This is a genomic window from Enterobacter sp. RHBSTW-00994 (assembly GCF_013782625.1).
GTDB lineage: Bacteria > Pseudomonadota > Gammaproteobacteria > Enterobacterales > Enterobacteriaceae > Enterobacter.
Window position 1 is genome coordinate 1,782,040 of record NZ_CP056199.1, and the last position, 57,671, is coordinate 1,839,710.

Genomic DNA, 57,671 nt, shown 5'->3' on the forward strand with positions numbered 1-57,671 from the left:
ATCGATGGGCGAGAAAGTCAGCAAAGCCTATAGCACAGATATTGAAAATCTGTTCTGAAAGTTCTCAAGTCCCGATGGAGGCTGCCGATAACCTTCATCAGGACTCGTGTCTGAAAGTATAAAAGGAACCCCCATGTCCAGTTTGATTAACAGCGCCATGAGTGGCCTCAGTGCCGCACAGGCTGCACTGAATACCGTCAGTAATAATATTTCAAGCTATAACGTGGCAGGCTATACCCGCCAAAGTACAGTGCTGACCGCATCAAACAGCACATTGACCGGTGGTGGTTGGGTAGGCAACGGGGTGTATGTCTCCGGTGTGCAGCGTGAATATGATTCATTCATTACTAACCAACTGCGTGCAGCACAAACGCAGAGCAGTGGCCTGACGACACGCTATCAGCAGATGTCGAAAATTGACGACGTTCTTTCTGATACCACAAATTCGCTGTCGACCACTTTGCAGAGTTTCTTTACCAGCCTGCAAACGCTGGTGAGTAATGCCGAAGATCCTGCGGCGCGTCAGACTGTACTGGGCAAAGCGGATGGGCTGGTAAACCAGTTCAAGGTGAATGACCAGTACCTGCGTGACCAGGATAAACAGGTTAATACCGCGATTTCTACCAGTGTTGATCAGATCAACAACTACGCTAAGCAGATCGCAAACCTGAACGATCAGATTTCTCGTCTGACCGGCGTGGGTGCGGGCGCATCGCCGAACAATTTGCTCGATCAACGCGATCAACTAGTGAACGAGTTGAACCAGATTGTTGGTGTGGAAGTGTCTGTTCAGGATAGTGGCACAATGAACATTGCCCTGGCGAATGGCTATAGCCTCGTTCAGGGAAGCACCGCAGGTCAGCTTGCGGCTGTTCCATCCAGTGCAGACCCTTCACGCACAACTGTTGCTTTTGTTGACCAGGCATCGGGAAATGTTGAGATCCCTGAGAAACAGTTGACCACTGGCTCATTAGGCGGATTGTTAACGTTCCGTTCAGAAGATCTGGATAAAGCACGTAACAACCTCAACCAGATGGCTCTCGCTTTTGCTGACGCAATGAACACTCAGCATGAAGCTGGGTTCGATGCAAGCGGTGTGGCAGGCGGTAAATTATTTGATTTCGGTTCTCCAGCGGTGCTGAGCAACAGCAAGAATGGGGGAACTGCTGCGGTCACTGCCTCTGTTGCTACCAGTAGTAAAGTGCAGGCCACAGACTATAAGCTGGAATTTAACGGAACAAACTGGACCGTTACTCGTACTGCTGACAAAACAAGCTTTACGGCAACGCCCGATGGCAGCGGCAACATGACGTTTGATGGTCTTACTGTTAATGTCACCGGGACAGCAAACACGAAAGACAGCTTCACCGTAAAACCAGTTGTCGACGTTATCGTGAATATGGATTTGGCGATTAGCGATGAATCCAAACTGGCAATGGCATCGGTAAGCGGCGGCGGTGACAGTGACAACCGCAATGGCCAGAAGATGCTGGATTTACAGAACAGCAAGATTGTGGGCGGGAATAAAACCTTCAACGATGCCTATGCGTCGCTGGTCAGTACCGTGGGAAGTACAACGTCTTCACTGAAGACGAGTAGCGCAACTAAAGCAAACGTGGTGACGCAACTGAGCAACCAGCAGCAGTCCATCTCCGGGGTTAACCTTGATGAAGAGTACGGTAACCTGCAGCGCTATCAACAGTATTATCTGGCAAACGCTCAGGTGCTGCAGACAGCGAGTACGTTGTTTGACGCGATAATCAACATTCGCTAAGGCTGAGGTGAACAATGCGTATTAGCACCCAGATGATGTATGAGCAGAACATGCGGGGGATCACTGATTCCCAGAGCAAGTGGTTGGGTTATGGCGAGCAAATGTCGACGGGCAAGCGTGTTAACCGCCCTTCGGATGACCCCATTGCGGCCTCACAGGCTGTGGTTCTGTCTCAGGCACAAACTCAGAATAGCCAGTTTGCGCTTGCCCGTACTTTCGCCTCGCAGAAAGTCTCTCTGGAAGAGAGCGTGTTAACCCAGGTGACACAGGCCATCCAGAGCGCGCAGGAGAAAGTCGTTAACGGTTCCAATGGAACCTTAAGTGATAATGACCGTGCTTCTCTGGCGACCGACCTGAAAGGGTTGCGCGATCAATTGATGAACCTTGCAAACAGCACCGATGGAAATGGTCGTTATATCTTTGCGGGCTATAACACTGAAGCGGCTGCTTTTGACCAGGCAACCGGTGACTACAATGGCGGAAGCACGGCAATTAGCCAGCAGGTTGATGCGGCACGTACCATGCAGATTAGCCATACCGGAACTGAGGTTTTTGCCAGCTTTACCAGCAACGCAACCCCAGAACCTGGTGGTGCTACACCGGAAAAGAACCTCTTCAAGATCCTGGATAATGTGATCACCTCGTTGAACACTCCGGTTGAAGGCAATCAGGCTCAGGCTGAGATTGAAAGTGCCAATATGAGTGTGGCTAATCGCGGTTTGCATAATGCGCTGGAGAACGTTCTGACGGTTCGTGCAGACATTGGTACAAAGATGAATGAACTGAGTCAACTCGATACGCTGGGTGACGATCGGGCACTGGGACAGACTAAGCAGATGAGTGACCTGGTTGATGTTGACTGGAACTCGGCTATTTCGTCTTACACCATGCAGCAGGCTGCATTGCAGGCATCGTATAAAGCGTTCAGTGACATGCAGGGTATGTCTCTGTTCCAGCTTAATAAATAACATTCAGACCTCTTAGAACATGTCTTGAAACTGGACATGTTTTTGCTGCCCAATCCGGGTTTCTGGATTGGGCATTTTTTTTACAGTGACGGAGTCTGCACAGAGGCTGCTACTCGCGCATTTTCAATAAATCGAATAGCAAGGGCGATTGCGCCACAGACGGTAGCCAGTGCCACCACGCCTGACCAGCCAGCAACGCTGTAAATGTTGCTGCCTAAAGCGGAGCCCAGGGCCATTCCAATAAACACCACGGTAAACAGCAATGCGTTCAGGCGACCCCGAGCTTGTGGTTCGAGGCTGTAGACCAGGTTCTGATGTGCGACGAGGCTTGATTGCAGACCGAGGTCAAAGCCGACGGCGGAGAGGGAGATCAGAATCAGTTGCCCGTGAACACCCAGAGCTGGCATCAGGAACATTGCGGCAAAGGAGAGTGTTACCAACGCCGCACCGAGTTGCGTGACTTTTCCTGCGCCCAGTTTGTCTGCCAGACCACCTGCCAACGGAGCTGCTAACGCACCTGCTGCCCCCGCGATACCAAATCCGCCTGCTACAGCACTGCCCAACTGGTAACGCTCAAGCAGCATAACGGCGAGCGTCGACCAGAATGCGCTGAAGGCAATCGAGAGAAAACCCTGAGCCAGTGCCGCACGACGCAATGCCGGGTAGCGACGCCACAGATGTTCCATTGAGCGCATTAACGCCGGATAACTCAGCGTCGAGTGGATCGCAAAACGGGGAAGGACAGCCCACATCACGACGCCGATGAAGGTAATGCTCGCTGCAGCCAACTGATACATCACTCGCCAGTCGAAGGCTTCGCCTACCACACCGCTGACGGTTCTGGACAGTAAAATACCCAGTAGCAGGCCCGTCATAACAGTACCTACGGTTTTGCCTTGCTTTCCTTCTGGCGCAAGGATTGCAGCGGCTGGAACAATATCCTGGGCCATTGTTGCAGCCATCCCGATCAGCAGGCTTGTCAGTAATAACGTGTGCAATTGCCCGGCCAGGCTACAGCCCAACAGGAAGAGTGCCAGCGCGGCGCTCTTAAGCAGGATTAGCGTTCTGCGATCGTGGCGGTCACCCAGAGGCAGAAGAAAGAGTATGCCCAGTGCATAACCTGCTTGTGTCAGAGTGGGGACCATCCCCATGCCTTCAATGCTCAAATGAAGGCCGGAACCCATCAGGGGTAACAGCGGTTGCGCGTAATAAATCGACGCCACGCTAAAGCCAGCCCCAAGAGCCAGCATAAAAATAACCCAGCGACTCGCGGCATGGGTGGCAGTATTTGTTTTCATAAGACGTTCCTCAGTCATGGTGTGAGGCTATTTTTCAGTACTGCGCCTTGCGGTGGTAGAGTGCCCGGTGGTAAAACACTTATACGTTATACGTTATACGTATAACCATTAACAATATGAAACGATCTGAGCGTATAGATAGAGTGGAATTAATGCGAACATTCGTTCGCATTGTTGAAACGGGTTCACTCTCTGCGGCAGCAAGGCAGCTCGAGACAACACAGGCTACGGTGAGCCGACGTCTGCAGTCGCTGGAGACACTATTGGGTGTAAAATTGTTGCTTCGCACAACCCATGCCACAAAGCTCACCGATGACGGCGAGCGCTGTTATCAGCATGCCAGACGAGTGATTGATAGCTGGCTGGCGCTGGAAGATGAAGTTGGACAGACCGAAGATGAGCCTGTTGGGGTTTTACGGGTTCGTGTGCCACATGCATTCGGCCAGGAGCAGCTCCTTAACCCCTTAACACAGTTCTTGCAGCGGTATCCGCAGCTAATCGTTGAGTGGATGCTGAACGATAAGTCGGTAGACTTTCTGAGCGACAATCTTGATTGCGCGATCCGTGTTGGGGCTGACATTGACCCCGCTACCGTTTCCGTATTGCTGGCGGAAGTTCCCCGAAGTGTGGTGGCATCACCGGCGCTTTTAGCCCAGTTTCCAGCGGTACGGACGCCAGACGATCTCGCGCGTCTTCCCTGGATTGCCATCAATACTTTCTACCAGCAACACATCGAACTCTTTGACGGCATGTCGCCACAGCCTACCCGAATTGCCATTACGCCACGTCTGAGTACCGACAGCTTGTATGTTGCACGTAATACGGTGCTGACGGGGCTGGGTGTGGCGGTTGTCTCAAGCTGGATTGTTGACGACGATATTCGGGAAGGGCGGCTGGTTCATCTGTTGCCTGACTGGCAGCCGAAAGCATTGCCCGTTCATCTGGTTTATCCGTGGTCCCGGTACTACCCGGCAAGATTGCGGCGGTTTCTTGACATGATGAGGCTGGTGATGCCAGAAATTGCGGGAATGAGAACGCCTGTGAAGCCAGCGTAAATAAAAAAGCCGACCCGGAGGTCGGCTTTTTAGATCTTACCTCTGTTTATTCAACAGGCTGTGGGCGGGTTGCAGGAGCTGTGGCCTGGTGCGTAGCACTGTGACCACCAGCGGAACCTTTACCTTCGAAGTTAAACTCCGGGCGAACCCAGTCGCTTTGACGTGGCGCTTCCGGAACGTATTCCGGGGCAGGTGCGCGAGTCATTGGCGCAGAAGCAACGTGAGCTTGTTCGGTGACATGAACGACCGGCTCAGCATTTACTTCTGGAACACTAACTTCAGCCACTTCAATGGCTTTTACCGGCTCAAGGGCGGTTTCAACCGCTATTGGCGTTTCCTCAACCACAACGTCTTCGGTGACAACAGCTGCAGGTGCAGCAGGTTCAGCCTCTTCAGTAACCTGTTCGGCAACCACGGTTTCTGCTTCAGGAACGATCTGCGGTTCGGCATCAACCGGTGCAGTAATCACTTCAGGATGCGCAGTTTCCACTTCAGCAACTTGTGGCTCAGCCACAATAGTCTGCGACTCAATAACGGCAGCGGCTTCAGTCACCACCTCGTGTGCTGTTTCGACAGGAGCAAATGCCTCTTCGCTAGCGACGCGCTCTTCGGTCTGCTGGTCCTGTGGGCGTGTAACCGGATAGCGGATCCAGACTTTACCTGAAGCCATTTCCGGAGACATACAGGCTACGGTAAGTGGCATTGGGGACTGAGTCGGATAACGCTCATCACGGTAACGACGACGACGCTGGCCGCTTACGCGCAGATGGCGTGGGGAACGACGGGAGCGGCGAGGCATACCGGCGTTATCACGGCCCTCACTGTTTTCATCGTGTTCGGTGCTGTTGTCGACAACGGCTGGCAGATCAACTTTTGCCAGTTGCGTGTTCGGCACGATATCCGCTTTCGGCTCATCGGTGACCACAGAGGTATTTTCCGCTTGCTCACCACCGATGCGCACCTTCTGCGACAGTTGGCGCTGTTTACGGCGTGGCATAACAACCTGTGCTCGCTCTTCCTGTTCCGCTTCCGGTTGCTCAACAGGTTCTTCACGGTTAAGTGCTTTAACTTCCTGCTGCGCCTGACGCTTCTCATCGTTGCGACGACGGTTGCGCTCGCGGCGAGGTTGCTGCTGCTCGTCACGTTGTTTGGCTTTTTCCGGCTCATCACCCGCCTGCTGGCGAATTTCACGATCTTCCACATTTTGCTGTGGTTTCTCGCGGCGGTTACGACGGTTGTCTTCGCGCGGTTCGCGGCCTTCGTTGTTGTCAGAACGATTATCACGGCGCTCATTACGATCGTTGCGATCATTACGGTCGCGACGATTATTTTGTCGTTTACGACGATCCTGCGGACGTTCTTGTTTCTCTTCTTTTGGCTCGACTTTCGGCTGTTCCGGCTGAACTTCTTCGCCTGCAAACATTTTTTTCAGTGCGCCGAAGAAACGACCCAGCAGACCAGGTTCAGTTGACGATGCTTTCGCTGCCGCCGCAGGTTTCTGCGTGGCAGGTTGTGCCACGGTTTTTTCCTGCACAGGTTCTGGCGGTGCTTCAGGCATGATGAAAGTGGCTAACGCTGGCTGCTCAGGCAGTTTGCGCTCAGCGGGTTCTTCATCTGCAGGCAGAGCCATTGCTTCTTCATGAAGCTTAGGCAGCAGGTAGCTAAGTGTAGTGGTCTCTTCACCTTTGCGGACACGCAGCACGGAGTAGTGTGGCGTTTCCATCTGATCGTTTGGCACGATGATGCAACGAACACCACCCTGACGTGATTCTACAGCGCTAACTGCATCACGTTTTTCGTTGAGAAGGTAGGACGCGATAGGCACAGGCACAATCGCATGAACCTCTTTGGTGTTCTCTTTTAATGCTTCTTCTTCAATCAGACGCAGAATAGAGAGAGACAACGATTCGTTATCACGCACTGTACCCGTACCGCTACAGCGTGGGCACACATGGTGGCTTGACTCACCCAGTGACGGGCTGAGTCGCTGACGCGACATTTCCAGCAGGCCAAAACGAGAAATATGGCTAATCTGGATACGTGCACGGTCCTGGCGTACCGCTTCACGCAGACGGTTTTCTACCGCACGCTGGTGGCGTACCGGCGTCATATCGATGAAGTCGATAACGATCAGGCCACCGAGGTCACGCAGGCGTAACTGGCGGGCAATCTCATCGGCAGCTTCAAGGTTTGTATTGAAGGCCGTTTCTTCGATATCTCCGCCGCGAGTAGCACGTGCGGAGTTGATGTCGATAGCGGTCAGCGCCTCCGTGGAGTCGATAACGATGGAACCGCCTGACGGCAGACGCACTTCACGCTGGAAGGCAGACTCGATCTGAGATTCGATCTGATAGTGGCTGAACAGCGGAATCTCACCGGTGTAGAGCTTAATTTTGCTGGTGAAATCTGGGCGCCCCAATGCCGCAATGTGCTGGCGAGCCAGCTCAAGCACTTTCGGGTTATCAATTAAAATTTCACCAATGTCCTGACGCAGGTAGTCACGGAAAGCACGTACAATAACGTTGCTCTCCTGGTGAATCAGGAATGGTGCAGGGCGGCTATCAGCCGCTTTCTGGATAGCTTCCCAATGCTTCAGGCGGAAGCTTAGGTCCCACTGCAGCGCTTCTGCAGATTTACCCACGCCCGCAGTACGAACGATAAGACCCATACCATCTGGCAATTCGAGGCTTGCCAGCGCTTCTTTCAGTTCAGTGCGATCGTCGCCTTCGATGCGACGGGAGATACCACCCGCGCGCGGGTTGTTTGGCATCAGAACCAGGTAACTACCTGCCAGGCTGATAAAGGTGGTCAGCGCAGCGCCTTTGTTGCCGCGTTCTTCTTTATCGATCTGAACGATGACTTCCTGGCCTTCACGCAGAACGTCTTTAATGTTCGGGCGACCATGGGAGTTATAGTTGGCAGGGAAGTATTCGCGGGCAATTTCTTTAAGAGGAAGGAAACCGTGACGCTCAGCACCATAATCAACGAATGCGGCTTCAAGGCTGGGTTCAATGCGGGTGATTTTGCCTTTGTAAATGTTCGCTTTTTTCTGTTCGTGTCCAGGACTTTCAATATCCAGATCGTACAGACGCTGCCCATCCACAAGGGCGACACGCAACTCTTCTTGCTGAGTTGCGTTGATTAACATTCTTTTCATCGTAACTTACTCATTATTCTTACATTGACGACAAAGCTGCGGGCAAGGTGACGCTTTCCGGGGTATGAACCGATGGCCTCGTGACTGTTCACGTCGCCAACCTCACGGTTGTCGCTCGCTTAAGAGGCGCAGAGTGTCGGTTGCCTGTATTTCATAGGGAAATACAGCGCAATTATCAGGGGAACAGCCTGGGTAAAACTCTCCAGAGAATATTCCATTTACCGGGAAGTACTGCAACCCGCAGCCCGCTAACTGTCTGAAAGATCAATACGTCTTACGCCATTGCTGCGTGGATGATCGGTCAGACAAAATTGGTCATTCCGTCGACATCCTTACTTAACCAGGATTTAACACGGAAAACAGCCTCATTATTCCACTGCTCGCCGGGTTATAGCAAGATGACTTTTACCAATTATCACCCGGTTACTCACAGTTTCTCCACTTCAAAGCGGTGATTGGTTTAATAACCACCAAATCGATTGCGTGAAAGGGAAGCGGGCCGGATAAAAGTAAATATAAGCATAGAAAAATGAGTGGCGCTAATGGCTGACGATATTTAGAATCGCCAACCATGAAAACAGAGACTCCATCGGTAAAAATAATTGCCATCGCGGATGACTACGCAGGGCAACGAATCGACAATTTTTTGCGCACTCAATTAAAGGGTGTGCCGAAAAGCATGATTTATCGTATCTTGCGTAAAGGCGAAGTTCGGGTGAACAAAAAGCGCGTGAAGCCTGAGTACAAGCTAGAAGCCGGCGATGAAGTGCGTATCCCTCCTGTCCGCGTTGCGGAGCGTGAAGAGGAAGTGGTTTCACCTAAGTTGCAGAAAGTCGCGGCCCTGAGTGATGTGATCCTCTATGAGGACGATCATATTCTGGTGTTGAACAAACCTTCCGGTACAGCAGTACACGGCGGTAGCGGCCTAAGTTTCGGTGTCATTGAGGGACTGCGGGCATTACGACCAGAGGCGCGCTTCCTGGAGTTAGTGCATCGCCTGGATCGTGATACGTCTGGTGTTCTTCTGGTGGCGAAAAAGCGTTCTGCTTTGCGCTCGCTCCACGAGCAATTACGCGAGAAGGGGATGCAGAAAGATTATCTGGCACTGGTCCGTGGTCAGTGGCAATCCCATGTCAAAGTAGTTCAGGCTCCTTTGCTGAAAAATATTCTGCAAAGCGGCGAGCGCATTGTGCGTGTAAGCCAGGAAGGCAAACCCTCAGAAACGCGTTTCAAAGTAGAAGAGCGTTATGAATTTGCCACGCTGGTACGCTGTAGCCCGGTCACGGGTCGCACACACCAGATCCGTGTCCATACGCAACATGCCGGACATCCTATCGCATTCGACGATCGCTACGGCGACCGTGAGTTCGATAAGCAACTCGCCGGGACGGGGTTATCACGTCTGTTCCTGCATGCCGCAGCGCTGAAGTTTACCCATCCGGGAACGGGTGAGGTGATGCGTATTGAAGCGCCAATGGATGAACAACTGAAGCGTTGCCTTAAGGTTTTGAGAAACGCAATGTGATAAAGAAACCGGCTGTAGCCGGTTTTTTTATGCCGTCAGCGGATTGAAGTGCTCGCGGCGCAACATCTGGCACAGGGCAATTAGTGGAAGCCCGACAAGCGTGTTTGGGTCACGGCCGTCCAGTTTTTCAAAGAGCGCAATTCCCAGGCCTTCGCTTTTAAAGCTGCCAGCACAGTTCAGTGGACGTTCCCGACGCACATAGTCGATAATCTCTTGCTCGCTGAGATGGCGAAAGTGTACATCGAAAGGTTCGCACTCGGTCTGTAAATGCCCGGATGCAGAGTTATACAGTGCAAGCCCGGTATAAAAGGTAACAATATTGCCGCGTGCGCTCATGAGCTGCCGGCACGCGTTTTCTTCAGTATGAGGTTTTCCGGTGATTTCACCCTCCAGTACACAAACCTGATCTGAACCTATAATCAGATGTGCGGGATAACGAGCGGCCAGTGATTGTGCTTTTTCCTGAGCCAGACGAGTGACCAGATGACGTGGTGATTCTCCTGGTTGTGGCGTCTCATCTACAGTCGGCGCTGCGCATTCAAATGGGATCCCGAGCTTTTCCAGCAGCATTCGGCGGTAGGGTGATGTCGAGGCGAGAACGAGATTTGGCATATTTTTATCACCAGATATAGCGTATCGATGCCAGCCATTTTAAACTACTGGCCGCAATGTGTGCGAATAATTGGCAAAAGGCAGCCCAGGTTGCCTTTTTCTTTGACTATATGACGTTACAAAGTTAATATGCGCGCCCTATGCAAAAGGTAAAATTACCCCTGACTCTTGATCCGGTTCGTACGGCTCAAAAACGCCTTGATTACGAAGGTATCTATACTTCCGATCAGGCTGAACGTATTGCCGAATCTGTAGTCAGTGTGGACAGTGATGTAGAATGTAGCATGTCGTTTGCTATCGATAACCAGCGCCTTGCCGTTTTGACCGGCGATGCAAAGGTGACGGTAACGCTCGAGTGTCAGCGTTGCGGGAAACCGTTTGTACAACATGTTCACACAACATATTGTTTCAGTCCGGTTCGTTCTGATGAACAGGCTGAAGCACTCCCGGAAGCGTATGAGCCGATTGAGGTTAACGAATTCGGTGAAGTCGATCTGCTTGCTTTGGTCGAAGATGAAATCATCCTCACCTTGCCAGTAGTTCCGGTGCATGATTCTGAACACTGTGAAGTGTCCGAGGCGGACATGGTCTTTGGGGAATTGCCTGATGAAGCGCAAAAACCAAACCCATTTGCCGTATTAGCCAGCTTAAAGCGTAAGTAATTGAGGAGTAAGGTCCATGGCCGTACAACAGAATAAACCAACCCGTTCCAAACGTGGCATGCGTCGTTCCCATGACGCGCTGACTGCAGTTACCAGCCTGTCTGTAGACAAGACTTCTGGTGAGAAACACCTGCGTCACCACATCACTGCTGACGGTTTCTACCGCGGCCGCAAGGTTATCACTAAGTAATCACGCGCAAGCGTGATGAGGCTTAGTGAGGATTTCCCCGCGCAAGCGGGGAATCACCAAACCGGGCAGCGAAGATACCTTGACACGTCTAACCCTGGCGTTAGATGTCATGGGGGGAGATTTTGGCCCATCCGTGACAGTGCCTGCAGCATTGCAGGCACTGAATTCTAATTCGCAACTCACACTTCTTTTAGTCGGTAATCCCGACACCATCACGCCATTACTTGCAAAAGCTGACTTCGAACAACGTTCTCGTCTGCAGATAATTCCTGCGCAGTCAGTTATTGCCAGTGATGCACGACCATCACAGGCTATTCGCAATAGCCGTGGTAGTTCTATGCGAGTTGCGCTGGAGCTGGTGAAAGAAGGGCGAGCGCAGGCTTGCGTCAGCGCGGGAAATACCGGTGCGCTGATGGGACTTGCAAAATTACTGCTCAAACCCATCGAGGGGATTGAGCGTCCGGCGCTGGTGACGGTACTGCCGCACCAGCAAAAGGGCAAAACGGTGGTGCTTGATCTGGGTGCAAACGTCGATTGTGATAGTACAATGCTGGCGCAGTTTGCCGTAATGGGCTCAGTGCTGGCTGAAGATGTACTCGGAATCAATAATCCCCGTGTGGCGTTACTGAATATCGGTGAAGAAGAGACAAAAGGCCTGGACAGCATTCGCGATGCTGCTGAATTACTCAAACAGGTTCCTTCTATCAACTATATTGGTTATCTCGAAGCTAACGAGTTGCTGACGGGAAAAACTGATGTGCTGGTGTGTGATGGCTTTACCGGAAATGTAACCCTGAAAACCATGGAAGGGGTCGTAAGAATGTTCCTCTCGCTGCTTAAATCGCAGGGCGAAGGGAAAAAAAGGTCCTGGTGGCTGATTATTTTGAAGCGTTGGTTACAAAAAAGCCTGACGCGGCGATTCAGTCACCTCAACCCCGACCAGTATAATGGCGCCTGTCTGTTAGGATTGCGCGGCATTGTGATTAAAAGTCACGGTGCTGCCAATCAGCGAGCATTTTCTGTCGCGATTGAACAGGCAGTGCAGGCGGTGCAGCGACAAGTCCCACAGCGGATTGCCGCTCGCCTGGAATCTGTATTAGCAAAAAGTGACTGAGCGTACATGTATACGAAGATTATAGGTACCGGCAGTTATCTGCCAAAACAAGTGCGAACTAACGCCGACCTGGAAAAAATGGTAGATACGTCTGACGAGTGGATTGTCTCACGCACAGGTATCCGTGAACGCCGTATCGCCGCGCCAGATGAAACGGTTGCTACCATGGGCTATGAGGCCGCACAGCGCGCACTCGAAATGGCTGGCATCGATAAAGAACAGATCGGTTTGATTGTGGTAGCTACCACCTCCGCGACTCATGCGTTTCCAAGTGCGGCATGCCAGGTTCAAAATATGCTTGGCATTAAGGGCTGCCCGGCATTCGATGTTGCCGCTGCTTGTGCAGGGTTTACCTATGCACTAAGCATTGCCGATCAGTATGTGAAATCTGGCGCAGTGAAGTATGCGCTGGTTATCGGTGCTGATGTTCTGGCACGTACCTGCAATCCAGAAGATCGCGGGACAATTATTATTTTTGGTGATGGTGCTGGCGCTGTGCTGCTCGGGCAGTCAGAAGAGCCTGGTATCATCTCCACGCATTTACATGCTGACGGTAGCTACGGCGAGCTGTTGACGCTGCCTAACGCGGATCGCGTGAATCCGGACAACTCGATTTACCTGACAATGGCAGGTAATGAAGTGTTTAAAGTGGCAGTGACTGAATTGGCGCACATCGTTGACGAAACGCTGGAAGTAAACAATCTCGAACGCACTGCGCTCGACTGGCTTGTACCGCATCAGGCGAATCTGCGTATCATTAGCGCAACGGCCAAAAAACTGGGTATGTCGATGGACAACGTTGTTGTGACTTTAGATCGTCACGGTAATACTTCTGCGGCATCAGTACCTTGTGCGTTTGATGAGGCGGTACGTGATGGACGAATCAAACGCGGTCAACTTGTCTTGCTTGAGGCCTTTGGTGGCGGTTTCACCTGGGGTTCCGCGCTGGTTCGTTTCTAGTATAAGGATAAAAAGATGACGCAATTTGCTTTTGTGTTCCCAGGTCAGGGTTCTCAGGCTATGGGTATGCTGTCTGATATGGCGGCGACCTATCCGGTAATTGAAGAGACGTTCCGTGAAGCGTCCGATGCGCTGGGCTACGATCTTTGGGCACTGACGCAACAGGGCCCGGCTGAAGAACTGAACAAAACCTGGCAGACACAGCCTGCATTGCTGACCGCATCATTTGCACTGTGGCATGTGTGGCAACAGCAGGGTGGCAAAGCGCCTGCTCTGCTTGCTGGTCACAGCCTGGGTGAGTACTCTGCTCTGGTATGTGCTGGAGTGATTGCATTTGCGGATGCTGTTCGCCTGGTCGAAATGCGCGGTAAATTCATGCAGGAAGCTGTGCCGGAAGGTACGGGCGGAATGTCAGCGATTATTGGCCTGGATGATGCCGCTATTGCGAAAGCATGCGAAGAATCGGCGGAAGGTCAGGTGGTTTCACCGGTAAACTTCAACTCTCCTGGGCAGGTGGTTATCGCCGGTCATAAAGAAGCGGTTGAGCGTGCCGGTGCTGCCTGTAAAGCAGCTGGTGCAAAACGCGCGCTGCCGCTGCCGGTAAGTGTGCCATCTCACTGCGCATTGATGAAGCCTGCAGCAGATAAACTGGCGGTTGAACTGGAAAAAATTACGTTTAATGCCCCGGTAATCTCTGTTGTGAACAACGTTGATGTTAAATGCGAAACTGCACCGGAAGCTATCCGTAATGCACTGATTCGCCAGCTTTACAGCCCTGTACAGTGGACGAAAACCGTTGAGTTTATGGCTTCGCAAGGCGTTGAACATCTGTATGAAGTTGGTCCTGGTAAAGTCCTCACCGGTCTGACAAAACGTATTGTTGACACCCTGACTGCCTCGGCGATTAACGAGCCGGAAGCGATGTCAGCGGCACTCTCGCAATAAAAGAGGAATACCATGAGTTTTGAAGGAAAAATCGCACTGGTTACCGGCGCAAGCCGTGGTATCGGGCGTGCAATTGCTGAAACACTGGTTGCGCGTGGCGCGAAAGTGATTGGTACAGCAACCAGCGAGAATGGCGCTCAGGCCATCAGTGAGTATCTTGGTGCAAATGGTAAAGGTCTGGTACTGAATGTGACCGATCCTGCATCTATCGAATCTGTTCTGGGAAATATTCGTGCAGAGTTTGGCGAAGTCGATATTCTGGTAAATAATGCCGGTATCACTCGCGACAACCTGCTGATGCGAATGAAAGATGATGAGTGGAACGATATTATCGAAACCAACCTGTCATCTGTTTTCCGTCTGTCAAAAGCGGTAATGCGCGCTATGATGAAAAAGCGTCATGGCCGTATTATCACTGTTGGTTCCGTGGTTGGTACCATGGGAAATGCTGGTCAGGCTAACTACGCTGCGGCGAAAGCAGGTCTGATCGGTTTCAGTAAATCGTTGGCACGTGAAGTCGCGTCCCGCGGTATTACTGTAAACGTTGTTGCTCCGGGTTTTATTGAAACGGACATGACGCGTGCGCTGACTGATGAGCAGCGTGCGGGTACGCTGGCAGCAGTTCCTGCGGGTCGTTTAGGCGATCCAAAAGAAATTGCCAGCGCGGTTGCATTTTTAGCCTCTGACGAGGCGAGTTACATCACTGGTGAGACTCTCCACGTCAACGGCGGGATGTACATGGTTTAACCACGATGAAAAATATTTGCGTTATTAGGGCGAATGGCCTCAAAATAACGTAAAATCGTGGTAAGACCTGCCGGGATTTAGTTGCAAATTTTTCAACATTTTATACACTACGAAAACCATCGCGAAAGCGAGTTTTGATAGGAAATTTAAGAGTATGAGCACTATCGAAGAACGCGTTAAGAAAATTATCGGCGAACAGCTGGGCGTTAAGCAGGAAGAAGTTGTGAACTCCGCTTCCTTCGTTGAAGACCTGGGCGCAGATTCTCTTGACACCGTTGAGCTGGTAATGGCTCTGGAAGAAGAGTTTGATACTGAGATTCCGGACGAAGAAGCTGAGAAAATCACCACCGTTCAGGCTGCCATTGATTACATCAACGGTCACCAGGCGTAAGTGAACATCTCCAGGCGGTCATTCGACCGCCTGAGTTTTATCTTTTTTAGACCCACAAATCTCTTTTTTTATCCCTCCCTGGAGGACAAACGTGTCTAAGCGTCGTGTAGTTGTGACCGGACTTGGCATGTTGTCTCCTGTCGGCAATACCGTAGAGTCCACCTGGAAAGCTCTCCTTGCCGGTCAGAGCGGCATCAGCCTAATCGACCATTTCGATACTAGCGCCTATGCAACGAAATTTGCTGGCTTAGTAAAGGATTTTAACTGTGAAGAGATCATCTCGCGCAAAGAACAGCGCAAGATGGATGCCTTCATTCAATATGGAATTGTCGCTGGCGTTCAGGCCATGCAGGATTCTGGCCTTGAAATAACGGAAGAGAACGCAACCCGTATTGGTGCCGCAATTGGCTCCGGGATTGGCGGTCTTGGCTTAATCGAGGAAAACCATACATCACTGATGAATGGTGGCCCACGTAAGATCAGCCCATTTTTCGTTCCGTCAACGATTGTTAATATGGTGGCAGGTCATCTGACCATCATGTTTGGCCTGCGTGGCCCAAGCATTTCTATCGCGACTGCCTGTACATCCGGTGTGCATAATATTGGCCAGGCGGCGCGTATTATCGCTTATGGCGATGCTGATGCGATGGTTGCAGGTGGTGCTGAAAAAGCCAGTACCCCGTTGGGTGTTGGTGGCTTTGGTGCAGCACGTGCGTTGTCTACCCGTAACGATAACCCGCAGGCTGCAAGTCGTCCGTGGGATAAAGACCGTGATGGTTTCGTGCTGGGTGATGGTGCGGGTATGGTCGTACTGGAAGAGTACGAACATGCGAAAAAACGTGGCGCGAAAATTTATGCTGAAATCGTTGGCTTTGGCATGAGTAGTGATGCTTACCACATGACATCTCCACCGGAAAATGGTGCGGGTGCTGCGCTGGCAATGGTGAATGCGATCCGCGATGCGGGCATCACACCAGGCCAGATCGGCTATGTCAATGCTCATGGTACATCTACACCAGCAGGGGATAAAGCCGAAACTCAGGCCGTTAAGTCTGTGTTTGGTGATGCTGCACGCAGTGTTATGGTGAGTTCTACAAAATCCATGACCGGTCACCTGTTAGGTGCGGCGGGTGCAGTAGAATCTATCTACTCCATCCTTGCGCTGCGCGATCAGGCTGTTCCGCCGACCATCAACTTGGATAATCCAGATGAAGGTTGCGACCTGGACTTCGTTCCGCACGAAGCTCGTCAGGTGAGTGGCATGGAGTATACGCTGTGCAACTCCTTTGGCTTCGGTGGTACGAATGGTTCTCTGATCTTTAAAAAAGTCTGAGACTGATTGCCAGATGGAAAATAAAAAAGGTCCGCTTGTCGGACCTTTTTTATTCAGTTTTATCCCCTTGTCCGGTGTCATTCTGCCTGCCAGACTGAATCACCACGCATAAGGAGCCACCATGTTTTTAATTAATGGCCTTGAGCAAGATTACTTACCTGCAAGTGACAGGGCGACTCAGTTTGGTGATGGCTGTTTTACGACTGCAAGGATCCTTTCCGGAGAGGTTTGCCTTCTCGCCGAACATATCCGGCGGTTGAAGAGTGCCTGTGAGAGACTGCTGATCTCTTTTACGCAATGGGATGAGCTTCAGCGCGAAATGATCGGGCTGGCAGCAGGAAAAGAAACCGGTGTGCTCAAAGTGATTATCAGTCGGGGAAGCGGTGGCCGTGGTTACAGCGGTGCTAACTGCCAGTATCCCACCCGCATACTCTCCGTTTCGGATTATCCGGCCCATTACGACCGCTGGCGTCGTGACGGGATTAGGCTTGAATTAAGTCCGGTACGATTGGGGCGAAACCCCATGCTTGCAGGTATTAAACACCTCAATCGCCTTGAACAGGTCTTAATCCGCGCTCATCTTGAACAGTCAGATGCTGACGAAGCGCTGGTTCTTGACAGCGAAGGGGTCATTACGGAATGCTGTGCGGCTAATTTATTATGGCGGAAGGGCGCAGATGTGTTCACACCAGGGATGGAACAAGCGGGTGTGGATGGCATCATGCGCCAGTTTTGTTTACAACACCTGGCACGCTCTCGCTTCCGCGTTGTCGAAGTTAACGCAAGTCTGGATGCACTATCATCCGCAGATGAAGTTGTCATCTGTAACGCATTGATGCCTGTTGTCCCCGTGTGTACTTATGGGGAACAACGCTGGTCATCCCGTGAACTTTTTCAGTTTTTAGCCCCGTTATGTGAAAAAACCAGGTCGTCATGAAGAAAATGTTGCGCTTTGTCCTCCTCCTTGTTGTTGTGCTGGCTATCGCTGGTGGGGCTGGGGTGTGGAAAGTCCGCCAACTGGCGGACAGTAAAATTCTGATCAAAGAAGAGACCATTTTTACGCTGAAAGCGGGTACAGGGCGGCTGGCTCTGGGCGAGCAGCTTTATGGTGATAAGGTTATCAATCGGCCGCGAGTCTTTCAGTGGCTCCTCCGTCTTGAGCCTGAATTATCGCATTTCAAAGCCGGTACTTATCGCTTTATTCCAGGTATGACGGTAAGAGACATGCTGCAACTGCTGGAAAGTGGTAAAGAAGCGCAGTTCCCGCTGCGTTTTGTTGAAGGAATGCGTGTGAGTGATTATCTCAAACAACTGCGCGACGCACCCTACATCAAGCATACGTTGAAAGATGATAGCTATCAGACCGTTGCTGAAGTATTGAAATTTGAACACCCTGAGTGGGTTGAAGGCTGGTTCTGGCCTGATACGTGGATGTATACGGCTGGCACAACCGATGTCGCTATCCTGAAACGCGCACACAAAAAGATGGTCGCGGCAGTGGATGCAGCATGGGAAGGGCGTGTGGATGGGTTGCCTTACAAAGATCAAAACCAGTTCGTCACGATGGCTTCAATCATCGAAAAAGAGACGGCTGTAGCAGCAGAACGTGACCAGGTGGCCTCAGTATTCATCAACCGACTGCGTATCGGCATGCGCCTGCAAACCGATCCTACGGTGATCTATGGAATGGGTGAAAACTATACCGGGAAGATCGGCAGGAAAGATCTGGAGACGCCAACGGCGTATAATACCTACGTGATTAGTGGGTTACCGCCAGGCCCGATTGCCACCCCGAGTGAGGCATCATTACAGGCCGCCGCACATCCGGCAAAAACACCGTATCTCTATTTTGTGGCTGACGGAAAAGGTGGACATACCTTTAATACAAACCTTACCAGTCACAATCGCTCTGTTCAGGATTATCTGAAGGCACTTAAGGAAAAAAATGCGCAGTAAATACATTGTCATTGAGGGACTAGAGGGGGCAGGGAAAACCACCGCCCGCAATGTGGTCGTCGACACGCTCAAAGAGTTGGGCATCACGGAAATGGTGTTCACCCGCGAACCGGGTGGTACACAACTGGCTGAAAAACTGAGAAGCCTGGTGCTGGATATCAAATCCGTTGGCGACGAAGTTATCAATGACAAAGCCGAAGTGCTGATGTTCTACGCTGCGCGCGTGCAATTGGTTGAGACGGTCATCAAGCCCGCGCTGGCTAAAGGTCAGTGGGTGATTGGCGATCGTCACGATCTGTCTACTCAGGCGTATCAGGGCGGTGGACGTGGTATTGATCAGAACATGTTAGCGACGCTGCGAGATGCTGTGCTAGGGGATTTCCGTCCAGATCTTACACTTTATCTGGATGTGACTCCGGAAGTTGGCTTGAAACGCGCTCGCGCTCGCGGTGAGCTGGATCGCATTGAACAAGAGTCGCTGGACTTCTTCAACCGTACACGTGCTCGCTATCTGGAGTTGGCCGGGCAGGATCGTTCGATTCGAACTATTGATGCTACGCAATCACTGGAAGGCGTGACCCATTCAATTCGTGAAACGGTTACTCAGTGGCTACAGGAGCTGCAGGCATGAAATGGTATCCATGGTTGCGCCCGCACTTTGAACAGCTGATTAGCAGCTATCAGGCTGGTCGGGGGCATCATGCATTACTGATTCAGGCGTTACCTGGAATGGGCGATGATGCGTTGATTTACGCCATCACCCGGTTTTTGATGTGTCAGCAACCAGAAGGGCATAAGAGCTGCGGCAAATGCCGGGGCTGCCAGCTAATGCAGGCGGGTACGCATCCTGACTATTACACCCTTGAGCCGGAGAAAGGGAAGAATACGCTTGGCATTGATGCGGTGCGTGAAGTCAGTGAAAAGCTGTATGAGCATGCCCGACTGGGGGGCGCGAAGGTTGTCTGGTTGAAAGATGCTGCTCTTCTTACAGAGGCAGCGGCCAATGCATTATTAAAAACGCTTGAGGAGCCGCCAGAAAAGACCTGGTTCTTCATGACGTGCCGTGAACCTGGCCGATTACTGGCGACATTACGTAGCCGCTGTCGGCTTCATCACCTTTCAGTCCCCCAGGAAAACTGGGCTTTAGCGTGGCTGGAGCGCGAGGTGACAACGTCACAAGACGAGGCGCTCGCGGCATTACGACTTTGCAGCGGCGCGCCTGCTGCAGCACTGGCTATGTTGACTCCTGAAGTCTGGTCGCAACGTACCTTGTTGTGCCAGGGCGTTGAGTCTGCACTGGAAAGCCGTGACTGGTTGAGCTTGTTAGGTATTCTGAACCATGAACAGGGTGCTGAACGTTTGCACTGGCTGGCATCACTGCTTCTTGATGCGTTGAAAGTGCAACAAGGGGCAACGCTATTAACCAATCCAGACGTCTGGGTACTGGTTAATACGCTGGCAAACCGTCTTTCAGGTGCTTCACTACGAGCCATCCTTCACGATGTCTGCCAGAGTCGTGAACAACTTTTAACAGTGACCGGGCTGAATCGCGAGCTTTTACTTACAGACCAGTTACTGCGTATCGAACATTACCTGCAACCAGGCACATTGCTGCCTGTTTCCCATCTCTGAGAGAGACATCATGTTTTTAGTCGACTCACACTGCCATCTCGATGGCCTGGATTATCAATCCCTGCATAAAAATGTGGACGATGTGCTGGCAAAAGCCGCCGCCCGTGATGTGAAATTTTGTCTGGCCGTTGCAACGACTTTACCGGGATATCGCACTATGCGTGACCTGGTAGGCGTTCGCGATAACGTGGTCTTTTCCTGTGGCGTACATCCCTTGAATCAGGACGAAGAGTACGATGTAGAAGATCTGCGGCGTCTGGCGGCGGAAGAGGGCGTGGTAGCCATGGGGGAAACCGGGCTGGATTATTTTTACACGCCTGAAACAAAGCCACGTCAACAGGAGTCTTTCCGTCATCATATCCGCATTGGTCGTGAGCTGAATAAGCCGGTTATTGTACACACCCGCGATGCCCGGGCGGATACGCTTGCTATCCTCCAGGAAGAAAAGGTGACGGATTGCGGTGGCGTACTACACTGTTTCACAGAAGACAGAGAAACGGCGGGCAAGCTGCTTGATTTAGGTTTTTATATCTCGTTCTCGGGGATTGTGACCTTCCGTAACGCTGAGCAGCTTCGTGATGCGGCACGTTATGTGCCTCTTGATCGCATGCTTGTGGAAACTGACTCTCCTTACCTGGCCCCAGTACCGCATCGCGGTAAAGAAAATCAGCCAGCGATGACGAGAGATGTGGCGGAGTATATGGCCGTCCTGAAAGGTGTCAGTATTGAAGCGCTGGCACGTGTAACGACGGAAAACTTCTCTACGCTGTTCCATATCGACCCCGCCCGCCTGCAATCTGTTTGATACACCTGTTTTTTTTAGGCTCGTAATTAATAAATAAAGCGAGTAAAGTTCACCGCCTCATTTGGGGCGGTGACGGTGTATTTAGACACATCCAGAAATGCTTTTTGTAAATCTCTGAAAGTTTTTCGTCCGCCTTAAGCTGAAACGTGATAGCCGTCAAACAAAGTCAGAGGGATTTATTTTACTCTGTGTAATAAATAAAGGGCGCTTAGATGTCCTGTCCACGGCGCGGTCCTCCCCCCGAGCCCATGCGTGAAAGCGTAAAAAAAAGCACAAATACTCAGGAGCACTCTCAATTATGTTTAAGAATGCATTTGCTAACCTGCAAAAGGTCGGTAAATCGCTGATGCTGCCAGTATCCGTACTGCCTATCGCAGGTATCCTGCTGGGTGTCGGTTCTGCAAACTTCAGCTGGCTGCCAGCCGTAGTTTCCCACGTGATGGCCGAAGCAGGCGGGTCTGTTTTTGCTAACATGCCGCTGATCTTCGCTATCGGTGTTGCTCTGGGCTTCACCAATAACGACGGTGTATCCGCTCTGGCCGCAGTTGTCGCCTACGGCATCATGGTAAAAACCATGGCTGTAGTTGCGCCTCTGGTACTGCACTTACCTGCTGAAGAAATCGCAGCGAAACACCTGGCTGATACCGGTGTTCTCGGCGGTATCATCTCGGGTGCTATTGCAGCGTACATGTTTAACCGCTTCTATCGCATCAAGCTGCCTGAGTATCTGGGCTTCTTTGCGGGCAAGCGTTTTGTCCCGATCATCTCTGGTCTGGCAGCGATTTTCACTGGCGTGATCCTGTCCTTCATCTGGCCACCGATCGGCTCTGCTATCCAGACCTTTTCTCAGTGGGCGGCATACCAGAACCCAGTTGTGGCGTTTGGTATCTACGGTTTCATCGAGCGTTGCCTGGTGCCGTTTGGTCTGCATCACATCTGGAACGTTCCATTCCAGATGCAAATTGGTGAGTACACCAATGCTGCGGGTCAGGTCTTCCACGGTGATATTCCACGCTACATGGCAGGTGACCCGACTGCAGGCAAACTGTCTGGCGGCTTCCTGTTCAAAATGTACGGCCTGCCGGCTGCTGCAATTGCTATCTGGCACTCTGCTAAACCAGAGAACCGTGCAAAAGTGGGCGGTATCATGATCTCTGCAGCGTTGACCTCGTTCCTGACCGGTATCACCGAGCCGATCGAGTTCTCCTTCATGTTCGTTGCACCGATTCTGTACGTTATCCACGCGATTCTGGCGGGTCTGGCGTTCCCAATCTGTATCCTGCTGGGTATGCGTGACGGTACGTCCTTCTCTCACGGTCTGATCGACTTCATCGTTCTGTCTGGTAACAGCAGCAAGCTCTGGCTGTTCCCAATCGTGGGTGCGTGCTATGCCGTGCTGTACTACACCATCTTCCGCGTGCTGATTAAAGCACTGGACCTGAAAACACCAGGCCGTGAAGATGCTACCGATGACGTGAAATCGGGTGCAACCAGCGAGATGGCTCCGGCACTGATCGCAGCATTCGGCGGTAAAGAAAACATCACTAACCTGGACGCATGTATCACTCGTCTGCGTGTCAGCGTGGCTGACGTTGCTAAAGTTGATCAGGCTGGCCTGAAAAAACTGGGTGCAGCAGGCGTAGTTGTTGCAGGTTCTGGTGTTCAGGCAATTTTCGGTACTAAATCCGATAACCTGAAAACCGAAATGGATGAATACATCCGCAGCAACTAAGTTGTGATTCGGGGAGACTAAGGCAGCCAGAAGGCTGCCTTTTTTATTGCCGACTGAAAACCACGTCCTGTGGGCGTGGTCATCAACAGGCTTTGGCTCTGCCTTATTGTCTTTGGATTTAAATCTCACAGGACTGGCAGAGACTTCTTCCTTAGGTTTTTAGTACGCCCTTTCAGGGCGTAACCAATGCCGCCTTCTAAGAAGGCGGATTTTTACTGATGTCTCCCCCGCTGAGTGGACGGAAGATTTAGGACAAAAAAAGGGAACCCTCAGGTTCCCTTTGTTGGAAATGCATGCTTAGAAGTCGTAGCTTGCGCTAACAGAGAAGTTAAGCGGCGCACCATATACCAGGTACGAACCGGCGTAATCGTAATACTCTTTGTCGAAGAGGTTATTAACATTCCCCTGCACGGCAAAGTTTTTGGTAACCTGATAACGGCTAAACAGGTTAACCAGTGCATAGCTGCCCTGTTCTGCACGGGTTCTGTTTGCGGGAGCACCTGCTACATCTGTCCAGGTTTTGTTCTGCCAGTTCACACCTCCGCCCACGGTCAGTTCCGGCAACATAGGCAACTGATAACGGGTAAACAACTTCATGGTGGTGCGAGGCTGATCGGAACTTACTGCGTTTCCGCTCTTATCTTCGGCGATGTAACGGGTTGCACCATAGGTCAATTGCCAGTTGTCGGTTAACGCACCGTTCAGTTCAAACTCGATACCTTTGCTCACCACGCCATCCAGAGATTCGTAAATGGACTCACCGCTAGGCATATAGGTGTAAGTGTTATTGGCGACGTTATCTTGTTCAATTCGGAACACAGCAATCGACGTGGTCAGGCGCGTGTTGAACCAGTCGGCTTTCACGCCTGCTTCATAACTTTTCCCGGTGGTCGGATCGAGATAGCGGCCATTGGCATCACGCTTGTCCTGCGGCTGGAAGATAGAGGTGTAACTGACATAGGTCGACCAGTCTTCGTTGATGTCGTAAACCAGGCCTGCATATGGCGTCACTTCATCTTTAGTGCTCTCCAGTCTGGTGTCCGGGGAGCCGGCAGGGTTATAGCGAATGTTATAGTTGGTGTAACGTGCCCCCAGGATCAGGTGCAGTGGGTCGGCCAGAGAGAAGCGAGCTGAGCTATAGGCTGAGGTCTGGCGAATATCGTCCTGACTGTAGAGCTTCCACGGGGTCCATTGTGGGTCCGCGATGTTGCCGCTCCAGTTCTTGAAGTTACCGACATCAACCATACCGTACTGTGCATCTGGCATAGTGTTATCGTAGTGATTACGCTGACGGCTGAAACTGCCGCCAAACATCATTTCATGCTGGCGACCAAACAGATCAAAGCCGCCGCGCAGGAAGGCATCCACTGCATCTTGCTTGCGCTCGCCACGGTTCCAGCCACCATAACCCACCATGCCTGCACCAGTGTCTTTATCCGGATAACCCGACATGTACATCAGCTTGGAGTCGAAATTCGTTTCAGCATGCATCCCGTTGACATGGGCTTCCCAGCCATTGTCGAAACGTTGGGTCAGGTTGGCGAATATCCGGGTGTTGTCTTTGTCAGAGTAAGCCCAGTCAGGGGCAACTGTCTGACTCTTGTTGTAATGTGTTTTGCTACCGTCGCTGTACCAGGTCGGCAGGCCGCCCCAGGTCGGGTCTTCTGTTTTGCTTTCTTGGTATTCATAACCCAGTGAGAGGGTGGTGCTGTCAGTAACATCGGCATCAACCACGCCATACAGGAATTTTTTACGGTAGTGGTAGTTATCAACGAAACTGTCATTATCCTGATAACCGGTGATCAAGCGACCACGGACTTTACCGGACTCCACCAGTGGCGCTTGTAGATCCAGCACATAGCGCTGTTTATCCCAGCTGCCGTAGCTGGCAGAGACATTGCCTTTGAATTCATTGCTGTCTGCATGCTTACGTACCATGTTGACGTAGGCGGCGGGGTTACCCGTGCCCGACATCAGACCCGTCGCGCCGCGAACAACTTCGATGCGGTCGTAGATTGCCGTATCGGCAGCGGTATCACCAAAGTTCCATACTTCACTGATGGATGTTGGCAGATCGTCGTAAGCATAATTACTCACAAAGAAGCCGCGAGAGTAAAATACGCTACGGTCGCTATCCTGTACCTGAGCAGTTACCCCTGTGGTATTTGTTAGCACCTGACCAATAGATTGCAGGTTCTGATCGGCCATTCGTTGCTGACTAATCACGCTGACAGATTGCGGAATATCACGCGGGACGAGTAACAGCTTCGTGCCGGTAGTGGTGGTTTTTACACTGTAGTCCTGATCCTGGCCGGAGGATGAAGGCTGTGTATTATCAGATCCACCGTCGACAACAACGGTATCTTCAGTAGAAGAGGCGGCGAAACTTACGGCTGGCGTCAATGCCATAGCAATGCAGGCTGCCAGCAACGAAGGCGTTGCGACAGGCTGACGTTGCCCATCCCTGGTGTGATTAATGAAAGACATCATCAAACCCTTAATGAATGGTGAAGGTCGAGCGTCAGTCCCGGTGTGTTGAGCTGGCGTCGTTTTATATGTTGAAAATGCGCATGAAAATGCAAATGCGAAATATACGCATTGTGATTAGCTGTGTAAACAGATGTTTCGAATGGAACTGAAATAATGTTTCAGTGAATCAGAGAGTAAGAGTGGTGACTCTCCGGGCTGCCAGTAGGCAATAAGGAAAGAAATCGAGGGATAAGGTTGAAAGGACAGGAGAAACTCGCTCATACTCTTGTGTTGTGTCACACAGTAATACCGACAAGGTGTGTTACTGACGGACGCACCACGCCAGATTAAACAGAAAAGGAAAAGGTCATGGCTGAAGAAACGATTTTCAGTAAAATTATTCGCCGCGAGATCCCGTCGGATATCGTCTATCAGGATGAGCTGGTGACGGCTTTCCGGGACATTTCACCCCAGGCTCCGACGCACATCCTGATCATTCCTAATATTCTGATCCCGACCGTGAATGATGTGAAAGCTGAGCACGAAGTGGCATTAGGTCGTATGCTGACGGCGGCCGCGAAGATCGCGGAGCAGGAAGGGATTGCTGAAGACGGCTATCGTCTGATCATGAACTGTAACCGCCATGGTGGGCAGGAAGTTTATCATATCCACATGCACCTGTTGGGCGGACGCCCGTTAGGTCCGATGCTGACACATAAAGGTCTTTAACATGTTAAGAGGACGTATTGCAGCGCTGTTTATTACGCTGGCGATAGTCGGGTGCAGTGCGCGACCCGCCATTCCGGTTAGCGATGAACAGACGCTGGTTATGGAGTCCTCTGTGCTGGCTGCCGGTATTACGGCAGAGCAGCCTTCGTTGACCATTAGTGAAATCCAGCCTTCTGCATCCTCTACGCTTTATAACGAACGACACGAACCAGTAACGGTGCATTATCGCTTTTACTGGTATGACGTAAGAGGTCTTGAAATGCACCCACTTGAAGCGCCGCGTAGCGTTACGATACCGGCAAATTCGTCGGTCACGCTCTACGGTAGCGCAAATTATTTGGGTGCGCATAAGGTGAGACTTTATCTTTATTTGTAAGGGGTGAACCTTGATTAAGAATATGAGCCGTTTTGCGCTCGTTACGGCATTTGCACTCTTTTTGGCTGGGTGTATGACGCGACCAGGACAGGAGCCAGCCCCTGTGGAGCAGGCTAAACCGGGTACGGAACAACCCACACAGCCGACACAGCCCGAACCAACTGTGCCATCTGTTCCCACGATCCCGGCTCAACCGGGTCCCATCGAACATACGGATGAAAATGCACAACCCGCACCCCGGGTTCGTCATTACGACTGGAACGGCGCAATGCAGCCAATGGTGGGGAAAATGCTGCAAGCTCAGGGCGTGACGGCAGGCAGTGTTCTGCTGGTGGACAGCGTGAATAACCGCACTAATGGAACGCTTGATACGGGCGATGCCACGGAAACGCTGCGCAATGCGCTAGCGAACAACGGCAAATTTACGCTGGTGTCTGCACAACAACTGTCGATGGCAAAACAACAGCTAGGCCTGTCACCACAGGACAGTCTGGGTTCGCGCAGTAAAGCGATCGGCATTGCCCGTAACGTCGGTGCACAGTACGTGCTGTATTCCAATGCCACGGGCAACATCAATACGCCAGCGCTGCAGATGCAACTGATGCTGGTTCAGACAGGCGAGATTATCTGGTCAGGTAAAGGTGCGGTTACGCAGCAATAACATCACGCGTGATGAACTCCTGACGCGTTATTTCCCGCAATATCGTCTTGTCGCGCCGCAAGCCCAGTCCGGGCTTGGCGGCGCGAGTTGTCTTATTGAGTTGGGTGAGCATCGGCTGGTATTGCGTCAACACCACGATCGCTCAGCTCCTGCCTTCCATTTTCGCCGTCAATTCCATACGCTGATGCGCCTTCCGGCCACCCTTGTGCCCAGGCCTCGTTTCTTTATGCAAGGGTGGATGGCGGTCGAGTATCTTGTGGGTGAGATCAAAAGTGAACTGCCGGATGCTCCGACGCTGGTGAGCATGCTGTATGATTTGCACCGTCAACGGCGTCTGGGCTGGCGAATCGCGCTTACGCCACTGCTTGAGCAGTATTGGCTACAGGCCGCTCCCGCCCGGAGGACACCGTTCTGGCTGGCTCAGCTCAGGCAACTGCGTAAACATGGGGAACCGCGGCCACTGAGGATCGCCCCACTGCATATGGATGTCCATGCCGGAAATATTGTCCATACGCCTGCCGGGGCGCGGTTGATTGACTGGGAGTATGCAGGAGATGGCGATGTAGCCCTTGAGCTTGCCGCCGTCTGGACTCCCGATGAAGCCGCGCGTCAGTGTCTGCTACTGACGTATGCTGAGATTGCAAACATCGATATCAGGCAGTTACGTCAGCAGGTCGCAGCCTGGCGACCGTGGGTATTAATGCTGATGGCTGGGTGGTTTGAGCTGCGCTGGCAGCAGTCCGGTGACAAACAATTTATCGCGCTGGCAGATGACGTCTGGCGTCAGTTACACATTAAAGGATAAGAGAGGTTCGTGTGGGTCCAGTCATGTTGGATGTCGAAGGTTTTGAGCTGGATGCGGAGGAGCGCGAGATTCTGGCGCACCCTCTGGTTGGCGGCCTGATTCTGTTTACCCGCAACTATCACGACCCGGAGCAACTGCGTGAGTTGGTTCGGCAAATTCGTGCGACATCGCACCATCGTCTGGTGGTCGCCGTGGATCAGGAGGGTGGGCGCGTACAGCGTTTTCGCGAAGGATTCACCCGCTTGCCGGCAGCACAATCTTTTGCCGCGCTGCTGGGAACGGAGAAGGGAGGTCAACTGGCGCAGGATGCCGGCTGGTTAATGGCAAGTGAAATGATTGCTATGGATATCGACATCAGTTTTGCACCGGTGCTGGATGTCGGGCATATCAGTGCTGCGATTGGCGAGCGTTCATATCATGCCGATCCGCAAACGGCGCTGGCGATGGCCACGTGTTTTATTGATGGAATGCATGATGCAGGAATGAAAACCACCGGGAAACATTTTCCAGGACATGGTGCTGTGACGGCTGATTCTCATAAAGAGACGCCTCGCGATCCGCGTCCGGAAGCAGACATTCGCGCTAAAGATATGTCTGTTTTCCGCTCACTTATCACCGATAACAAACTGGATGCCATCATGCCCGCGCATGTTATCTACAGTGATGTTGACCCTCGGCCAGCGAGTGGTTCTGCGCACTGGCTAAAAACGGTGCTACGAAGTGAGCTTGGTTTTAACGGTGTGATTTTTTCTGATGATTTGTCCATGGAAGGCGCGGCTATCATGGGCAGTTATGCGGAGCGTGGACAGGCATCGCTGGACGCAGGTTGCGATATGATCCTGGTCTGCAATAATCGTAAAGGGGCGGTGAGCGTGCTGGATAACCTGTCGCCGATCAATGCTGAGCGTGTTACGCAATTGTATCATAAAGGTTCATTTAGCCGTGAGGAGCTGATGAGTTCCGCGCGCTGGAAGACGATCAATGAACAGCTTGAGGCGCTGAATGAGCGCTGGCTGGCACATAAAGCAGGCCTTTAATCCCTCCCGGAGGGTGTAGCGTGGTGAGAAGACGATGATCATCTATTTACACGGTTTTGACTCAAATAGCCCTGGTAATCATGAGAAGGTGCTGCAACTGCAATTTATCGATCCGGACGTACGGCTGATTAGTTACAGCACGCGTCATCCGAAGCATGATATGCAGCATTTACTTAAGGAAGTCGACAAAATGCTGCAGCTCAATGTTGACGAGCGCCCGCTGATTTGTGGCGTTGGGCTGGGCGGGTATTGGGCAGAACGTATCGGATTCTTGTGCGATATGCGTCAGGTGGTATTCAATCCTAATCTGTTCCCGTACGAGAACATGGAAGGAAAGATAGATCGACCTGAAGAATATGAGGACATCGCGACAAAATGCGTCAGCAACTTCCGTGAGAAGAATCGCGATCGTTGTCTGGTGATATTATCGCGCAATGATGAAGCGCTTAGCAGCACGCGTGCTGCGGAACTGTTACATCATTACTATGAAATCGTCTGGGACGAAGAACAGACGCATAAGTTCAAGAATATCTCCCCGCACCTGCAACGCATCAAAGCCTTTAAAACGCTAGGCTGAGCAATCCTTGCGACCTTATCAGGCCCGGTAAGTTTTACTTACCGGGCCTTCTTTTTTCTGAAACTGTATGATTTTCAGACATCAAAACTTGATGCATATCAATTTTGGTATGACCAATGCGCCTGACGTGTTATTCTCAATGCACCTGAATGGTTTCAGTGTTGTAACTTGTTGTTAATTAAGGGTTATGTTTATAACTTTTAATTAACAATTGGTTAATAATTTGAGGGGGTCACGTTGACTACGCCATTGAAAAAGATAGTGATTGTGGGTGGTGGTGCTGGCGGGCTGGAGCTGGCTACACAACTGGGTAAAAAGCTGGGTCGCGGCAAAAAAGCCAAAATTACGCTGGTGGATCGTAACCACAGTCACCTGTGGAAACCGCTGTTGCACGAAGTGGCTACAGGATCGCTGGATGAAGGCGTTGACGCGCTGAGCTATCTGGCGCATGCGCGTAATCATCATTTCCAGTTCCAGTTGGGTTCGGTTGTTGATATCAATCGCGAAAGCAAAACCATTACGCTTGCGGAACTGCGCGACGAAAAAGGTGATCTGCTCGTACCGGAACGCAAGCTGCCTTACGATACGCTGGTGATGGCATTGGGAAGTACGTCAAATGACTTCAACACCCCGGGCGTAAAAGATCATTGTATCTTCCTCGATAACCCACATCAGGCGCGTCGCTTCCATCAGGAGATGTTGAATCTGTTTCTGAAGTACACCAGTAATATGGGTGCGAATGGCAAGGTGAATATTGCCATTGTTGGTGGTGGCGCAACGGGCGTTGAACTCTCAGCAGAACTGCATAATGCGGTGAAGCAGTTGCATAGCTACGGATACAAAGGGCTGACTAACGAAGCGCTGAATGTGACGCTGGTTGAAGCCGGTGAGCGCATTTTGCCTGCGTTGCCTCCACGTATTTCTGGCGCAGCACATAACGAACTGACCAAGTTGGGTGTACGCGTGCTGACTCAAACTATGGTGACCAGTGCTGATGCCGGTGGTCTGCATACCAAAGATGGTGAGTACATTGAAGCGGACCTGATGGTCTGGGCTGCAGGCATTAAAGCGCCTGATTTTATGAAAGATATCGGCGGCCTGGAGACTAACCGTATCAACCAGTTGGTGACGGAACCGACACTGCAAACCACGCGTGATCCTGAGATCTACGCGATTGGTGACTGCGCGTCCTGTGCCCGCCCGGAAGGGGGATTTGTCCCTCCGCGCGCTCAGGCTGCACACCAGATGGCAAGCCTCGTGCTGCACAATATTCTGGCGCAAACCAAAGGCAAACCGATGAAATCCTACGTCTACAAAGACCACGGCTCTCTGGTTTCGCTTTCCAACTTCTCCACGGTTGGCAGCCTGATGGGTAACCTGATGCGTGGCTCCATGATGGTGGAAGGGCGTATCGCGCGCTTTGTGTACATCTCGTTGTATCGCATGCACCAGATCGCGCTACACGGTTACTTTAAAACCGGGCTGATGATGCTGGTGGGCAGAATTAACCGCGTGATCCGCCCGCGTCTGAAGCTGCACTAATCTCTTCGCCCCACCGGCTTCTGGTGGGGCTTTTAGCATATCATGCTGGTTTTCCCTGTTAGCGTGCTTAAGAGTTCTCTTAAATACGATATATTCCCGAAATCACCCGTATTTTGATCCTTATTCTGATTGGCGAAATCTGTCCTGACTTGCAGAATTGTTACCAATAGCAACAAAGGAGGAAGTCCCGTGAATAAATCAATGTTGGCGGGTATAGGGATTGGCGTAGCTGCCGCGTTAGGTGTGGCTGCGGTTGCCAGTCTCAACGTACTTGATCGTGGTCCGCAGTATGCGCAGGTTGTTTCGGCAACCCCCATTAAAGAAACCGTCAAAACGCCTCGTCAGGAATGTCGTAACGTCTCTGTTACACATCGCCGTCCTGTACAGGATGAAAACCGTATCGCCGGGTCTGTTCTCGGCGCAGTTGCGGGTGGTGTGATTGGTCACCAGTTTGGCGGTGGACGAGGCAAAGACGTCGCTACCGTTGTGGGGGCGTTGGGCGGCGGTTATGCTGGTAATCAGGTGCAGGGCGCGATGCAGGATAATGACACTTACACCACGACTCAGCAGCGTTGCAAAACGGTATACGACAAATCAGACAAAATGTTGGGTTACGACGTAACCTACAAAATTGGCGACCAGCAGGGCAAAATCCGCATGGACAAAGACCCTGGCACACAAATTCCGTTGGACGGGAATGGCCAGTTGATACTGAATAACAAAGTGTAAAAAAGCGGTTCTCTGAACTTAGCTCCTCAGGCGCTCAGGCTGAGGAGCTTTTTTTATGGATTCAGAAGGTCAGGGCGTAGTTCAGACCGAAGGTACGGCCTCGGCCCTTATACTCGTAAAGTGCTGCATTGCCATAGGTTGGGCTGTACAGCAGCGGAGCGCGTTGTCCCCAGACGGTGGTGTATTGTTTATCCAGCAGGTTTTCGATGCTGAAGGATAATTTACCCAGCGGTAATTGGTAGCTGCTGAGGAAATCGAGGGTGTTATAGCCGTCAATTTTATTCCCTGCGGCATCGCTCAGGTCGAACGTTTGTTGCGTCTGAAGACGCAACGTCCAGGGTTCAGGCGACCAGCCAACATACGCAGTGGCTTTAGACGGTGATGCCTGCGTGACATCCCATTTCTCCCATGCCCCCTTAGTTTTGATCTCGGATTTCAGGACGTTGAAATTCCCGCCAATGCTCCAGGTGCTATCCGGGATGAAGTAATCCACTGCACCTTCCACGCCATAGATACGCCGCTCCTGCGGATTAACATCGATAGTCATATCACTGCGGTTGATATCAATAGATTTGTCTGACAACGAGTAGTAAGCCGCAATTTGGGTTCGCAGGTTGTTTCCTGTGTAACGCCAACCCAGCTCATAGGAGTCAACCTTGATACCCTCAAGTTTTGCGTCATTCGGGTTTACACTTTTGCCGAGCGCCAGGTGGCCCTGCGCATCTGCGGCTTTATAGGCCCCATTGCCGTAATATTTTCCTGGGTCGGGAAGTTCAACCCCCTGAGAGAAGTTAAACCAGACTTGCTGACGTTCTGTCAGATGCGCAAGGATCCCGGCGTTAAACAGCAGATTGTCGTAATCCGTTTTACCACCAGGAATGGCATCAGCGGAGGATGCTTTACCATTGGCGATTGCCTGCTGCTGGGCATAGCCAATAAAGTCATCGACGCGGTTTTCTGTCCACTGGTAGCGAACACCGCCGCTCAGGGTGAAAATGTCATTGATGTCATAGCTGTTTTGCAGGAATGGCGCGATGTTAGTGATGCTATACCCCGGATAACGGCCGGTAGTGTAGACAGAGCGGTTCGTCATACCGCCAGAAGGGACGGAGTTGGCAAGGTCAAAGAACATCTGGTTTGAATCAAATGTCTCGTGATCGGCATCAAGACCCCAGGTAACCTGCCAGCCATTCAGCGGTGTACTGTTCAGTGTCAGCTTGGCTCCGTATTGATCGGTATTTTGTTCAGAGGCCGCGAAACTGGTGATGTTTTTATTTTTATCGACGGTCGGGAATGGATAGAAACGTAAGGATTCATCGCGGTAGTAAACTTGCCCAACCAGCTCCTGTCCCCAGAAATCGGCATCAGAATATTGCAGGCTGATCAGATGGCGCTCTGTCCCGGGAATACGGTCTGAACTGAAACCATTGCGAGTACGGGCTGTTCCAGTCCCTGTAACTGCACTCATATTTTTATCGAGATAAAGCCCGTAGTCATCATCGCCCTGGCTTTTATAATACTGGGTCACAACCTGCAACTGGCGAGTATCGTCGATTTCAATTGTACCTGTTCCCATCACATCAAGACGATCCGAATGCTGCAAACCCGTCTGGGTGTTATCAAAGGTTAAGGCATCACCGTTGCCATCGTACCAGCCCCCGAAGCGTTGATACACAACAGAAAGTCGGCCAGAAGCATGGTCGTTACCGCCGCTGACGGCTGTGGCAACGCGTTCATCGTGATCGTTGCTATTGTTGAACCCCGTTTTGCTTCCCAACTCAAGATCGACCTGAGTCTCAGGTTGACCCTTTTTCGTGACGATGTTGATCAATCCCCCTGTACTGCCTCCGCCATATAACGCGGTCGAGCCCGAAATGACTTCAATGTGATCGACGTTAAACGGATCAATAGAGTCAAGCTGACGGCTGTCAGTGCGAGAAGAGTTGAGGCGCACGCCATCAATCAATACCACGATAGAACGGCCACGCATGTTCATTCCATAGTTGGTACGTCCCTGGCTACTCACATCCATTCCGGGAATCAATTGTCCCAGAACATCCTTGAACTCTTTTCCGCCCTGAACCTGTTGTTCAATTTCCTGGCGTTCAATGATCCACGTTGTCTGTGCCATTTCGGCAACGGTACGGTGACTGCGGTTGGCACTGACGACCAGGTTATCTTCATTGGTCTGGTCGGCGTAAAGCGGCATGGCGATTGCCAGCAATACAGGATTGAGCACCCAGAGGATCTTCTTTTTCATCATCATTCCTTGTTGAGCATTCGCTCTTTTTTATGGGCAGGTCAAAACACCACGTGGTGCAGTGTGAAATAGATGTAAAAACGCAAATGCGAATACTGCCGATAAAGAATCTCATTATCAACCCAGAGAAATGAGGGGGTTAGAGAGGGAAGAGACTTAACAATGGCGAGGAAGAAAAGGGGGAAGGGCGGCGAACCGCCCTGATTATCATGCTTTAAGCAATTCTGGCCACAGTCGAAGTGTGGTATGCGTGATGTTTTGCAGTTTTTCCAGGCTAGCTCCTTCACGGGCACTGATTGACATGCCCTGTAAGATGCAGCTCAGGTACTGCGCCAGCTCCTGAGGATGACAGTGCGCAGGTATTTCACCGCGCTGTTGACGCTGGGTCAGAAACGAACTCAGCGTCTCTTCTTGCATGGCATGGCGCGATTTCACCGTATTGGCGATGTCTCTGGATGATGCCGCAAGGGTGGCCGACGTGTTGATCATAAAACATCCGGCCGGTGTCTCTTTGCTGGTAAAGCAGGTGGCGACGGCGGTGAAATAGTCACGCAGGGCCTGCTCAACGGTTTTCTCTTCACAGAAGAGCTGGGCTTCGTGTTTTGCGGCAAAGCGCGAGATATAGCGGTCCAGAACAGCCCTGAACAGCCCTTCTTTATTTGTGAACTCTGCGTACAACGTGGGAGCTTTCGCGCCAGTGGCTTCCACCAGATCGGAAAGTGATGTCGCTTCGTACCCATGTTGCCAGAAGAGTGTCATGGCCTTATCGAGCGCCGCTTCCCTGTCGAACACTTTTGGTCGGCCACGGCTTTTTTTTGCGCAACTCGTCATATCGGTTGTCATTTGCCGTTGGTCCTCTGTTGGTTTGTTGAACGACCATTATAAAAATATTCCTGAGCCACGACCAGCGCTGATTGCTTAAAAATAAATTAATCATATGGGTATGAAAATTAACGGAATTAAAATTAATTTAACGGTCGTTATAAAAAGATATTGACGCGTGACGTGGATCACACTTATTATTTATCTATCGATCGTTAAGTAAATAACTTACGACCTTCAAAATCATCTGCCTAAAGGTAAAAATCATGAAAAACGTAAAAACCCTGATCGCTGCTGCTGTGCTTAGCTCACTCTCTTTTGCAAGCTTTGCTGCTGTTGAAGTGCAATCCACTCCTGCAGACCAACACAAAGTAGGAACAATTTCTGCCAACGCAGGGACTAATCTCAGCTCGCTGGAAGATCAACTGGCACAAAAAGCAGAAGCTATGGGCGCAAAATCTTTCCGCATTACGTCTGTGACAGGTCCTAACACCCTGCACGGTACTGCTGTGATCTACAAATAAGCACGGCTAAACCCTCATTTATGCCACTGCAATAAAAAAGGCCCTGCTTGCGCGGGGCCTTTTTTTATCGTCGTGCCTTACAGGGATTGCTGAGCAATATCATGATGCCGGGTCACATCCACTGGCATACCAGAACGCGCTTCCATTGCTCGCTCCATCACGTCACCTTCTGTACCGGCGCTGTTTTTAAAGCGGTACATCGCGTCATTCAGGGTAATCGGCAGGGTTTGCGGATCGTCACCGATGTTTTTCGACAATGGTTGGTGGATCTCGACCAACCGCGTGCCATCAGGTTCTTCAGACACCTTGATCGGCGTATTCACAATATTCACTTTTGTCCCTGGTGTGATCACGCTGTAGAGCGTTTTGATATCGTCATCACGCAGGCGAATACAGCCAGAACTTACGCGCATACCGATACCAAAATCGGCATTCGTGCCGTGCAGCAGGTACACGCCTCCGAAGGCGGCGAGGCGAATAGCATGATGCCCCATTGGGTTATCCGGGCCTGCGGGAACAACCGCCGGTAGGTCAATACCCTGCGCTTTGTAACGGGCGCGGATGTTCGCTGTTGGTGTCCATGTTGGATTAGCCCGTTTATCCGAGACCGTTGTGATCATTGTTGGCGTCAGCGTATCGCCACCCAACTGGCCAATACCTATTGGGTAGACGGTGACTTCATTCTTGCCCGGCGGATAATAATAAAGGCGCAGTTCAGCAAGGTTGATCACAATGCCTTCGCGTGGCGCATCAGGAAGCAACGTTTGCAGCGGAATGGTCAGCACGCTTCCTGCGCGGGGAACATAGGGATCAACGCCCGGGTTTGCCTGCAGTAACGCCAGGAATCCGACGTTATATTTTTTTGCAATCGCTTCGAGTGAACCACCATTGTTTTCAACGACGTGAAAACGGTTTTCGCCCACCACCCGACTCCCCGACGGGGGAAGTGGCCAGGTGTTAGCGCGTGCAGGAAGCGCAATCGCCACCGTAGCGGCCAGCGCAAACAAGGTTATCCAGCGAGTAAAACGTGAAGGTGTCATCATCACCATAATCCATATAAATAATGAGGTTATTGTTATCTAAGGGGGTAATGATAATTATGGCGAATGGGAGTGTCGGGAAATCCAGGTGGATTGCAAAGAGTTTGTAAATTGTAACCCCCGGTATCACTGTGTTACCGGGGGCATAGGCTGAGCCGGTTAAGCGATGGCGTTCTCTTCCAGTTGACGCATAAAGTGGCGAACCCATTCCATGCGGGTTTTGCGCTCTGCCAGTTCCTGGGTGAACTTCAGACGGGTTGGTCCGTCCAGCCGGAAATGTTGAGGTTGTTTCTGGAGCAGGCCAATCAACCACATTGGATTGACGTGGTTTTTCTCGGCAAACTCAATCACACCGCCTTTTTCATTCCCTTCGAGTTTACGGATCCCCAGTTTTTGTGCCTGCTGGCGAAGACGGGCGATATCCAGCAGGTTTCGGGCGGCATCTGGCAGCAGACCAAAGCGGTCAATTAACTCCACTTTGATCTCCTCCAGCTCGCTTTCGTTTTTCGCGCTGGCGATCCGTTTGTAGAACGAAAGACGCGTGTTGACATCCGGAATGAAATCATCCGGAAGCAGGGAAGGCATCCGCAACTCGACTTCGGTCTGCTGGCTGGTCAGATCTTCCAGCGACGGTTCACGTCCGTCTTTAAGGGCATCAACGGCATTTTCCAGAAGCTCCATATAGAGCGAGAAGCCGATGGTTTCCATTGAGCCGCTTTGATCTTCGCCCAGCAATTCACCTGCACCGCGGATCTCAAGGTCGTGCGTAGCCAGCGCAAAGCCTGCGCCCAGATCCTCCAGCGAGGCGATGGCTTCCAGACGTTTTTGGGCGTCGGTGGTCATTGCTTTTGGATGTGGCGTCAGCAGCCAGGCGTAGGCCTGGTGGTGCGAACGCCCGACGCGGCCGCGCAGCTGGTGGAGCTGTGCCAGACCAAAGTGATCGGCCCGTTCAATAATGATGGTATTGGCCGTCGGAATATCGATACCGGTTTCAATAATGGTGGTACAGACCAGCACGTTAAACCGCTGGTGATGGAAATCGTTCATCACCCGCTCCAGTTCGCGCTCGCGCATTTGCCCGTGACCAATGGCGATGCGGGCCTCAGGAACCAGCTCTGCCAGCTTGTCGGCCGCTTTCTGGATGTTTTCTACGTCGTTGAACAGGTAATACACCTGTCCCCCACGCAGCACTTCACGCAGAATGGCTTCGCGTACGACCAGGCTGTCGTACTCGCGAACAAAGGTTTTAACGGCCAGACGACGTGCCGGAGGCGTGGCGATAATTGACAGATCGCGCATTCCGCTCATCGCCATATTCAGCGTACGTGGGATCGGTGTTGCGGTTAACGTCAGGATGTCGACGTCAGCGCGCATCGCTTTAATCCGCTCTTTATGACGCACCCCGAAACGGTGTTCTTCATCGACAATTAGCAGCCCCAGATCTTTCCACTTCACGTCGCTTTGCAGCAGCTTGTGTGTGCCGATCAGAATATCAATTTTCCCTTCGCTGGCCTGTTCCAGGATTTGCGTCTGCTCTTTGGCACTGCGAAAACGTGACAGCATTTCAATCCGTACGGGCCAGTTGGCAAAACGGTCGCGGAAGTTGTCGTAGTGCTGTTGGGCAAGCAGCGTCGTTGGCACAAGAACCGCAACCTGTTTGTTATTCTCAACGGCCAGGAAGGTAGCACGCATCGCCACTTCGGTTTTACCAAAGCCAACATCACCGCACACCAGCCTGTCCATAGCCAGGGGCTGGCACATATCACTCAATACGGCATTAATGGCCTGTGCCTGATCCGGTGTGGTCTCAAACGGGAAGCTGTCGCAGAACAACTGGTATTGCTCTTTATCATGCTTAAAGGCATATCCCTCTTTCGCGGCTCGCTGGGCATAAATATCCAGCAGTTCCGCTGCCACATCACGGACTTTTTCCGCCGCTTTTTGCCGCGCGCGCGCCCAGGCATCGCCGCCCAGTTTATGCAAGGGGGCGTTATCTTCTGCACCGCCTGCGTAGCGGCTAATCAGGTGTAGCGATGACACTGGAACATACAGTTTGGCGTCGTTGGCATAGGTGAGCATCAGGTATTCGCCTTTGATGCCTCCGGCTTCAAGGGTTGTCATGCCAGCGTAACGCCCTACGCCGTGTTCGAGGTGAACAATTGGCTGGCCCGGATGAAGCTCAGCGAGGTTACGGATCAGCGTGTCCGGGTTGATAGTGCGGCGACTGTCCTGGCGGCGGCGTGCTACCCGTTCGCCGAGCAGATCGCTTTCACAAATCAGCGCCCGGTTGTTCAGCGTATCGATAAAGCCATGTTCAGCCGAACCTATCATCAGGTAGCGACCATTATCGGTGGCTTCGCTCAGGCGTAAAATCCGCTTCGGCGCGAGCTTAATGCGACCAAGCAGTTCACCCAACGCTTCACGCCGGCCTTCGCTTTCAACAGAAAAAATCACCGGCCCGGTAAAGGCTTCAAGGAATTTTCTCAGGTTATCCAGCGGGGATTTCTGCTGTGCCTGAACCGCCAAATCGGGAAGCTTCTGGAACGCCAGATTGGTGTTGGCGGCTTTATCTGCAAGGGTTTCGGTTTTGAGCTGGATACGCGGCCAGCGTTTGAGTTCAGTATTAAGCTCATCACTACGCAACCACAGTTGTTCTGGTGGCAACAACGGGCGCATAGGATCCACGCCACGGTTCTCAAAACGTGCGCGGGTTTCGCTTTCAAAGCGGCTGGCGCTGTTGTCCACATCTCCGGTGTTTACAATCAGCGTATTGGCCGGGAAATAACTGAACAGGGCTGGCAGTGGCTCGTTAAAGAACAGCGGCTGCCAGTATTCAATACCGGCAGGCAGAGTGCCTTTGCTGACCTGCTGATAAATATGTTCTGCATCACGCTTCACATCGAATTTGTCGCGCCACTGGCTACGGAACAACTCGATGGCGGTTTTATCTGTCGGAAACTCATGAGCCGGCAGCAAGTTGATGGATCCTACTTCTTCGAGCGTGCGTTGCGTGTCGGCGTCAAATACACGCAGACTGTCGATTTCATCATCGAAGAAATCCAGACGGTAGGGCTGATCGCTCCCCATCGGATAAAGATCCAGCAATGCGCCGCGGGTGGCATATTCACCGTGCTCCATCACCTGGTCGACGTGACGATAACCGGCACTGTCGAGTTGCGCGCGCAGAGCGTCGCGGGACAGGCGTTGGCCTTTTTTCATCACCAGGGCGTGTCCATGCAGATAACTGTGCGGACAGACGCGCTGCATCAGAGTATTCACCGGAACAATCAATACACCACGCTGCATGGTCGGAAGCTGATACAGCGTGGAGAGGCGCGAGGAGATGATCTCCTGATGCGGGGAGAAGCTGTCGTATGGGAGTGTTTCCCAGTCGGCCAGGCTGAACACCAGATTATCGGTGAACTGGCGGATTTCATCGTGCAGGCGTAATGCATTTTGCATATCCGGGGTGACCAGCACCACGGGACCTGGATGCCGCTCCGCGATTTCGGCAACGAGCGTGGCACAGGCCGCACCGGTGAGTTCTCCCAACTGGCGTTGGTCACCCGCTTTGCCGGGCAAGGAATAACGATAGTGTTCAGGCATGGCTATGTCAGAATCTCTTATGGGTATACCACAGTATTGGGGCATATCACTGATACGCAATGTCTTTATTATCCTCGATCGTTTTACATTAGCAAACCACAACCGCACGAGAGGCAAACACGCCCTCGCTAGAGGGCGAAAGGCTGGATTATCAGGAAGCCTGTGCCGGGGAGAGGCGGGCGGGGGGTGAGAAGAAAACATCACCAAACAGGGTCGTGGAGAGCTTGCGCGCGCCGAGCCCGACAAGGGTGCAAATCAGAAGACTGGCAAAAGGATAGAGAACAATCAGCGTCAGCTCTGCCCAAATGGGCCAGGAGGCTGCATTCAATTCACCGATCAGGATGAGACTAAATGCCTCAATTAAAATTCGATGGGTGGTGTAAATGGCGATGGTGTTCGAGCCGATGACATTGAACAGAGTATTGGGCCGTACAGCATAATGCAGCTCAACGGTGTAGAAGAGTTTCATGATCAGTACGATTGACAGCAGAGAGAGCAGGATCGGGATGTTTGCAAACCAAAGCATTACCGATGCTGACGCGAAAAGGGTAATAGACAGCCTGCGTTGGCGCAGCGACATGTTCTTCATCCAGGTCATAAGCTGTGCGCCATACCACGCGCCAAGACTGTAATAGATCATGTTACGCACCACGCTGTTTATTCCCCACCAGGGAAGGGGCAGGATGTTAATCGCAATACTTGCCAGGGCCAGAATTCCCAGCAGCGGCAACTTCCAGCGGCTCAGCATTTTGCACAACAGGAAATAGACCACCAGGGCGTACAGATACCACAGGCTGGTACTGGCGGTGAGCATGCCCAAAAGAAAACCGCTCACTGAGTCGGCATAGGCCGCGTTGGATGAGGTGGCCAGTTGGCGGGCAGGGGCCAGCCAGTCATTCAGGTGACTCAGCGCCTGCCACTGCAAGACTCCCCACAGTGCCAGTACCCAGACAATGCTCCAGATCCGCTTATCCAGGCTGATTCGCCAGCCTACGTCATCAATATAGCGGCGTATCAGATATCCGGAGATAAAGAAAAACACGGGCATGCGGAATGGGGCGAGATAGAGGTTAAAGTAGATCCAGCATTTGGCGAGGAGGCCGGACATCGGGTGTTGTAACCCGCTAAGGTGAGGATAAAAGGTGATCACTGAGTGATAAACTACCACAAGGCAGATGCACAGCCCTTTTATCTGATTAATCCATAATGCTTTTTGTTTCATCGGGAACCGATACCTGTATTGCCATAAACGAACCGTTAATCCTGGGTGAAGGGGGAGGGGTTGTAATGGGTAACAGTCTGTATCAGCACGATTTTCAGAAAAGGTGGAGGTTATGTGTCGCGGAATCTGCAGATAGCACTATGATTTATCTGGTTTTTTCGACGAGATGATTACCAAAGCTTACGGTTTCAGTCATTTACGCTTCATAGATTCGCTTATATAATCGTGGGTCTGCTATCAGCAAACAGACGGATTTCATGTATCAACCTGTCGCACTCTTCATAGGCTTACGTTATATGCGTGGGCGCGCAGCGGACCGTTTCGGTCGCTTTGTCTCCTGGCTTTCGACCATCGGCATTACGCTTGGCGTGATGGCTCTGGTGACGGTTCTCTCCGTCATGAATGGCTTCGAGCGCGAGCTGCAAAACAATATCCTGGGGCTAATGCCGCAGGCCGTTCTCTCGTCTTCCTCTGGTTCCGTTAACCCGCAGCAACTGCCTGAAAGCGCAGTAAAATTGCAAGGGGTTACGCGTGTTGCGCCGTTAACAACAGGTGATGTGGTGCTGCAAAGCGCGCGCAGTGTTGCGGTGGGCGTAATGCTGGGTATCGATCCTGCTCAAAAGGACCCACTGACGCCGTATCTGGTTAACGTTAAACAAACGGACCTGGAAACGGGTAAGTACAACGTCATTCTGGGCGAGCAGCTTGCCGGGCAGCTGGGAGTTAATCGTGGCGATCAATTGCGTGTGATGGTTCCGTCGGCCAGCCAGTTTACCCCGATGGGACGGATCCCAAGCCAGCGTCTGTTTAACGTCATTGGCACGTTCGCGGCTAACAGTGAAGTCGATGGCTATCAGATGCTGGTCAACATTCAGGATGCGTCGCGCCTGATGCGCTATCCGGCTGGAAACATTACCGGCTGGCGGCTATGGCTCGATGCACCGCTCAAGGTGGATGTGCTTAGCCAGCAGACGCTGCCTGAAGGGACGAAATGGCAGGACTGGCGTGAGCGTAAAGGCGAGCTTTTCCAGGCCGTACGTATGGAAAAAAACATGATGGGGCTGCTGTTGAGCCTGATCGTCGCGGTGGCGGCCTTCAATATCATCACGTCGCTGGGGCTGATGGTGATGGAAAAACAGGGCGAAGTTGCGATTCTGCAAACCCAGGGGCTAACGCCTCGCCAGATCATGGCCGTGTTTATGGTGCAGGGGGCGAGCGCAGGTATCATTGGTGCACTGCTCGGTGCTGTTCTGGGGGCGCTGCTTGCCAGTCAGCTTAATAATTTAATGCCGATCATTGGCGCATTGCTTGATGGCGCGGCATTGCCGGTTGCTATCGAACCGTTGCAGGTGATCGGGATCGCACTGGCTGCGATGGCCATTGCGCTGCTTTCAACGCTTTATCCTTCCTGGCGCGCTGCCGCCACTCAACCCGCTGAGGCTTTACGTTATGAATAAGATCCTGTTGCAATGCGACAACCTGTCCAAACGCTATCAGGAAGGCAATGTGCAGACTGATGTTTTGCATAATGTCAGTTTCAGCGTGGGGGAAGGGGAGATGATGGCGATTGTCGGCAGCTCAGGGTCCGGCAAAAGTACTTTACTGCACCTGCTGGGCGGGCTGGATACGCCGACTTCCGGTGATGTTATTTTCTCTGGTCAGCCGATGAGCAAAATGTCCTCGACGGCGAAGGCCGAGTTACGTAACCGCGAGCTGGGTTTTATCTATCAGTTCCACCATTTATTACCCGATTTCACCGCGCTTGAAAACGTGGCAATGCCGTTGTTGATTGGCAAAAAGAAACCAGCAGAAATTAACGCCCGTGCCAGCGATATGCTGAAAGCTGTGGGGCTTGGGCATCGTGGAAATCACCGTCCATCCGAGCTGTCAGGGGGCGAACGCCAGCGTGTCGCCATTGCTCGTGCGCTGGTGAATACTCCGCGCCTGGTGCTGGCAGATGAACCTACGGGTAATCTGGATGCGCGCAATGCGGACAGTATTTTCCAGCTTCTGGGCGAGCTGAACGCTTCGCAAGGAACGGCATTCCTGGTGGTGACGCACGATCTGCAACTGGCAAAACGAATGGGACGTCAGCTTGAGATGCGTGATGGCCATCTGAATGCGGAACTGACGCTGATGGGAGCGGAGTAATGGCTTCACCGTTATCGTTACTCATCGGCCTGCGTTTTAGCCGTGGCCGTCGTCGTGGCGGCATGGTCTCGCTGATCTCCGTCATTTCAACCGTCGGGATCGCGCTAGGCGTGGCGGTGTTAATCATGGGACTGAGTGCCATGAACGGCTTCGAGCGTGAGCTCAATAACCGTATTCTCGCGGTTGTACCACACGGTGAAATCGAGCCGGTGAACCAGCCCTGGACAAACTGGAGTGAGGCTCTGGCGAAGGTGGAAAAAGTGCCCGGCATTGCTGCGGCCGCTCCTTATATCAATTTTACCGGGCTGGTGGAGAGCGGTGTAAACCTGCGTGCCATTCAGGTGAAAGGGGTTAATCCACAACAGGAAGAACGTTTAAGCGCATTACCAAAATATGTTCAGAATGACGCGTGGGCGAATTTTAAGCCTGGTGAGCAACAGATCATTATGGGCAAAGGCGTGGCAGATGCCCTGAAAGTGAAGCAGGGTGACTGGGTATCGATCATGATCCCTAACGCCAGTGCCGACCATAAATTACAGCAGCCTAAACGTGTCCGACTCCATGTGACCGGTATTTTGCAACTCAGCGGTCAGCTCGATCACAGTTTTGCCATGGTTCCGCTGGAGGACGCGCGCCAGTATCTGGACATGGGCGATAGCGTGACGGGGATTGCCATCAAGGTGAATGATGTCTTTAACGCCAATAAACTGGTGCGGGATGCGGGCGGCGTGACGAATAACTACGTCTACATCAAGAGCTGGATCGGGACATATGGTTATATGTACCGTGATATCCAGATGATCCGCGCCATCATGTATCTGGCGATGGTGCTGGTGATCGGCGTAGCATGCTTCAATATCGTGTCGACGCTGGTGATGGCGGTCAAAGACAAGAGTGGCGATATTGCCGTGTTGCGTACCTTAGGGGCGAAAGACGGTCTTATTCGCGCCATTTTCGTCTGGTATGGTTTGCTGGCGGGGCTGTTTGGCAGCCTTTGCGGCGTGGTGATTGGCGTGGTGGTATCGCTACAGCTTACCCCGATCATCAACGGTATTGAAAAGCTCATCGGCCATCAGTTCCTGTCGGGTGATATCTATTTTATTGACTTCCTGCCATCAGAATTACACTGGCTGGACGTTATTTATGTGCTGGTTACAGCACTTTTACTGAGTCTGCTGGCAAGCTGGTATCCAGCGCGTCGCGCAAGCCGGATTGATCCGGCGAGGGTGCTAAGTGGCCAGTAATTACGTCATGGTTTAGCGGTTTTCGGGCCGCTAAATCAGAAAGAGGAATGCGTTATGTATTATGGATTTGATATTGGCGGCACTAAAATTGCGTTGGGCGTATTTGATGACGACCTCAAATTACAGTGGGAAACCCGCGTTCCCACTCCGCGCGAAAGCTATGATGCGTTTTTGACAGCCATTGCGACGCTGGTGGCGCAAGCCGATTCGCGCTTTGGCGTGAAAGGCTCTGTCGGCATTGGCATTCCTGGGATGCCAGAAACAGACGACGGAACACTTTACGCCGCCAACGTTCCGGCGGCCAGCGGCAAACCCTTGCGTGCCGATCTCTCCGCCCTTCTTGAACGCGATGTCCGTTTAGATAACGATGCCAACTGTTTTGCCCTCTCTGAAGCCTGGGATGATGAGTTTCGCCAGTATCCTCTGGTGATGGGGCTGATCCTCGGTACGGGCGTTGGGGGAGGCATTGTTTTTAACGGCAAACCGATTACCGGGCGCAGTTACATTACCGGTGAATTTGGCCATATCCGCCTGCCAGTGGATGCGCTGGAGGTGGTCGGGCGTGATTTTCCGCTCACACGCTGTGGCTGTGGCCAGCATGGCTGTATTGAGAATTATCTCTCTGGTCGTGGGTTTGCATGGCTATACGAACACTTCTATCATCAGAAACTTGACGCGCCACAAATCATCACGTTGTGGGAGCAAGGCGATGAGCAGGCGCGCGAACATGTTGAGCGTTATCTCGATCTGCTGGCGGTCTGTCTGGGCAATATCCTGACCATCGTCGACCCTGATTTGCTGGTTATTGGGGGCGGGTTGTCAAACTTTACAGCGATCACGGAACAGTTGTCCGGGCGTCTGCCCCGACATTTATTGCCGGTCGCCCGCGTGCCGCGTATTGAACGAGCGCGACACGGGGATGCGGGAGGAATGCGTGGAGCCGCGTTCCTTCATCTCACCGATTAGTCTACGAGGTTACTATGCTGTCGCGTCGGTTAGGTCGACTCAGCCGTTTTCGTAAAAATAAACGCCGTTTGCGTGAGCGCTTGCGTCAGCGGATTTTTTTCAGAGACAGGACGATGCCAGAATCAATGGACAAACCAAGAGTCGTGGTGCTGACGGGGGCAGGGATCTCCGCAGAATCAGGTATTCGAACGTTTCGTGCGGCCGATGGCTTGTGGGAAGAACACCGCGTTGAAGATGTCGCGACGCCGGAAGGGTTTGCCCGCGATCCTGAACTGGTTCAGGCGTTTTATAATGCGCGACGTCGTCAGCTTCAACAGCCGGAAATCGCCCCTAATGCGGCTCATCTGGCACTCGCCAGGCTGGAAGAGGCGCTGGGTGATCGTTTTCTGCTGGTGACACAAAATATCGACAACCTGCATGAACGCGCCGGAAACCGCAACATCATCCATATGCACGGTGAACTGCTGAAGGTACGCTGTTCCTGGAGCGGCCAGGTTCTGGACTGGACTGATGACGTCCTGACCGATGATAAATGCCACTGCTGTCAGTTTCCCGCGCGACTGCGCCCGCATGTGGTGTGGTTCGGTGAAATGCCGCTGGGAATGGATGAAATTTACAGTGCACTGGCAATGGCGGATGTATTTATCGCCATTGGTACGTCAGGGCATGTCTATCCGGCGGCCGGTTTTGTTCATGAAGCGCGATTACAGGGCGCACATACCGTGGAGCTGAATCTGGAACCCAGCCAGGTTGGCAGTGAGTTTGAAGAGAAGCACTACGGTCTGGCAAGTGACGTCGTCCCGGCGTTTGTGGACAAACTTCTGAAAGGGCTGTGACGGTTTATTTGTCTGATGCCTGTTGAAAGCAAAAGCACCCAAAAGTCGGGTGCTTTTTTTTATCTCACTGCTTACGAATTAAAGAATGCCAGCGTTTTCTCCAGTGATTTTGCCTGTTCCTCCAGCGACATCGCGGCAGCCGAAATCTGCTGTACTAGCGAGGCATTCTGCTGTGTGGTGCTGTCCATCTGATTAACCGCAGTGCTGACCTGATTAATCCCTCGGGTCTGTTCATCCAGCGCCTGTACGATCTCATTGATCACCAGATGCACGTGCGACACCGCCTCGATGATCTGTTTCATCATCCCGCCAGTCTCATTGACCAGTTCAACGCCCTTACTGACACGACCCGATGACTCTGCGATGAGATGTGAGATCTCTTTTGCCGCATCGGCGCTACGCTGCGCAAGGTTGCGAACTTCACCAGCCACAACGGCAAAGCCCCGGCCTTGTTCTCCGGCTCTTGCGGCTTCAACGGCGGCATTGAGCGCCAGGATATTGGTCTGAAACGCAATCCCATCCACAATGCTGTTTATTTCACCAATTTTGCGCGCACTATCGTCAATTCGGGCAATGACATCCACCACTTCATTGACCAGTGTTTCACCATGACCGGCAATAGATGCGGCTTTATCCGTCAGGCGTGTCGCCTTGTGCGCGTTGTCGGCATTATTTTTCACCGTAACGGAAATCTCTTCCATGCTTGCGGCCGTTTGGACAATAGCAGCGGCTTGCTCTTCTGTACGGGAAGCGAGGTCGAGATTGCCCGCTGCAATTTCACTGGTTCCACCATGTACGGAATGGCTGGCGTCATTAATGCTATCGACAATACGTTTTAACTGGGCCTGCATGGTATGCAGAGCATAGAAAATACTGCTGTTATCGCCGCGTCGAACGGGGATCGTGTTATTGAGATCGCCTCTGGCCACTGCCAGAGCGATCTCTGAGGCCTCCGATGGTTCTCCGCCAACGGGACGGTCAACCTTACGGGTGAAGATCTGGGCCATCACCAGGCTTACCGCCAGGATGCTCAATATCATCAGGCCGATGGCCTTCATCAGGAATTGTCTGGCTTCAGCCATCACTTCACTGACTGGTGTGATAATTGCCAGTTTCCACGGAGTCTGGCTATTGCCAATGTTGATGGATTGCCAGGTAATAAACGCGTCTTCTTTTAGCAGTGGGTCGGTGTAACGTAAGACCTCGCTCCCTGAAACTGTGCCGCGATAAGGTTTGGCAATGTCGTTCTTCTCCGGGCTGAAGACAACGTTATGTCCGGCCGACAGGAGCAAGGCATAACCTGTTCCGTTCCAGGGTTTAATGGCGCTAATCATTTTTTGCAGCGTCGCCAGAGAGAAGTCTGATGTCACGGACCCGAGAAATTGTCCCTCACGCATGATGGGAGCTGCAATCGATGTGAGCATTACATCCACGCCATTGTAGGGATAAATATAAGGCTCGATGATGACATCTTTTTGTCGTTGTTTTGGCAGCAGATAGTAATCGCCACTACCGGGTGTTTCGTAGTCGGTTAGCAGGTGGAGTGCGGGTTTGCCTGCACCGTCCCGGTCAACGTATCGCGCATAGCGTCCCGCGGGATCTTCGCCACTCTGGCCGGCAAAAGAAGCGTCGTTATTATCAAAAGCGTTAGGTTCGAAGGCCATCGACATCGACAAAAAATGAGGGTGCGCCGCCAGATAATGGGTGAGCAGGTGATTTAGCCCCTGACGGTCAACTATTCCGGCATCATGCAGTGCAAGGGCGCTGTTCCCGATATCCTGAGCAGCCGCCAGAGCTGAATCCATCTGCTTGCTGACTTCTAAAGACTGGACCTGGGCAATCTGCTGGACATGTTTTTTTGCCAGCACCTCTTGCTGCGACATCCACTGCCACATCATAAAACCGATCGTCGCGGTGAACCCCAGCGTGACGGTGATAAAAATAGACAACAGCATCAATGTCTTAACTTTTATTTTCTTTTTGCGAACCATGACATCTTTCATACCCTTCTCCCATAATGTCGTCCATGCCTGGCATGTACAGATCATTTATCGGATAATGGGCCGAGTTTCTGTATAGCGTCGCGATTATTTAATCTAAATTTCTTAAATCCATTACCCGGTTAATAAGTGTGGTTGTTATTTTTTTTGTGCATCATATCAAAATAGCAGCCAAAGTTGCTCGTTATACTTTTGAAGAAAGAAGATGCTAATAATTAAAAATCAATAAGGGGGCCGGTATATGTATGCATTTATCGCGAGGCAACCCATTTTTGACAGGGATATGAATACGGTTGCGTATGAGTTACTTTTCAGGGATGGAATGAATAATCGTTTTCCGGATGTATCTGCGGAGTATGCAACATCCAGGATGATTTCTGATCAGTTCTTATGTGTTCCGGCGGCCCGGATCGCCGGAACACATACCTCATTTATCAATTTCCCTTTCCAGATGGTGATTAATCACTGCGCCGAAGCGTTAGACAAAGACAGTGTTGTTATTGAAATCCTTGAAGATGCTGAGCCGGGAGAGGCGCTTCTTCAGGCAGTTAAAGCGATGAGTGCTCGTGGATATCGCTTTGCACTGGATGATTTCACCCTGGCTCCAGAATGGGACATCTTTTTACCGTATATTTCCATTCTGAAATTTGACGTAAGGAATAATACGCTTGAACAAATTAAAGATTATCTAAGTCAACGTGAAAACATGATGGGGGATATTAAGTATCTCGCTGAAAAAGTTGAGACTAAAGAGGAATTTAATAAGTACCGTGATGCAGGGTTTTCTCTCTTTCAGGGATACTTCTTTTGCCGACCAGAGATAATAAAATACAGGCGATTATCACAAAATCAGCTGGCGATTTTTCGTTTGCAGATGGAAGTGGGACGCAATAAACCCGATTTTCGCATTATCGAGTCATTGATTAAAACCGATCTGACATTGTCCTACAAAATCATGCGTTATATGAAACATACCGCATTTAAACACGCTGGCATCTATAACTTCAGCAAGTTAACGTTGAGTGAAGTGCTCATGTATCTCGGAGAGAATCAGCTTCGGCGCTTTGTTGCGGTCGTGGTGCTGGCTTCGGCAGGTAATGACAAAGTGAGCGAGCTTTATCCGCTGAGTATGATGCGAGGGAAATTCTGCGAGCTGATTGCCGGGAAGATGAATGAGCCGTCTCTGGCTGAGAACGCGTTCCTGTGTGGGCTGTTCTCTCTGCTTGATACTATCCTTGAGCTACCCATTGAAGAGCTGATGAAGCAAATTGCGGTTCCACAGAGCGTGAGTGAAGCGCTGTGTCAGCAGAAAGGACGGTTGGCTGATATCGTGACGCTGTGTCGCGATTATGAACAGCAACACTGGGATAAAACCGCTCAAATGTGTGCCGTGCTGGGGCTGACGGATGATGATGTTGTTGAGGCTATGCGTACAGCAACGATCTGGGCCGGAGAGAATACCGTCAACTAACCTGGCCTCACCCCTGGGGGGGGGTGAGGCGCAAGGGAAGCGGATTAGCGGCCCGCTTTCAATTTCTGGTAATACTCTTCATAGATACGGCTTGCATCGCCAACATCATTTTGCCATTCACCGTTCTTGATGGTGTCGGCATCCGGATAGAGCGATTTGTCGTTTGCGACGTCCGGGCTTAGTAGCTTACGTGCGGCCAGATTCGGTGTTGGGTAGCCGATGGTTTCAGCCACCTGCTTAGCAATTTCCGGACGCAGCAGGAAGTTGATCAACTTCAGTGCACCCTCAACGTTTTTCGCATTTGCCGGAATAGAGAGGCTGTCCATCCAGAAAATCCCGCCTTCTTTCGGCCACACCACTTCCAGCGGTGTACCCGCCTGACGCGCGACGTATGCAGACCCGTTCCAGACCATACCCAGATTCACTTCGCCTTCCATGTAGGGGTTTGCCGGGTTATCGGAGTTAAAGGCTGCTACGTTTGGCATCAGTTTTTTCAGCTCGTTATACGCCGCTTCAATCTCTTTTGGGTCCGTTGTATTACCGGAATAACCGAGTTTGCGCAGCGCCATCTGGAACACTTCGCGGGCGTCATCGGTCAATAACAGGCTGCCTTTGTATTCTGGCTTCCACAGATCGGCCCACCGGGTGACGGTTTTCGGATCAATGACATCGCTGTTAATGCCAATGGCTGTCGCACCCCAGATGTAAGGAATGGAATAGTCGTTATTGGGATCAAACGGTTTGTTGAGCATCTCGGGATCGAGATTGTTGAAGTGGGTCAGCTTCGTTTTGTCGATCTTCTGAATCATGCCCTCTTTGCGCATCTTGTCGACGAAGTAGGTCGACGGGACGACCAGGTCGTAAGCGCCATCTTTGTAGGTTTTGAGCTTGGCGTACATGGTTTCATTCGACTCGTAAGTGGAATAGATAACCTTAATGCCCGTCTCTTTGGTGAACTGTTCCAGCAGACCTGGCGGCACATACTCGGTCCAGTTGTAGAAATAGAGTGTTTTACTGTCGTCCGCGTGTGCAGCACTCATACCCAGTGCGAGCGCGCCTGCCGCGAGCAGGTGGCGTGACCATTTTTTCATTTTAACGTCCCCTGAGAGTAGCCTGTTTTACCTGGCTTTTAGTTTTATCACGAGCAATAAGCTGGCTGGCGATGACCAGAACCAACGATAACACCAACAGAATTGTCGCCAGTGCGTTCACCTCGGGTGAGACACCGACTTTCACCATCGAATAGATTTTCAACGGTAGAATTTCATAACTCGGACCGGTGACGAAGGAAGAGACGACTACGTCATCCATTGACAGGGTAAAGCTCAGCAGCCACCCAGCGGCGACGGCAGGCATCGCCAGCGGCAGAATGATTTTTCGCAGGATCGTCATCTCGCTAGCACCGAGATCTTTTGCCGCTTCCAGCATGCGTACATCAAAACCTTTCAGACGTGAAAAGACGGTGACGACCACAAAAGGCAGGCAGAACGTGATATGGGAAAACAGCAGCGACCAGAACCCCAGTTGTACGCCCAGCAGCATAAACAGCACCAGAAGCGAAATCGCCATCACGATATCGGGCGACATCATCACCACAAATAACATCCCACTGACGAACGGTTTACCACGAAAACGGTAGCGATAGAGCGCCACAGCGGTTAACGAACCAATCAGAGTAGCAAAGGTTGCCGAGAAGATCGCCATCGTCAGCGAGTGTTGGGCTGCCTGTAACAGACTGTCATTGTTCATCAGCAGGCTGTACCAGCTCGTGGTAAAGCCTTGCCAGTTGATTCCGAACCGCGAGCTGTTGAACGAGTTCACAATCAGAATGATGATTGGAATATACAGGTAGGCGTAAATGGCGGTCATAAAACCGCCGCGAAGCAGTCGACCAATCATTCGAGTTCCACCTTCTTATTAAGCAGTCGCGAGGCGCGCCAGTACACCAGCAGCATCAGACCCATCACCAGGGTCAGCGTAATGCTGGTGGCGGAGCCGAATGGCCAGTCGCGAATATTCAGGAACTGACTCTTAATGACGTTGCCGATGAGCAAGTTTTTCGCCCCTCCCATCAGATCCGAGACGTAAAACAGCCCCATAGCGGGCAACATCACCAACAAGCAGCCTGCAATAATGCCTGGCATTGTCAGTGGAACGATGATGCGGATAAAGGTCTGTAGCTTGTTCGCGCCCAAATCTTTTGCGGCTTCCAGCAAGGGTTTATCGAGTTTTTCAATGCTGGAGTAGAGTGGCATCACCATAAACGGTAGCAGGATATAGACCAGACCAATAATCACTGCTCCCGGTGTGAACATGATGCGGATCGGCGTATCAATCACACCCAGCCACAGCAGAAACGCGTTCAGATAGCCTTTGGTGCTGAGGAATATTTTCAGACCATAAATGCGAATTAATGAGTTGGTCCAGAAGGGAACAATCAGTAAAAACAGCAACAGTGGGCGCACCTTTTGCGGCAGGCGCGCCAGGAACCACGCGAAAGGATAGCCCAGCACCAGACAGGCGACGGTCGCTATCAGCGCCATATTGAGTGAATGCAACAACACGTCAAAATAGAGCGGATCGAGCAGGCGTGAGTAGTTATCCAGCGTAAAGACCAGCTTAACGAAGTTCGTATCATCGCGGGTCAGGAAGCTGGTGGCGATGATCATCAGGTTGGGGAGAAAAACAAACAACACAAGCCAACCGACGATCGTGGCAATCACCACATTCTGGAATTTACTTGTGTTCTTCATCAGCCAGTACAACCTCCCAGCTTTCTACCCAGTTGATAACCATTTTCTGATTGAGTGAGTGGTCAAAGTCGGGGTCGTCCTCATTGAAGAACTCGCTGACCATCACCATTTTGCCATTTTTCAGCTCAACCACGGATTCCAGAGTCATCCCTTTGTAGTTGCGCTCACGGATATAACCGATGAGTCCTTCGGCTTCGGCATGTTCGTGGATCTCATCTACGCGCAGATCTTCAGGGCGCAGCAGGACGTTGAGTTTTTGTCCTGGTTCAACATCAAAGTTGACTGTGATATTACACTCGCGGCCTTCCACGTTCGCCCGCACCCGCTGATCGTCCAGACGTTCAATGACCGTGGCATCGAAGATGTTGATCTCGCCAATAAAGCTGGCGACAAACAGGTTTTTCGGCTCTTCGTAGATTTCACGTGGCGTACCATCCTGTTCGATTTTGCCATCGCGCATGACCACGATACGATCTGACATGGTGAGCGCCTCTTCCTGGTCGTGGGTCACGAAAACAAAGGTGATGCCAAGCTTGCGTTGCAGTGCCTTAAGCTCGTTTTGCATCTGCTTGCGCAGTTTGTAATCCAGGGCTGATAAAGATTCATCCAGCAGGAGCAGACGAGGTTTATTCACCACGGCGCGAGCGATGGCAACGCGCTGTTGTTGACCACCGGAAAGCTGATGAGGTTTACGCTGGGCAAACTCTTCGAGTTGTACCATCCGCAGGGCGTCGGTCACTCGCGGTGCGATATCACTGGCGGGCGTTTTTTGCATTCGCAGGCCAAATGCCACATTCTCGAAAACCGTCATATGCGGAAACAGGGCGTAACTCTGGAAGACGGTGTTAACGTGACGCTCTTCAGCGGGAACCTGAGTAATGTTATGATTTTCAAGATGGATTTGGCCATTGTCGACGCTTTCCAGCCCGGCGATAAGGCGCAGTACGGTCGTTTTGCCGCAGCCAGAAGGGCCGAGCAGCGTGAGAAACTCACCATCATTGATGGTCAAACTGAGATCCGAAATGACGGTTTTACCATCAAAACTTTTACGAATACGTTCCAGTTGCACCAGCGGTGACAAGGAACGGGATTGTGTATTCAATTTTGGCGCTGTCCCATATAGACGCTCCGGGTGGCATACCGAAGCGGGGTTTGTGTATAACCACCTTGGTGACTCGTAATGAGGGCGGACATTCTACGGCAAACCCCCTCAATCGCCAATCCTTGTGACTGATTCATAAGCTACATTTATTAACGCATGACGACATAAACGAAAATATTCTCGTTTACGGGATAAAAGTGACCTGACGCAATATTTGCGTTTTGATGCTTACTGATAATGTTGTCACGAAAAGTGAGGGTGACTGCATGGATAAATTACTTGAGCGTTTTTTACAGTACGTTTCGCTGGATACCCAATCTAAACCGGGTGTCAGACAGGTTCCGAGCACCGAAGGGCAGTGGAAGTTATTAAACCTGCTCAAAGATCAACTGGAAGAGCTCGGTCTGGTCAATGTCACGCTAAGCGATAAAGGCACTGTGATGGGAACGCTGCCTGCCAATGTGAGCGGTACTATCCCGGCGATTGGTTTTATCTCCCACGTCGATACCTCACCGGACTTTAGCGGTAAACATGTTAACCCGCAGATTGTTGAAAACTATCGTGGCGGTGATATCGCGCTGGGCATTGGTGATGAAGTGCTGTCGCCGGTGATGTTCCCGGTGTTGCATCAGTTGCTGGGGCAGACGCTGATTACCACTGATGGTAAAACCCTGCTGGGGGCGGATGACAAAGCGGGCGTGGCCGAAATTATGACGGCTCTTGCGGTATTAAAAGGCAAGGATATTCCGCATGGCGACATCCGCGTCGCCTTTACACCGGACGAAGAGGTCGGTAAAGGCGCGAAACATTTTGACGTTGAAGCCTTTAACGCGAAGTGGGCCTACACCGTGGACGGCGGCGGCGTCGGAGAACTGGAGTTTGAAAACTTCAATGCGGCATCGATCACCATTAAAATCGTCGGCAACAACGTTCACCCTGGTTCCGCCAAAGGCGTGATGGTGAATGCGCTGTCACTGGCATCCCGTATTCATGCGGAAGTGCCGGCTGAAGAGAGCCCGGAGATGACGGAAGGGTATGAAGGTTTCTATCATCTGACCAGCATCAAAGGGACGGTGGATAGCGCCCAGATGCACTACATCGTCCGAGATTTTGACCGTAAAGCCTTTGAAGCGCGTAAGCGTAAAATGATGGAGATCGCCAAGAAGGTGGGCAAAGGTCTACACCCGGATTGCTATATTGAGCTGATCATTGAAGACAGCTATTACAATATGCGCGAGAAGGTGATGGAACATCCGCATATCCTCGACATTGCCCAGCAAGCGATGCGCGATTGCGATATCGAACCGCTTCTGAAACCGATTCGTGGTGGTACAGACGGCTCACAACTGTCCTTTATGGGATTACCGTGTCCAAACCTGTTTACGGGTGGGTATAACTACCACGGCAAGCATGAGTTTGTGACGCTGGAAGGGATGGAAAAAGCGGTGAAGGTGATTGTGCGTATCGCAGAGTTGACAGCGAAACGATAATCAAGCGCCGCTGTTAGCGGTTGTAGGCCGGGTAAGGCGCTGCCTCTACCCGGCAAAATACACAACTTAGTCTTCGAAGAACCAGTATCCGCTGTTGACCAGTGCTGAAAGCATCGCGAGGAAGGAAGGATCCTCCAGCGCATCACCAAAGGTGTCAGCCGTTAACACCAAATGACTGGCGATAGCGTCCAGTGCCGGTCGGTGAGGAGAGTCGAGTTTTTCGCCATTGACGAACACCTCTTCCCCAATACGCAGTACGCGTAATCCACCCAGGCGCACCAGTTTATCACCCTGTTGCAGTGCATCGTAAATCTCGTCCGCCTGGTACGGCGGCTCTGGCGGAGCGACGTCCAGTTCGTGACGTGACTGGCTCACAAACTCGCCGAACCACTGTTTGAAATGTTCTGGCTCGTTAATCAAACCCAACATCATCTCGCGAAGCTTATCCAGTTCCTGCGGCAGAATATCGGCAGGGTGCTCACGCGCAGGCACATCCGGATCGCTATAGCGATAGCTGCCCAGTTCGCGTTGCAGAACGTAGTCTGCAAAACTGCTGATCATTTCACGGCCGCTTGGCGCGCGGAAGCCAACGGAATAGTTCAGCGAATTTTCCAGCGAGTAACCTTCGTGCGGGAAACCCGGTGGAATATAAAGAATATCGCCCGGCTCCAGTTCTTCATCGATGATCCCTTCAAAGGGATCGACCTGAAGCAGGTCCGGATGCGGACAATGTTGTTTCATCGGCACTTTTTCGCCCACGCGCCAGCGACGGCGTCCCGTACCCTGAATGATAAACACATCATATTGATCAAGATGCGGGCCGACACCACCGCCAGGCACGGAGAAGGAGATCATCAGATCGTCCATTCGCCAGTCGGGCAGGGCGCGGAAAGGGCGCATTAAGGCGGCAGTTGGCTCATGCCAGTGGTTGACGGCCTGAACCAGGAGAGACCAGTTGTTTTCACCCAGGTGATCATAGCTTTCGAATGGACCGTGGCTGACTTGCCACTTGCCGTCCTGGTGGCTGACGAGGCGACTGTCGACTTCGTTTTCCATTGCCAGTCCGGCCAGTTCATCGGGGGAGAGTGGGTCGACAAAATTGCTGATGCCACGTTTCAGAACGACCGGACGTTTCTGCCAGTAACGTTCAATAAATTCGGGCCAGTTAAGTGTTAATTGATAATCCATATTTTTTTATTCCGCAGGCTCTTACTGAAACGGATTATAACGGAAGCACAGAAGCCTGCGTGCGAGATTCTCGCATTTTTCACATCACGGGTTAACTATCGCTGGATGTTGGCTGTTGACGGCCAAAAATCGCTTCCATTCGCGCGCCACCCAGCAAGCTGTCGCTGGTTTCAATTCTTCCATCGTACTGATCAACAATTTCGAGCGCGACGGAGAGTCCAACGCCCTGGCCCGGCCTCAGCGTATCTGCACGTTGACCACGGTCAAACACCACATCACGTTTGTTTTGCGGAATGCCAGGACCATCATCCTCGACAATAATATGCAGCTCATTTTCTGTCAGACGCGCGGAGACTTCGACAAATTCCAGGCAGTATTTGCAGGCGTTATCGAGCAGGTTTCCCATTACCTCCATGAAGTCGTTCTTCTCGCCAACAAAGCTGATTTCCGGCGAGATATCGAGGCTGATGTTTACCCCTTTGCGTTGATAGACTTTATTGAGTGCGGAGGTGAGGTTATCCAGTAATGGTGCAACCGGATGTAATTCACGGCTTAATAACGCGCTCCCGGAACGCATACTGGCACGGTGCAGGTAATAGCCAATTTGTTGCGAAATGCGGCTGATTTGCTCCAGCATCACGGGTTCAGCATCGTCGACGCTCAGTGTTGAACTGCGCATTGAACGTAACGTACTTTGCATCACGGCAAGTGGTGTTTTAAGACTGTGAGTGAGGTCAGTGAGCGTTGTTCGGTATTTATCATAGCGTTCACGTTCACTTTTCAGCAGGCGATTGAGGTTACGTACCAGGCTGGTCAGTTCGCGCGTGGTCTCCGGATTGAGCTTCTCACGATGATGCTCTTCCAGCTCGCGAACCTCTTTGGCCAGCGATTCAATCGGCCGCAGGCTCCACCATGCCGCAACCCAGAGCAACGGAATTACGAGAAGCAGGTTGGCTGCCAGAACGTAAACGAACCAACTCCAGACCATATAAGAACGTTTAAGCTCAACCGGGATTGTGTCGATCACCACAATGGTCAATTGCGGCATTCCCAGTGTGGCGGGATAGAGGTTAATGGCAACGGAGTGCGTCATCTCCGTTTCGTTGTCATCTGCCCGTATTTCATCAAGTTTCTGCTGCAGAGAGAGATCGTTACGGAGCAGCATGCTGGTCGCGTCCAGGTCGGCTTCTATTTCATGAAAACCGTTCGTTTTGA

General features: G+C 51.8%; 51 protein-coding genes (2 of these 51 only partly in view). 35 read left to right on the top strand and 16 right to left on the bottom strand.

Translation table 11 applies throughout. The annotated features are described in order from the left end of the window. The 3 genes from flgJ to flgL all read left to right on the top strand — a co-directional run. A protein-coding gene (gene flgJ / locus HV346_RS08410) for a flagellar assembly peptidoglycan hydrolase FlgJ (protein ID WP_181623058.1) crosses the window boundary here: on the top strand, window positions 1-58 show its 3' end. The gene continues 896 nt to the left of window position 1, outside the view; 58 of the gene's 954 nt are visible here — the last part of the coding sequence; its start codon lies off the left edge, out of view; its stop codon occupies window positions 56-58. Window positions 59-133: 75 nt separating this feature from the next. After that, window positions 134-1,774, top strand: a complete 1,641-nt coding sequence (gene flgK / locus HV346_RS08415) for a flagellar hook-associated protein FlgK (protein WP_181623059.1) — start codon at window positions 134-136, stop codon at window positions 1,772-1,774. A 14-nt stretch (window positions 1,775-1,788) separates the two neighbouring features. Beyond that, window positions 1,789-2,742: a flagellar hook-associated protein FlgL gene (gene flgL, locus HV346_RS08420; RefSeq protein ID WP_181623060.1), complete on the top strand. Its 954-nt coding sequence runs from the start codon at window positions 1,789-1,791 to the stop codon at window positions 2,740-2,742. Window positions 2,743-2,822: 80 nt separating this feature from the next. Here the strand turns inward: flgL and HV346_RS08425 are convergent, their stop codons facing one another. Further along, window positions 2,823-4,040: an MFS transporter gene (locus HV346_RS08425; protein ID WP_181623061.1), complete on the bottom strand. Its 1,218-nt coding sequence runs from the start codon at window positions 4,038-4,040 to the stop codon at window positions 2,823-2,825. A 116-nt stretch (window positions 4,041-4,156) separates the two neighbouring features. Here HV346_RS08425 and HV346_RS08430 point away from each other — a divergent pair, with 116 nt between their 5' ends. Beyond that, a complete protein-coding gene (locus tag HV346_RS08430) occupies window positions 4,157-5,095 on the top strand; it encodes a LysR family transcriptional regulator (RefSeq protein WP_181623062.1) in 939 nt (312 codons plus the stop codon). Window positions 5,096-5,141: 46 nt separating this feature from the next. Here HV346_RS08430 and rne read toward each other — a convergent pair whose 3' ends face one another. Continuing rightward, window positions 5,142-8,252 carry a ribonuclease E gene (rne, locus tag HV346_RS08435; protein WP_181623063.1) on the bottom strand — a complete coding sequence of 1,037 codons (3,111 nt, stop codon included), beginning with the start codon at window positions 8,250-8,252 and terminating at the stop codon, window positions 5,142-5,144. Window positions 8,253-8,823: 571 nt separating this feature from the next. Between rne and rluC the strand changes: the two genes are divergently transcribed. Further along, on the top strand, window positions 8,824-9,777 hold the full coding sequence (gene rluC, locus HV346_RS08440; RefSeq protein WP_181623064.1) for a 23S rRNA pseudouridine(955/2504/2580) synthase RluC: 954 nt from the start codon (window positions 8,824-8,826) through the stop codon (window positions 9,775-9,777). Between the two features lie 27 nt (window positions 9,778-9,804). On the opposite strand, the gene HV346_RS08445 is transcribed toward rluC, so the two are convergent. Further along, the gene (locus HV346_RS08445) at window positions 9,805-10,389 is read right to left on the bottom strand and encodes a nucleoside triphosphate pyrophosphatase (protein ID WP_181623065.1); all 585 of its coding nucleotides are present in this window, start codon (window positions 10,387-10,389) and stop codon (window positions 9,805-9,807) included. Window positions 10,390-10,529: 140 nt separating this feature from the next. On the opposite strand from HV346_RS08445, the gene yceD reads away from it, so the two are divergent. From yceD to ptsG, 14 genes are all read left to right on the top strand, one after another. After that, window positions 10,530-11,051, top strand: coding sequence for a 23S rRNA accumulation protein YceD (gene yceD / locus HV346_RS08450; RefSeq protein ID WP_181623066.1), 522 nt, complete (start codon window positions 10,530-10,532; stop codon window positions 11,049-11,051). Window positions 11,052-11,067: 16 nt separating this feature from the next. Continuing rightward, window positions 11,068-11,241, top strand: coding sequence for a 50S ribosomal protein L32 (gene rpmF, locus HV346_RS08455; protein WP_003857964.1), 174 nt, complete (start codon window positions 11,068-11,070; stop codon window positions 11,239-11,241). 79 nt (window positions 11,242-11,320) lie between these two features. Next, entirely contained in the window at window positions 11,321-12,355 is a 1,035-nt protein-coding gene (gene plsX / locus HV346_RS08460; RefSeq protein ID WP_181623067.1) for a phosphate acyltransferase PlsX, read from the top strand. Window positions 12,356-12,361: 6 nt separating this feature from the next. Further along, window positions 12,362-13,315, top strand: a complete 954-nt coding sequence (locus tag HV346_RS08465) for a beta-ketoacyl-ACP synthase III (protein ID WP_181623068.1) — start codon at window positions 12,362-12,364, stop codon at window positions 13,313-13,315. 15 nt (window positions 13,316-13,330) lie between these two features. Next, on the top strand, window positions 13,331-14,260 hold the full coding sequence (gene fabD, locus HV346_RS08470; protein WP_181623069.1) for an ACP S-malonyltransferase: 930 nt from the start codon (window positions 13,331-13,333) through the stop codon (window positions 14,258-14,260). 12 nt (window positions 14,261-14,272) lie between these two features. Beyond that, entirely contained in the window at window positions 14,273-15,007 is a 735-nt protein-coding gene (fabG, locus tag HV346_RS08475; protein ID WP_181623070.1) for a 3-oxoacyl-ACP reductase FabG, read from the top strand. 154 nt (window positions 15,008-15,161) lie between these two features. Further along, complete coding sequence (gene acpP / locus HV346_RS08480) at window positions 15,162-15,398, top strand: acyl carrier protein (RefSeq protein ID WP_003857954.1); 237 nt, start codon at window positions 15,162-15,164, stop codon at window positions 15,396-15,398. Between the two features lie 91 nt (window positions 15,399-15,489). Continuing rightward, window positions 15,490-16,731 carry a beta-ketoacyl-ACP synthase II gene (gene fabF / locus HV346_RS08485; protein ID WP_181623071.1) on the top strand — a complete coding sequence of 414 codons (1,242 nt, stop codon included), beginning with the start codon at window positions 15,490-15,492 and terminating at the stop codon, window positions 16,729-16,731. Between the two features lie 121 nt (window positions 16,732-16,852). Continuing rightward, the gene (gene pabC / locus HV346_RS08490) at window positions 16,853-17,668 is read left to right on the top strand and encodes an aminodeoxychorismate lyase (RefSeq protein ID WP_181623072.1); all 816 of its coding nucleotides are present in this window, start codon (window positions 16,853-16,855) and stop codon (window positions 17,666-17,668) included. Continuing rightward, entirely contained in the window at window positions 17,665-18,687 is a 1,023-nt protein-coding gene (gene yceG / locus HV346_RS08495) for a cell division protein YceG (RefSeq protein ID WP_181623073.1), read from the top strand. The genes pabC and yceG overlap by 4 nt, the downstream gene beginning before the upstream one ends. Then, a complete protein-coding gene (gene tmk / locus HV346_RS08500; RefSeq protein ID WP_181623074.1) occupies window positions 18,677-19,318 on the top strand; it encodes a dTMP kinase in 642 nt (213 codons plus the stop codon). The genes yceG and tmk overlap by 11 nt, the downstream gene beginning before the upstream one ends. After that, window positions 19,315-20,319: a DNA polymerase III subunit delta' gene (gene holB / locus HV346_RS08505; RefSeq protein ID WP_181623075.1), complete on the top strand. Its 1,005-nt coding sequence runs from the start codon at window positions 19,315-19,317 to the stop codon at window positions 20,317-20,319. Before tmk ends, holB begins: the two co-directional genes overlap by 4 nt. 10 nt (window positions 20,320-20,329) lie before the next feature. After that, entirely contained in the window at window positions 20,330-21,124 is a 795-nt protein-coding gene (locus HV346_RS08510) for a metal-dependent hydrolase (RefSeq protein WP_181623076.1), read from the top strand. 298 nt (window positions 21,125-21,422) lie between these two features. Continuing rightward, the gene (gene ptsG / locus HV346_RS08515; RefSeq protein ID WP_181623077.1) at window positions 21,423-22,856 is read left to right on the top strand and encodes a PTS glucose transporter subunit IIBC; all 1,434 of its coding nucleotides are present in this window, start codon (window positions 21,423-21,425) and stop codon (window positions 22,854-22,856) included. A gap of 297 nt (window positions 22,857-23,153) precedes the next feature. Here the strand turns inward: ptsG and fhuE are convergent, their stop codons facing one another. Next, window positions 23,154-25,343, bottom strand: a complete 2,190-nt coding sequence (gene fhuE / locus HV346_RS08520) for a ferric-rhodotorulic acid/ferric-coprogen receptor FhuE (protein WP_181623078.1) — start codon at window positions 25,341-25,343, stop codon at window positions 23,154-23,156. Between the two features lie 351 nt (window positions 25,344-25,694). On the opposite strand from fhuE, the gene hinT reads away from it, so the two are divergent. The 8 genes from hinT to HV346_RS08560 all read left to right on the top strand — a co-directional run bounded on the left by hinT (window position 25,695) and on the right by HV346_RS08560 (window position 31,781). Next, complete coding sequence (gene hinT, locus HV346_RS08525) at window positions 25,695-26,054, top strand: purine nucleoside phosphoramidase (protein ID WP_181623079.1); 360 nt, start codon at window positions 25,695-25,697, stop codon at window positions 26,052-26,054. 1 nt (window position 26,055) lies between these two features. Further along, window positions 26,056-26,430, top strand: a complete 375-nt coding sequence (locus HV346_RS08530) for a YcfL family protein (RefSeq protein WP_181623080.1) — start codon at window positions 26,056-26,058, stop codon at window positions 26,428-26,430. A gap of 13 nt (window positions 26,431-26,443) precedes the next feature. Beyond that, the gene (gene lpoB / locus HV346_RS08535; protein ID WP_181623726.1) at window positions 26,444-27,091 is read left to right on the top strand and encodes a penicillin-binding protein activator LpoB; all 648 of its coding nucleotides are present in this window, start codon (window positions 26,444-26,446) and stop codon (window positions 27,089-27,091) included. Further along, window positions 27,072-27,896 (top strand): thiamine kinase, encoded by an 825-nt coding sequence (gene thiK, locus HV346_RS08540; protein ID WP_181623081.1) that lies wholly within the window; start codon window positions 27,072-27,074, stop codon window positions 27,894-27,896. The genes lpoB and thiK overlap by 20 nt, the downstream gene beginning before the upstream one ends. An 11-nt stretch (window positions 27,897-27,907) precedes the next feature. Then, window positions 27,908-28,933: a beta-N-acetylhexosaminidase gene (gene nagZ, locus HV346_RS08545; RefSeq protein WP_181623082.1), complete on the top strand. Its 1,026-nt coding sequence runs from the start codon at window positions 27,908-27,910 to the stop codon at window positions 28,931-28,933. 34 nt (window positions 28,934-28,967) lie between these two features. Further along, window positions 28,968-29,510 carry an alpha/beta hydrolase YcfP gene (ycfP, locus tag HV346_RS08550; protein WP_181623083.1) on the top strand — a complete coding sequence of 181 codons (543 nt, stop codon included), beginning with the start codon at window positions 28,968-28,970 and terminating at the stop codon, window positions 29,508-29,510. A gap of 237 nt (window positions 29,511-29,747) precedes the next feature. Further along, window positions 29,748-31,052, top strand: coding sequence for an NAD(P)/FAD-dependent oxidoreductase (locus HV346_RS08555; RefSeq protein WP_181623084.1), 1,305 nt, complete (start codon window positions 29,748-29,750; stop codon window positions 31,050-31,052). A gap of 189 nt (window positions 31,053-31,241) precedes the next feature. After that, the gene (locus HV346_RS08560; protein WP_181623085.1) at window positions 31,242-31,781 is read left to right on the top strand and encodes a glycine zipper 2TM domain-containing protein; all 540 of its coding nucleotides are present in this window, start codon (window positions 31,242-31,244) and stop codon (window positions 31,779-31,781) included. Between the two features lie 61 nt (window positions 31,782-31,842). On the opposite strand, the gene HV346_RS08565 is transcribed toward HV346_RS08560, so the two are convergent. Together HV346_RS08565 and comR are read right to left on the bottom strand one after the other, a co-directional pair. After that, complete coding sequence (locus HV346_RS08565; protein WP_181623727.1) at window positions 31,843-34,044, bottom strand: TonB-dependent receptor; 2,202 nt, start codon at window positions 34,042-34,044, stop codon at window positions 31,843-31,845. A gap of 204 nt (window positions 34,045-34,248) precedes the next feature. Then, entirely contained in the window at window positions 34,249-34,884 is a 636-nt protein-coding gene (gene comR, locus HV346_RS08570) for a TetR family copper-responsive transcriptional repressor ComR (protein ID WP_181623086.1), read from the bottom strand. 245 nt (window positions 34,885-35,129) lie between these two features. Here comR and bhsA point away from each other — a divergent pair, with 245 nt between their 5' ends. Beyond that, a complete protein-coding gene (gene bhsA / locus HV346_RS08575) occupies window positions 35,130-35,387 on the top strand; it encodes a multiple stress resistance protein BhsA (protein ID WP_181623087.1) in 258 nt (85 codons plus the stop codon). Between the two features lie 77 nt (window positions 35,388-35,464). On the opposite strand, the gene HV346_RS08580 is transcribed toward bhsA, so the two are convergent. From HV346_RS08580 to HV346_RS08590, 3 genes are all read right to left on the bottom strand, one after another. Continuing rightward, on the bottom strand, window positions 35,465-36,430 hold the full coding sequence (locus tag HV346_RS08580; RefSeq protein ID WP_181623088.1) for a L,D-transpeptidase family protein: 966 nt from the start codon (window positions 36,428-36,430) through the stop codon (window positions 35,465-35,467). Between the two features lie 156 nt (window positions 36,431-36,586). Further along, the gene (mfd, locus tag HV346_RS08585) at window positions 36,587-40,033 is read right to left on the bottom strand and encodes a transcription-repair coupling factor (protein ID WP_181623089.1); all 3,447 of its coding nucleotides are present in this window, start codon (window positions 40,031-40,033) and stop codon (window positions 36,587-36,589) included. Between the two features lie 151 nt (window positions 40,034-40,184). Further along, window positions 40,185-41,255 carry an acyltransferase family protein gene (locus HV346_RS08590; protein ID WP_181623090.1) on the bottom strand — a complete coding sequence of 357 codons (1,071 nt, stop codon included), beginning with the start codon at window positions 41,253-41,255 and terminating at the stop codon, window positions 40,185-40,187. A gap of 257 nt (window positions 41,256-41,512) precedes the next feature. Here HV346_RS08590 and lolC point away from each other — a divergent pair, with 257 nt between their 5' ends. From lolC to cobB, 5 genes are read left to right on the top strand one after another with little or no spacing between them, the layout of a single operon-like run. After that, window positions 41,513-42,712 (top strand): lipoprotein-releasing ABC transporter permease subunit LolC, encoded by a 1,200-nt coding sequence (gene lolC / locus HV346_RS08595; RefSeq protein ID WP_181623091.1) that lies wholly within the window; start codon window positions 41,513-41,515, stop codon window positions 42,710-42,712. Then, the gene (lolD, locus tag HV346_RS08600; RefSeq protein WP_181623092.1) at window positions 42,705-43,406 is read left to right on the top strand and encodes a lipoprotein-releasing ABC transporter ATP-binding protein LolD; all 702 of its coding nucleotides are present in this window, start codon (window positions 42,705-42,707) and stop codon (window positions 43,404-43,406) included. The genes lolC and lolD overlap by 8 nt, the downstream gene beginning before the upstream one ends. After that, window positions 43,406-44,650, top strand: a complete 1,245-nt coding sequence (gene lolE / locus HV346_RS08605; protein ID WP_181623093.1) for a lipoprotein-releasing ABC transporter permease subunit LolE — start codon at window positions 43,406-43,408, stop codon at window positions 44,648-44,650. The genes lolD and lolE overlap by 1 nt, the downstream gene beginning before the upstream one ends. Window positions 44,651-44,704: 54 nt before the next feature. Continuing rightward, a complete protein-coding gene (nagK, locus tag HV346_RS08610) occupies window positions 44,705-45,616 on the top strand; it encodes an N-acetylglucosamine kinase (RefSeq protein ID WP_181623094.1) in 912 nt (303 codons plus the stop codon). A 14-nt stretch (window positions 45,617-45,630) separates the two neighbouring features. Continuing rightward, window positions 45,631-46,452, top strand: coding sequence for a Sir2 family NAD+-dependent deacetylase (gene cobB / locus HV346_RS08615; RefSeq protein WP_181623095.1), 822 nt, complete (start codon window positions 45,631-45,633; stop codon window positions 46,450-46,452). Between the two features lie 71 nt (window positions 46,453-46,523). Here the strand turns inward: cobB and HV346_RS08620 are convergent, their stop codons facing one another. Next, window positions 46,524-48,455 carry a methyl-accepting chemotaxis protein gene (locus HV346_RS08620; protein WP_181623096.1) on the bottom strand — a complete coding sequence of 644 codons (1,932 nt, stop codon included), beginning with the start codon at window positions 48,453-48,455 and terminating at the stop codon, window positions 46,524-46,526. 238 nt (window positions 48,456-48,693) lie between these two features. Here HV346_RS08620 and HV346_RS08625 point away from each other — a divergent pair, with 238 nt between their 5' ends. Continuing rightward, window positions 48,694-49,923, top strand: a complete 1,230-nt coding sequence (locus HV346_RS08625) for an HDOD domain-containing protein (RefSeq protein WP_181623097.1) — start codon at window positions 48,694-48,696, stop codon at window positions 49,921-49,923. Window positions 49,924-49,967: 44 nt separating this feature from the next. Here HV346_RS08625 and potD read toward each other — a convergent pair whose 3' ends face one another. From potD to potA, 4 genes are read right to left on the bottom strand one after another with little or no spacing between them, the layout of a single operon-like run. Further along, window positions 49,968-51,014, bottom strand: coding sequence for a spermidine/putrescine ABC transporter substrate-binding protein PotD (gene potD, locus HV346_RS08630; RefSeq protein ID WP_181623098.1), 1,047 nt, complete (start codon window positions 51,012-51,014; stop codon window positions 49,968-49,970). A 1-nt stretch (window position 51,015) separates the two neighbouring features. After that, window positions 51,016-51,822, bottom strand: a complete 807-nt coding sequence (potC, locus tag HV346_RS08635) for a spermidine/putrescine ABC transporter permease PotC (protein ID WP_181623099.1) — start codon at window positions 51,820-51,822, stop codon at window positions 51,016-51,018. Next, window positions 51,819-52,676, bottom strand: coding sequence for a spermidine/putrescine ABC transporter permease PotB (gene potB / locus HV346_RS08640; RefSeq protein WP_181623100.1), 858 nt, complete (start codon window positions 52,674-52,676; stop codon window positions 51,819-51,821). The genes potC and potB overlap by 4 nt, the downstream gene beginning before the upstream one ends. Continuing rightward, window positions 52,660-53,778 carry a spermidine/putrescine ABC transporter ATP-binding protein PotA gene (potA, locus tag HV346_RS08645; protein WP_181623101.1) on the bottom strand — a complete coding sequence of 373 codons (1,119 nt, stop codon included), beginning with the start codon at window positions 53,776-53,778 and terminating at the stop codon, window positions 52,660-52,662. Before potA ends, potB begins: the two co-directional genes overlap by 17 nt. Before the next feature lie 266 nt (window positions 53,779-54,044). Between potA and pepT the strand changes: the two genes are divergently transcribed. Continuing rightward, window positions 54,045-55,268, top strand: coding sequence for a peptidase T (gene pepT / locus HV346_RS08650; protein ID WP_181623102.1), 1,224 nt, complete (start codon window positions 54,045-54,047; stop codon window positions 55,266-55,268). A gap of 66 nt (window positions 55,269-55,334) precedes the next feature. Here pepT and HV346_RS08655 read toward each other — a convergent pair whose 3' ends face one another. Further along, the gene (locus HV346_RS08655) at window positions 55,335-56,456 is read right to left on the bottom strand and encodes a cupin domain-containing protein (protein WP_181623103.1); all 1,122 of its coding nucleotides are present in this window, start codon (window positions 56,454-56,456) and stop codon (window positions 55,335-55,337) included. Between the two features lie 91 nt (window positions 56,457-56,547). Then, a protein-coding gene (gene phoQ / locus HV346_RS08660; protein ID WP_181623104.1) for a two-component system sensor histidine kinase PhoQ crosses the window boundary here: on the bottom strand, window positions 56,548-57,671 show its 3' portion. 340 nt of this gene lie beyond the right edge of the window; only the last 1,124 of its 1,464 coding nucleotides appear in the window; the start codon falls outside the window, past its right edge; it ends in the stop codon at window positions 56,548-56,550.

Coding starts and splice junctions, on each gene's coding strand:
- flgK (WP_181623059.1), top strand. CDS start 134: ATGTCCAGTTTGATTAACAGCGCCATGAGTGGCCTCAGTGCCGCACAG.
- HV346_RS08425 (WP_181623061.1), bottom strand. CDS start 4,040: ATGAAAACAAATACTGCCACCCATGCCGCGAGTCGCTGGGTTATTTTT.
- rpmF (WP_003857964.1), top strand. CDS start 11,068: ATGGCCGTACAACAGAATAAACCAACCCGTTCCAAACGTGGCATGCGT.
- HV346_RS08655 (WP_181623103.1), bottom strand. CDS start 56,456: ATGGATTATCAATTAACACTTAACTGGCCCGAATTTATTGAACGTTAC.
- lolC (WP_181623091.1), top strand. CDS start 41,513: ATGTATCAACCTGTCGCACTCTTCATAGGCTTACGTTATATGCGTGGG.
- hinT (WP_181623079.1), top strand. CDS start 25,695: ATGGCTGAAGAAACGATTTTCAGTAAAATTATTCGCCGCGAGATCCCG.
- holB (WP_181623075.1), top strand. CDS start 19,315: ATGAAATGGTATCCATGGTTGCGCCCGCACTTTGAACAGCTGATTAGC.
- mfd (WP_181623089.1), bottom strand. CDS start 40,033: ATGCCTGAACACTATCGTTATTCCTTGCCCGGCAAAGCGGGTGACCAA.
- pabC (WP_181623072.1), top strand. CDS start 16,853: ATGTTTTTAATTAATGGCCTTGAGCAAGATTACTTACCTGCAAGTGAC.
- comR (WP_181623086.1), bottom strand. CDS start 34,884: ATGACAACCGATATGACGAGTTGCGCAAAAAAAAGCCGTGGCCGACCA.
- potC (WP_181623099.1), bottom strand. CDS start 51,822: ATGATTGGTCGACTGCTTCGCGGCGGTTTTATGACCGCCATTTACGCC.
- rluC (WP_181623064.1), top strand. CDS start 8,824: ATGAAAACAGAGACTCCATCGGTAAAAATAATTGCCATCGCGGATGAC.
- fhuE (WP_181623078.1), bottom strand. CDS start 25,343: ATGTCTTTCATTAATCACACCAGGGATGGGCAACGTCAGCCTGTCGCA.
- lolE (WP_181623093.1), top strand. CDS start 43,406: ATGGCTTCACCGTTATCGTTACTCATCGGCCTGCGTTTTAGCCGTGGC.
- tmk (WP_181623074.1), top strand. CDS start 18,677: ATGCGCAGTAAATACATTGTCATTGAGGGACTAGAGGGGGCAGGGAAA.
- flgL (WP_181623060.1), top strand. CDS start 1,789: ATGCGTATTAGCACCCAGATGATGTATGAGCAGAACATGCGGGGGATC.
- HV346_RS08590 (WP_181623090.1), bottom strand. CDS start 41,255: ATGAAACAAAAAGCATTATGGATTAATCAGATAAAAGGGCTGTGCATC.
- HV346_RS08530 (WP_181623080.1), top strand. CDS start 26,056: ATGTTAAGAGGACGTATTGCAGCGCTGTTTATTACGCTGGCGATAGTC.
- fabD (WP_181623069.1), top strand. CDS start 13,331: ATGACGCAATTTGCTTTTGTGTTCCCAGGTCAGGGTTCTCAGGCTATG.
- yceD (WP_181623066.1), top strand. CDS start 10,530: ATGCAAAAGGTAAAATTACCCCTGACTCTTGATCCGGTTCGTACGGCT.
- HV346_RS08620 (WP_181623096.1), bottom strand. CDS start 48,455: ATGAAAGATGTCATGGTTCGCAAAAAGAAAATAAAAGTTAAGACATTG.
- HV346_RS08625 (WP_181623097.1), top strand. CDS start 48,694: ATGTATGCATTTATCGCGAGGCAACCCATTTTTGACAGGGATATGAAT.
- HV346_RS08565 (WP_181623727.1), bottom strand. CDS start 34,044: ATGATGAAAAAGAAGATCCTCTGGGTGCTCAATCCTGTATTGCTGGCA.
- nagK (WP_181623094.1), top strand. CDS start 44,705: ATGTATTATGGATTTGATATTGGCGGCACTAAAATTGCGTTGGGCGTA.
- pepT (WP_181623102.1), top strand. CDS start 54,045: ATGGATAAATTACTTGAGCGTTTTTTACAGTACGTTTCGCTGGATACC.
- ptsG (WP_181623077.1), top strand. CDS start 21,423: ATGTTTAAGAATGCATTTGCTAACCTGCAAAAGGTCGGTAAATCGCTG.
- potD (WP_181623098.1), bottom strand. CDS start 51,014: ATGAAAAAATGGTCACGCCACCTGCTCGCGGCAGGCGCGCTCGCACTG.
- lolD (WP_181623092.1), top strand. CDS start 42,705: ATGAATAAGATCCTGTTGCAATGCGACAACCTGTCCAAACGCTATCAG.
- rne (WP_181623063.1), bottom strand. CDS start 8,252: ATGAAAAGAATGTTAATCAACGCAACTCAGCAAGAAGAGTTGCGTGTC.
- HV346_RS08445 (WP_181623065.1), bottom strand. CDS start 10,389: ATGCCAAATCTCGTTCTCGCCTCGACATCACCCTACCGCCGAATGCTG.
- bhsA (WP_181623087.1), top strand. CDS start 35,130: ATGAAAAACGTAAAAACCCTGATCGCTGCTGCTGTGCTTAGCTCACTC.
- yceG (WP_181623073.1), top strand. CDS start 17,665: ATGAAGAAAATGTTGCGCTTTGTCCTCCTCCTTGTTGTTGTGCTGGCT.
- HV346_RS08580 (WP_181623088.1), bottom strand. CDS start 36,430: ATGATGACACCTTCACGTTTTACTCGCTGGATAACCTTGTTTGCGCTG.
- fabG (WP_181623070.1), top strand. CDS start 14,273: ATGAGTTTTGAAGGAAAAATCGCACTGGTTACCGGCGCAAGCCGTGGT.
- ycfP (WP_181623083.1), top strand. CDS start 28,968: ATGATCATCTATTTACACGGTTTTGACTCAAATAGCCCTGGTAATCAT.
- potB (WP_181623100.1), bottom strand. CDS start 52,676: ATGAAGAACACAAGTAAATTCCAGAATGTGGTGATTGCCACGATCGTC.
- cobB (WP_181623095.1), top strand. CDS start 45,631: ATGCTGTCGCGTCGGTTAGGTCGACTCAGCCGTTTTCGTAAAAATAAA.
- HV346_RS08430 (WP_181623062.1), top strand. CDS start 4,157: ATGAAACGATCTGAGCGTATAGATAGAGTGGAATTAATGCGAACATTC.
- acpP (WP_003857954.1), top strand. CDS start 15,162: ATGAGCACTATCGAAGAACGCGTTAAGAAAATTATCGGCGAACAGCTG.
- HV346_RS08465 (WP_181623068.1), top strand. CDS start 12,362: ATGTATACGAAGATTATAGGTACCGGCAGTTATCTGCCAAAACAAGTG.
- HV346_RS08510 (WP_181623076.1), top strand. CDS start 20,330: ATGTTTTTAGTCGACTCACACTGCCATCTCGATGGCCTGGATTATCAA.